The organism is Actinomycetota bacterium, assembly GCA_005888325.1.
Classification (GTDB): domain Bacteria; phylum Actinomycetota; class Acidimicrobiia; order Acidimicrobiales; family AC-14; genus AC-14.
On sequence record VAWU01000032.1, the window covers coordinates 1 to 55,566 of the forward strand.

Below are 55,566 nucleotides of genomic sequence, written 5' to 3' on the forward strand. Positions count from 1 at the left end.
GAGCAGCCGGATGATCGCCGTGTCCCGCCTCGATCCCTTCGCCGCCTCGATCAGCCGCTTCAACTCGCGGTCGGTCAACACGTCCGGCACTTTCGCCAAGCCCGCTGGCGCGCGTACTCGAGCGATCGGGCTGGCCTCGATCTCACCCTCTTCGATCAGCCAGTTGAAGAAGCTGCGCAGGCCACCGTGCCGTGCCCTGGCCGTCGTGCCGTTCGTCGTTTCAACGAGGTGCAGTACCCAATCCTCGATCTGTTCCCGCGTGACGTCGGCTACCGGCGTCTCGCCGACGAACGTCGAGAAGGCCCGTACGCTGGTCCGGTAGCTCTTGATGGTCTGCTCCGAGCGGCCCGCGGCTCGCAGCCATCGCTCGAACGATTGCATGGCGACGTCCACCGCGAAGTTATCGTGCGAGCGCCCACTTCTCTTGAGGCTCACTGCCGCAGGTCAGGAGGCCAATCGCCTCGCGAGGTAATAGTCGATGATCTCGCGCCGGCCGCTGCGGCTCGGGAGGTCGAAGTAGATCGCGCGGTCGAAACGGCCCGGGCGCATGAGCGCGGGGTCGAGGTCCTCGGCGCGGTTGGTGGCCCCGATCACCAGGATGTTCGCCGCATGCGGGCGCGGCGCGTCGAGCTGCCGGTGCGTCGGGACCCAGCGGTTGACCCGGTCGATCCCCCAGTTGCGCATGCGCCGACCGCCGGTCGGCGTGTCGAACGACTGGAGCTGGATGAGCAGCTCGTTCACCACGCCCGAGATGCCCTCGCGCCCGGTCGACGCCCCCATGCCGGAGCGCGCCGCCCCGATGGCGTCGATCTCCTCGATGAACCCGATGGCGCCGCCCTCCTCCCGGGCCGCCTTGCGCAGCGCCTTGAAGTAGGAGCGGATCTTGCGGTTGGTCTGCCCGTAGTACATCGACTGGAACGCCGACGACGACACGAAGAGGAAGGGCACGCCCGCCTCGCGCGCCATGGCCTTGGCCATGTAGGTCTTCCCGGTGCCGGGCGGTCCCTCGAAGAGGATGGCGCGGCGGGGCGAGCCACCCATGCGCTCACGGAAGGTCTTGAAGGCGAGGAACAGGTTGAGCGTCTTCACCACCTCCTCGACGACCACGCCCGCGCCTTTGACGTCGGCGAGCGACACGTCGATCTCACCCGGGCGGTAGAGGACGTGGGGCGAGCGGCCCGCGCCGAGCATCGGCACGAGGATGGCCGCGCTCAGGAGGAGCACCAGCAGGATCGCGGGGAAGTAGGCCGCCAGCGCGGCCGGGAGGTGCGGCGGGCCCAGGACCACGGGGTGGCCCAGCAGGGCGCGGAGCAACATCCAGCCGGCCACGACGCCGAGACCGGTCGCGACCCGGCGCAGGCGCAGGCGCCGGTTCCTCTCGCGCTGGACCGCGACGTCGGCCATCGCGCTGCCGAGCGCGCCGACCTGTCCGAGCACCTGACCCTCCATCGTCCTACTCTCCGTGGCTGTCGCTGCGATTCCCCCGAGGTGCACGCAAGAGTACGGAGAGTTGCGCCCGGGCGACAGGAGCAACTTGCCACCCTCCGTGGTGACTAGTCACACCATGAACGAAGCGCGCATGCAGGTGGCAAGCTGGGCCCCTGCCCATGGTGCTCGGCGTGTTCTTCGTGGTTGCGATCCTGGTCCTGCTGCTCCTCGTGCCCCCGATCTACCGGCAACGCCGTCGGGCCTCGACGCAGGCCCGCCGACCCTTGCCGGCCGTGCCCGCCCGCCTCCTGGCCGGCGCGGAGCGCACCTGGGTGGTCTTCACCACGCCCTACTGCGCCTCGGTCGGGTCGGTGGAGGCCCAACTGCGCGCCCACGACCCGGGCGCCCGGCTGGTCGAGATCGACGCCACCCTCGAGCCGTACCTGGCGCAGGAGTTCGACGTCCGGCGGGCCCCGACGGTGCTGCTCGCCGACGCGACGGGAAGGGTCCAGGCCCGGCTGGTCGGGACCGAGGGCGTCGACGCCTACGTGCGCAACCCGAAGTAGGGGGTGCGCCCGGGTGGGAGCTCGCCGCGACGGGGGTTCGACCGGTCGCGCTCGGAGACGACGGGGTCCGTGAGCTGCCAGTCGGCGTCGATGTCGGGATCGTCCCATGCCACCCCGAGCTCGTCCTCCGCGTTGTAGTACTGGTCGACGAGATAGGTGATGGTGAGGTCGGTGAGCGCCCCGAACCCATGGGCGACACCCGGGGGGATGAAGACGCCGATCTCCGCGCGGTCACCGATCTCGAGGCAGAGCGTGGCTCCCTCGGTCGGCGAGCCCTGGCGCAGGTCGTGCAGCACGACCCGGGCCCGGCCCTTCGGCACGTACCAGTAGTCCGCCTGGTGCAGGTGGTAGTGGAGGCCGACGAGACTGCCGGCCTGCTTGTCGGAACGGTTGCCCTGCACCATCTCGCGGCCGTTCGGGAACCACGATCGCCGGTACGTCTCCTGGAAGCGACCGCGCTCGTCGCCGTGGGCGTCCGGCTCGACCAGCCACACGCCGCGGATCGCGTCGGACTCGTTGATGGTCGGCACCTCGCGCTCCCGCCCGACGCGTCAGGTCTCGAAGCGGCCGTAGCCACCGCGGAAGAAGGCCAGCGGTCCCTGCTCACGCGACAGCCCGACGTCGAGCACGTGACCGACGACGATCACGTGGTCGCCCCCGTCGTGCTCGGCTTCGGTGACGCAGTCGATCCACGCGAGCACGCCGGCGAGGATGGGTGATCCCGACTCGGCGGGACGCCAGCCCATGCCGCGGAACTTGTCGGCGCCCCGAGTGGCGAACAGCCGGCTCACGTCCTCCTGGTCTTCGCTCAGGATGTTGACGCAGAAGCGCCCGGCGGCCTGGATCGACGGCCACGTCGTCGACGACTTCGCCGCGCAGAAGACCACGAGCGGCGGGTCGAGCGAGAGCGACGCGAAGGAGTTGACCGCCAGGCCCGCCGGCTCGCCGTCGTGCACGGCGGTGATCACGGTGACGCCGGTGACGAAATGCCCGAGCACCTGGCGGTAACGGGCGGAGTCGACCGTCGCGGGGCGCCGCGGCGGCGTGTCGGGCGCCTCGGCCGCCGGACCCAGCGCGTCCTCGGCTTGGTTGGACACGGCTGCCGCCTCCTGACTGCTGTTACGGAACGCAGACCGCTCAGCGCTCGTACGAGACGGTCAAGCCTTCCGCGGCGGCGATGACCTCGTCCACTCCCATGCGCCCGGCGGTGCGCCGCGCCCCTTCGAGCAGGTGGTCGACCTCGTCGTCGTCGTGGCCGGGGTCGTGGTGGAAGAGCGCGAGCGTGCGGGCGCCGGCCTCGCGCGCCACGAACACCGCGTAGTCGACCGTGCAGTGGCCCCAGTGCGCCTTGTGCTCCCACTCGTCGGGTCGGTACTGCGCGTCGTGGATGAGCAGGTCGACTCCGTCGGCCAGCTCGAGCACGGCATCGGCGACCGAGTCCTGCTCCGGCGGAGCCTGGTGGTCGCTGATGTACGCGACGGACACACCCTCCCAGTCGATGCGGTAGCCGACCGTCGGCCCCGGATGGGGCACCGGCCGCACCATGACCTTGGCCGAGCCGATCGCCAGCTCCTCGTCGACGACGTCGTGGAACCGGATGTCGCCGCGCAGCTCGGCCGCCCGGACCGGGAAGTACGGAGGCTTCATCAGGTCGTTGAACACCTCGGCCAGGGAGCCCTCGTCCTGGGTGGGGCCGTAGATGTCGAGCCGGGCGCCGGGCCGGTCGACGGGGACGAAGAACGGCAGGCCCTGCACGTGGTCCCAGTGCATGTGGGTCACGAGGGCCGTGCCCCGGAAGGAGCCGTCGGTGGGGAGGGTCTCTCCCCAGAACCGGAGGCCGGTGCCGATGTCGAGGACGATCGGGTCCTCGCCTGCGACCTCGAGCGAGACGCACGCCGTGTTGCCTCCGTAGCGGCGGTTCGCCTCACACGGGCAAGGTGTCGAGCCCCGGACCCCGTAGAAGGTGATGTTCAGCTGTCGCTCCCCGCGTCACCCACGTCACCCATGGGGCACCAGTCGTGGGCACGTTACCCACGACGCCATGTTGCCGTAACCCGGAGCGGTTTGCGCTGTGGCGTTCGGCTCAGGTACGGCCGGCGGTCGCCAGGCCCCGCTGCTGCAACATGATCCGCAGATCGTGGGGGTTCGACGCCACGCCCAGAGCGCCGGCCCAGTCGATGACGCCCCGCTCGTAGAGCTTGGCCAGGTGCTGGTCGAACGTCTGCATGCCGTAGTACTCGCCGTCGGCGATGATCGCCTGGATGTCGCCCGTCAGCTGCGGGTCGAGGATGCACTGCTGGATGCGGCCGTTCACCACCATGACCTCGAGCACCGCCACGCGCGCGTCGCCGTCGGCGGTGGGCACCAGGCGCTGGCAGATCGTGCCCTTCAACGATCCCGCGAGCGTGGCGCGCACCTGGCCGTGCTGATGGGGCGGGAAGAAGTCGACGATGCGGTTGATCGTCTCCGACGCGTCGGTCGTGTGCAGGGTGGAGAGCACCAGGTGGCCCGTGTCCGCGGCCCGCAGCGCGGCTGACACGGTCTCCTCGTCACGCATCTCGCCGACGAAGATGACGTCGGGGTCCTGGCGCATGGCCGAGCGCATCGCGGCCGCGAAGTCGACCGTGTCGACGCCGATCTCGCGCTGGTTGATGGAGGCGAGCTGGTCGCGGTGGAGCACCTCGATCGGGTCCTCGATGGTGATCACGTGCACTTCGCGATCGTTGTTGATCCAGTCGATCATCGCCGCGAGGGTGGTGGTCTTCCCCGAGCCGGTCGGACCGGTGACGAGCACGAGGCCGCGGTGCTCTCCCGCCAGTCGGCCCACCACTTCGGGCAGCCCGAGATCGTCGAACGAGGCGGTGCCGGTGCGCACGAGACGGAAGATCATGGCGACCGAGCCCCGCTGGAGGAAGACGTTCACGCGGAAGCGCCCCAGGCCCTCGACGCCGTAGGCGAAGTCGGCTTCGTGATAGCGCTCGAAGTGCTCGTACATGTCCGGGCGCATGATCGCCATCGCCATGTCGGCCGTGACCGCGGAGGTGAGCTCCTCCTCGCCCTCGAGCCGGTGCAGGGTGCCGTTCACGCGTATACGCGGAGCGGAGCCGCCCTTCACGTGCAGGTCGGAGCCTTCCGCCTCGGCGAGGGCGCGGAGGAAGCGATCGAGTCGTTCCCTGGCCATGTTGTTGAGTCGACACCGCTGCCTCGAGCCTTGACGGGAAATGCCTCGCGCCTTGGCGGGAAATAGAGTCAGCAGTTGTCGAAGGGTGGGGGCATGCGCGGTTGGGGAGGGCCCAAACACCGGCGAGCCATCGTGTTGGCCCTGACGGCTGCGGGCCTGACGGCAGTGGGCCTGCCGGGCCTGCCGCGAGCTCAGGCGCTCGTGCCCGCGTCGGTCGAGGCCCGGCTCACCGCCGGGGACAGCGACGACAACTTCGGGCCGGCCACCGACCTCGACGGGGACACCGCCGTCGCCGCCCTCAACCGCCGGGAGAACGGAGTCGTCGTCCAGCGTTCGGTGGTCGTGTTCCGGCGGGCGGGCACCGCCTGGGCCCAGGAGGCGGTGCTCGCGCTGCCGCTGGCGCAGACTGCGGTGACCGACCTTGCCGTCGACGGCGACACGGTGGCGGCCGGCACCTCCCCCGGCCCCACGTTCGTTTTCACCCGCAGCGGGACGACGTGGACCCGACAGGCGACGCTGACGGCATCCGACGCCGGCGCCTCCCGGTTCGGTGAGTCGGTGGCGGTCGATGGCAACACCATCGTCGTGGGCTCGCCGCCGCCGCCGAGCGGCGTGCCCGGCGCCGCCTACGTGTTCAGGCGCACGGGCAGCACCTGGGCACAGACGGCCAAGCTCACCGTGCCCGGCGTGAGCAACGCCGGCTACGGCGTGGCCCTGGACGCGGGCACGGTCGTGATGGGCTCCGAGCGGCCCAACGCGGCGCATGTCTTCGTGCTCGGTTTTGCGGGCTGGGCGCTCCAGGCGTCGATTTCGCCGCCGGCCACCTCCCTAGGCACGCGATTCGGTCTCTCGGGCCTCGCCATCTCCGGCGCCACCCTCATCGCGGGCGATGATTCTTTCGCGGTAGCCACGCCGGAGAGCCCCGGAGGCTCGACAGGCACCGCGTGGGTGTTCACCCGCACGGGCACGACCTGGGCCCGGCAGGCCCAGCTGCTCGCGCCCGACGGCAAGGCGGTGGACTTCTTCGGAGCTGCGGTCGCGCTCGCCGGCGACCTCGCTTTCGTCGGCGCGCCCCAGCCCTTCGGGTCCTCCACGGGAAAGCTGTACGCATTCAAGCGATCGGGCACGACGTGGGGGGCCGACATCGTCCCCTCGCCCCAGGGCTTTCAGGGCAGGAGCCTCGGCGAACGCGTCGCCCTGTCGGGCACCACCGCCCTCGCCGTCACCAACGACTTCGCCTTCGGCACCCAGGAGGCGGCGTTCGTCTACCGCTTGGGCGATCCCACCGCGAGACCACCGGGCCCACCCACCGGTGTGAGCGCCACTGCCGGGAGCACCCTGGCCGACGTCGCCTGGCAGGCACCCGCGAGCGACGGTGGCGCGCTCATCAACGGCTATCTCGTCACCGCCAGCCCCGGGGGCGCGAGCACGCGCGTCCCCTACACCGCCCGGTCGGCGCGCGTCACGGGACTGACGAACGGCGTACCGCACACGTTCAGTGTCGTGGCCACCAACGGCGCCGGCGACAGCGCCCCATCGGCGCCGTCGAGCCCTGTGGAGCCGCGTCCGCAGGTGATCGTCGACGACGTGTCACGGCTCGAAGGCGACTCAGCCACGGCTCCGGTGGCGGTTCCCGTACGCCTGTCCGACCCCACCACCGACACCGTCACCGTCACCCTCGCGAGCGTCGACGGCACGGCGAAGGCGGGCACGGACTACACCGCGGCCACCCGTTCGGTCACGTTCCCGCCGGGCTCGGTGACGGCGGCGGCGCCCACTTGGGCGGTGGTGGGTGAGACCGTGCAAGAGTCCGATGAGACATTCCGCCTCGACCTCTCGGCCGGCAACGCGGTGCTCGCCCGCTCCACGGCGACGGTGACGATCCTCGATGACGACGTGCCGCCGGAAGCGGTGAACCGCACCGTGCAGCTCGACCTCGATCCTGCCGGTGGCCCGCCCGACGCGTCGCTTCCCGGGTTCGGGCCGGTCGACCTCGACGCATCCGGCCGCATCGCGGCCTTCTCGTCACTTTCGACCAACGTCGTGGCCGGCGACACGAACGGGGTCTCGGACACCTTCGTGCGCTCGCTCGACGGCGAGAAGACCACGCTCGCCAGCGCCACGCCCGCGGGTGGGGTGGGTAACGGATCCAGCTACTCCGGAGTTCTGAGCGCCGACGGCAACGTCATCGCCTTCGAGACGAACGCGAGCAACCTGGTGAATGCGCCGGATGCCAACGGCACGAGCGATGTCGTCGCGCGCAACCTGACCACCGGCACGACCGAGCTGGTGAGCGGAACCCCAGCCGGCGGGGCGGGCAACGGGTTCAGCCGGCTTCCCCTGATCACCCCCGACGGGCGATACGTCGCCTTCCTTTCGGATGCGAGCGACCTCGTGCCGGGTGACACCAACGGTACGACCGACGTGTTCGTACGTGACCTTCTATCCGACACCACCAGACGGGCGAGCCTCGGCGCGGGCAACGTCCAGCCGGAGAACTTCAGCGTCCCGCTCGGGCTCAGCTCCGACGGTCGCTACGTCCTCTTCCACAGCGCGGCTGACAACCTCGGCGGCCGGGTGTTCGATCTCTACCTTCGCGACATGGTGGCCGGCACGACCCGATCGCTCTCGGCGGCCCTGCCCGCCGACCAGCACTTCGAGCTGTTCGGCAACGCGGCCGCCTCCAGCGGCACCGGTCGCTTCGTGGCCTTCGAGTCGACCGACCAGATCGACGACGAGGAGCCCCCCACGAGCCAGGGCGTCTGGCTCTTCGACCGCGCGACTGGCACGACCCGTGCGCTCACACCAACCGGTGACGGCATCTGGCGCCGCGAGTTCTCCGACTTCATCGCCATGAGCCGCAACGGAGGGCGGGTGCTGTTCTCCAGCGAAGGACGCGCCTACCTCTACGACCGCCTGGCCGGCACCACACGCGCACTGCCCGCCGGTTTCGATGCCCTCGCCATCGCGCCGGGCGGTGGAGTCGGGATCATGAGGAAGAGCGGGCAGCCGTTCCTCACGCCGCTGACCGACCATGTCTTCATCGACCTCGACACCTTCACCACCGCGCCGTTGGCCGTGCCGCGGGGCACCGCGACCGTCCTCCCCCAGGAGTTCTCGTTGAGTGAGGACGGCACCCACGCGGGGTTCGACGAGTACCTCACCAGCTCCACCGACGATGCACACCCGTGGGTATCGAGCACTGCCGCCCTCTCTGCAAACGACGCAACCGGCCACGAGGGCGACGGCACCATCCCGGTCACCGTGCGGCTGGCCCGAACGAGCGCGACCGGTGTCAACGTCCGCTACGCCACCGCGAATGGCTCCGCCGGGCCCGCCGACTACACGGCGGTGACGGGCATCCTCCGCTTCCCGCGCGGCGTCACTGCGCTGACCGTGCAGGTCCCCGTCAACGCCGACGGCATCGCCGAGGGCACCGAAACCTTCTCGCTCGTGCTCTCGTCTCCCGTACGCGCGATCCTGGCCGACGACCGTGCCACCGTGACGATCACCCCCTGAGAGGGTGGGCGATAGCCTCGGATCGATGCAGCTGCCCGACGGCATCGTGGCCGTGGTCAAAGGCGACTGCCCGACCTGTCGCCTGGTGGCGCCGGTGCTCGAAGGACTGGCCGTCACCGTCATCAGCGAGGATGACGACGCGGGCCTCGAGGTGTCGTACCGCAACGAGATCGTCACCGTGCCGACCCTGCTGCGGGTCGAGGGCGGACGGGAGACGGCCCGCATCGAGGGTTGGTCGCGCCCGCAGTGGCAGGCGTTCACCGGCGTCGAGGGGCTGGGCCCGGACCTGCCGGAGCACCGCCCCGGTTGCGGGGCCCGCGCGGTCGATCCCGCGACCGCACGGGAGCTGGCGGTGCGCTTCGGCGCGTCGCGGCTGCGTTCGCGACGGGTGGAGCTGGCCGCGCAGGAGGACGAGGCCGAGGCGTGCTTCGACCGGGGCTGGTCCGACGGGTTGCCCGTCGTGCCGCCCACCGAGGGACGGGTGCTGGCCATGCTCGACGGCACGGCCCGGGCGCCCGACGAGGTGGTCGCGGTCGTGCCGCCCGACCTGGTGGAGTGCACGGTCGAGAAGGTCGCCGTCAACGCGGTGCTCGCGGGATGCAAGCCCGAGTACCTGCCGGTGGTGCTGGCCGCGGTGGAGGCCGCCTGCACCGACGCGTTCAACGCCCACGGCCTGCTGGCCACCACGTACTTCTCGGGCCCGGTGGTGATCGTGAACGGTCCCATCGCGCGCGCCATCGGCATGAACTCGGGCGGGAACGTGCTGGGGCAGGGCAACCGGGCCAACGCGACCATCGGCCGCGCCCTGCAGCTGGTGATCCGCAACGTCGGCGGGGGCCGGCCCGGCGAGGTCGACCGGGCGACACTGGGCAACCCGGGCAAGCTGACCTTCTGCTTCGCGGAGGACGAGGAGGGCTCGCCGTGGGAGCCGCTCTCGGTGGAGCGCGGCTTCCCGCCCGGCGCCTCGACGGTGACGCTCTTCGCGGGTGAGGGCCCGCGCGGCATCGTCGATCAGCTCTCGCGCACCCCCGAATCGCTGGCCCGCTCGCTCGCCGGCGGCCTCCGCGGCGTGGCCCACCCCAAGCTGGCCCTCGGCTTCGACGCGGTGCTCGTCGTCTCTCCCGAGCACGCGCGCGTGTTCCGCGAGGCGGGATGGGACAAGGCCCGGCTGCGAAAGGAGCTCCTCGAGCTCCTGACCGCGCCCGGCTCGGAGCTCGTGCGCGGTGCGGGCGAGTGTGCCGAGGGACTGCCCGAGTTCCTCGCCGATGTCGCCATCACCAAGTTCCAGCCGGAGGGCCTGCTGATCGTGCACGCGGGCGGGCGGGCCGGCCTCTTCTCGTCGATCATCGGCGGCTGGGTCAACGGCGATGCCGGGAGCCGGCCCGTCACCTTGGAGGTCGTACCTTGAGCGACGCACGCGTCTACGTCGATCCCACCGGCGAACGCGACCCGGCCCACCGCGAGCGCATCGCGCGACCGGCGTCGCTCGACGGCCTCACCATCGGCCTGCTCGACATCTCCAAGGCCCGCGGCGATGTGTTCCTCGACCAGCTCGACGTGCGCCTACGCGAACGGGGCCTGCGCGTCGAACGCTTTCGCAAGCCGACGTTCGCCAAGCCGGCGCCGCTCGACCTGCGCCATCAGATCGCCACGACCTGCGACGTGGTGATCGAGGCGCTCGCCGATTGAGGCTCGTGCACGTCGTGCAGTGTGCACGACATCGCCGACCTCGAAGCCCGAGGCGTCGTGGCCGTGTTCGTCGCGTCCGCCGAGTTCGCGGTGGCCGCCCGGGCCCAGGCACAGGCGCTCGGGGTCGACACCGCCCACGTCCTGGTCGCCCACCCCATCCAGGACCGCAGCGACACCGAGCTCCGGGCGCTCGCCGACGGCGCGGTCGACGAGGTCGTCCGGGCGGTGACGGCGGAACCCGCCTGACGGCTGGACGAGCGAACGGCTAAGGCAGGCTGAGCTCGTCGCCCTCGACGCGAGCCAGCCCGTCGGCAACCAGCTGCTCGACGACGCGCTGCGCCCGGCCGGGATCACCCGGCCAGCCCGCGACATCCGCGGCGCGGGCGGATGCGACGGGACCGCGGCGCAGGGCGTCGACCAGGCGGCCGCGCCCCTGCCGGTCGGAGCCGGCGAAGGTCGACTGCGGGCCGGCGATGCCGGCCGAGCCCGTGACGGGGTCGGGGTCGGGCCGTCCGGCGCTCTGCCAGGCGCAGTGGTCCGCGACCGGGCAGCGCCCGCACGCCGGGTCGCGCCGCGTACACACCAGCGCGCCGAGGTCGAACACCGCCTGACCCCACTCCCAGGCGCGACCCGAGGGCACGAGCGAATCCGCGACCGCCTGCGCCTCTCGGGCATCGAGCCGGCGGCCCGCGCCGGCGCGCGCGACGAAGCGACCCGCGTTGGTGTCGACGAGACCGAGGTCGCGCTCGAAGGCGAACACGAGCACCGCCCTGGCGGTGTAGGGACCGACGCCCGGAAGCGTCAGCAGCGCGTCGAGCTCGTCGGGCACCCGACCCTCGTGCTGCTCGACCATCGCGCACGCGGCCCGGTGCAGGTTGACCGCGCGCCGGTTGTACCCGAGGCCCGCCCACGCCCGCACCACGTCGCCGGCGGCGGCCGCGGCGCAACCGGTCGGGGTGGGAAAGCGCGCGAGAAAGCCCTCGTAGCGCGCGACCACGCGCGGCACCTGCGTCTGTTGCAGCATGAGCTCGCTCACGAGAACGGCCCAGGGATCGCGACTGCGCCGCCAGGGCAGGTCGCGCCGGTGGCGCTCGCCCCACGTGAGGAGCGCAGCTACGCCTGCTTCGTGCACCAGTAGAGATCGGTGCGGTGGGGCAGCGCGAAGTGCTCCGCCAGCCCCGCCTCGGAGACGAGCGCGCGCACGTCGTCGAGCAGCCGCGCCCGGTCGTCGTCGGCGAGGGCGGCGATGTAGCTGGTCGACGACACCCGGTCGAGCAGGAGGGGCAGGTCCATCTCCTGCTCGTGCCGGAACGACGTGAACTGCAGCGGCGTGAACCCACCGGCGTCGGCCACGAGCGCCGCCCAGTCCTCCGCCCCCGAGTCGTAGGCCGGGATCTGTCCCCTGTTCCACCGGATGACCTGGTTGAGGCGGGTCACCCACGGCACCGATACGTCGCGGGAGTTCCATATCAGGGCCAGGCCCCCGCCGGGGCGGAGCACGCGGTCGATTTCACCCAGCGCGTCGCGCGCGCGGAACCAGTGGAAGGCCTGCGCAACCGTGACGCAGTCGACGGACGCGTCGCCGAGGGGCAGCGCCTCGGCCGTGCCGTCGCGCACCTCGACTCCCGGCACCACCTCGACCAGCTTCGCCCGCATGGCCTCGACCGGCTCGACCGCGATGATCGTCGCCCCCGTGGGCACGAGCAGCCGCGTGAGCTTGCCGGTGCCGGCGGCGAGGTCGACGACCGTCGACGCGGGGCCGATGCCGAGCTCGCGGACGACGAAGTCCACCGCCGCGGGCGGGTACGAGGGCCGGGCCCGCTCGTAGGCGTCGGTGCCCTTGGTGAAGCCCTCCACCGCGACGTCGTGGACGTCGCTCACGACGACCAGATGTCGTCGCCGTACGGCCGCTCGCGCGTGGGCGCGTGGTCGCGCTTCCAGACCATCACCCGACGGCGGAAGTAGCAGACCTCTTCGCCGCGCTGGTTGAAGCCCTTCGACTCGACCGTCACAACCCCCCGGTCCTCCTTGGACTTCGAAGCCACCTTGTCGAGCACGCGGCTCTCCGCGTAGATCGTGTCGCCGTGGAAGGTGGGGCGCTTGTGGGAGAGCGTCTCCACCTCGAGGTTGGCGATGGCCGCGCCGCTCACGTCGGGGACGCTCATGCCCAGCACGAGCGAGTAGACGAGGTTGCCGACGACCACGTTCTTCCCGAATTGCGTCTCCTGCTCCGCGAACCACTGGTTGGTGTGGAGCGGGTGGTGGTTCATCGTGATCATGCAGAAGAGGTGGTCGTCGTACTCGGTGATGGTCTTTCCCGGCCAGTGCTTGTACACGTCGCCGATCTCGAAGTCCTCGAAATACCGTCCGAACGGCCGATCGTAGGTGGTCATGCCCGGAGACTACGCGCGCGCAACGGCGCTGCTCCCGAGCTGAACAGGCGGTTGACGCCCGGGATCACGGATATCTAGTATCCGGATAATGAAGCTCGGTGAAAGTCGAGGTCGGTGGTGAAGCTGGGTGACGGGGTCGAGTGGGGGCTCCACTGCTGCACCCTGCTGGCGCTGCTGCCCGACGACGCCGCGCTGCCGGCCTCGCGCCTGGCCGAGTTCCACGGCGTCCCCGCGGCGTACCTGGCCAAGCACCTGCAGGCGCTGTCCCGGGCCGGGATCGTGGAAGCGGTGGCCGGCGCCCGCGGCGGCTACCGGCTGGCGCGTCCGCCCGCCGAGGTCACCCTCCTCGACGTGGTGGAGGCGGTCGAGGGGCGCGCGCCGGCGTTCCGTTGCACCGAGATCCGCCAGCGGGGCCCCGGCGCGCTCCCGGCGCGCGAGTACCGGGTGGCGTGCTCCATCACCCGTGCGATGCACCGGGCCGAGGACGCGTGGCGCGCCGAGCTCCGGTCGCAGACGCTCGCCGACCTGGTGCGGTCGCTGGCGACGAGTGTCCATCCGAGAGCCGCGGCGAAGGCCGCGGCCTGGTTCGAGGAGGTGTTGCGGTGAGCTTGCCCGGCGAAGCCGAGAACAACTTGCCCGGCGATGCCAAGAAAAAGCAGAGAGTGTTTGTCGCGGGGGCGACGGGTGTGCTCGGCACGCGCGCCGTGCGTCGCCTGCGCGAGGCGGGGCACGACGTGACCGGCGTCGCTCGCAGCGACGCGAAGGCCGAGCTGCTGGAGGGTCTGGGAGCGACGCCGGTCCGCGTCGATCTCTTCGACGCCGATGCCGTGCGGGCCGCGGTCGCGGGCCACGACGTCGTGTGCAACCTGGCCACGCGCATCCCGCCCACCGCGCACGCGGCGCGCGGAGCGGCGTGGTCCGACAACGACCGCATCCGGCGCGAGGCCTCACGACATCTGGTGGACGGCGCGCTGGCTACCGGCGCGGGCCGCTTCGTCCAGGAGTCGATCACGTTCCTGTACGCCGACGCCGGCGAGCGCTGGATCGACGAGGACGATCCCATCGACGCGCCTGCGTTCACGCGCTCGACGCTCGAGGCCCAAGCGCAGGCGGAGCGCTTCACCGCATCGGGGGGCACGGGGGTGGTCCTCCGGTTCGCGCTCTTCTACGGCCCCGACAGCCACCACACCCTCGACGCCGTCCGCCTGGCCCGCCGCCACCTGGCCGCCACGTTCGGGCGCCGCGACGCCTACCTGTCGTCGATCACCACCGACGACGCGGCGACCGCGGTGGTGGCCGCGCTCGACGCCGGTGCGGGCATCTACAACGTCGCCGACGACGAGCCGCTGACCCGGAAGGAGCACTTCGACGCCCTGGCTCGTGCGCTCGGCGTCCGCGGCCCGCGCTTCGCTCCCGCGGCCGCCCGTAAGTTGGGCGGCGCCAAGACCGAGATGCTGGCCCGGTCGCAGCGGGTGTCGAACGAGCGGTTCAAGAAGGAGACGGGGTGGGCGCCCAGGTACACGAGCGCCCGCGAGGGTTGGCCGGCCGTCGTGGCCGCGATCGAGAACGGGGAGCGGACAGATGCGTGACCGGGTCGTGCGGGTGCTGCTGGTGCTCATGGCGGCGTCGAGCGGGTTCGTCGGCCTGTGGGCGCTCCTCGCCCCCCGTTCGTTCTACGACGACTTCCCCGGAGGCGGTCGTCACTGGGTGTCGGCCGACGGCCCGTACAACGAGCACCTGGTGCGCGACGTGGGCGGCCTCAACCTGGCCGTGACGGTGGTGGCCGTGGCGGCCGCGATCGTGCTGACCCGGGCGCTCGTGCGCACCGCCGCAGTGGCGACGCTGGCATTCGCCATCCCCCACGTCGCCTACCACTCCGCGCACACCGACCTCTACACGACGAGCGACGCGGTGGCGCTCGTCTTCTCGTTGGGCCTGGCCGTCGTGCTGCCCATCGCCGTTCTTGTCGTGGTCAGCCGGCCTGAGGACGGTCGACTACGACAAGAACGGGGGTCAGAGCGGGTAGCGCTCGAGTAGGCCGCGTGCGATCACGAGACGCTGGATCTCGTTGGTGCCCTCGCCGATGATCATCAGCGGCGCGTCGCGGTAGTACCGCTCGATCGGCAGCTCGGTCGTGTAGCCGTAGCCGCCGTGGATGCGCATGGCCTCGGTGGCGAGCTCGAGGGCGGTCTCCGATGCGAAGAGCTTGGCCATGCCGGCCTCGACGTCGGCCCGCTCGCCCGCATCGAGCTTGGCCGCCGCGCTGGCGGTGAGCAGGCGAGCGGCCTCCAGCTTGGTGGCCATGTCGGCCAGCTTGAACTGGATGGCCTGGTGCTTGGCGATGGGAACGCCGAACGTGTGGCGCTGCTGCGCGTACCGCATCGAGGCCTCGAAGGCGGCGCGGGCCACACCGAGAGCGCGCGCGGCGATGTTCACCCGACCGAGCTCGAGCGCCCCGAGGATGAGGCGCAGACCCCGGCCCAGGTTCTCGGGGCCGCCGAGGACGGCATCGGCCGGAACGCGATGGTCGCTGTAGGTCATCTCCACCGTCTCGACGCCCTTGTAACCGAGCTTGCCGATGGTGCGACTGACGCCGATCCCGCCCGATCGCGTGCCGGGACGCTTCTCGACCATGAAGCAGGTGACACCCTCAGGCGTGCGCGCCGCGAGCGCCACGATGCCCGACCGCTCCCCGTTTGTGACCCACATCTTGGTGCCGTCGATCACGTACTCGTCGCCGTCGGGTGTCGCCTTGCAGCGGAGCGCCTTCGTGTCGCTGCCCGCGTCGGGCTCCGACAGCGACAGCGCGCCACGCACGTCGCCGGCGGCCATGGGTGGGAGCCATCGCGCCCGCTGGTCGGCCGTGCCGTGCCGGGCGATCAGCGTCGCCGCGATCATGTGGGTGTTCAGGATGCCGGTGAGCGACATCCACCCGGCGGCCAGCTCCTCGACGATACGGGCGTAGGTCGCGACGTCGAGGCCGAGGCCGCCGTGCTCGACGGGGATGGTGGCACCGAAGAGGCCGAGGGCACGCATCTGGGCGACCAGCTCGGTCGGGTACTCGTCCGCGTGCTCGAGGTCGGACGCGAGGGGCAGCACGTCCTTCACGACGAAGGCGCGCACGGTGGCGACGAGCTCGGCCGCCAGCTCGGGATCGATCGGCATCAGAGCGGATGCTACGGCCGGCAACGCGCGAGATGCCGTCTCTCTGAGATGCCGTCTCTCTGAGATGCCGTAACGTCGGGCCGTGCTCGAGCTCGGGTTGCGCAACGACGTCTACCGCAGGCCCCTCGCCACCGCGCTCGACCGGCTCGGGTTGCGCGAGGGCTGGCGCTGCGTCGACGTCGGCGCGGGGGGAGGCGACGTGAGCGTCGCGCTCGCCGAGGTCGTCGGCCACGACGGTCGCGTCTACGCGGTGGACAACGACCCCCACGCGCGCGACGAGGTCGCGGCGGCCGCGTCGGCCTACGCCCAGGTCGTCGCCATCACCCAGGCGGGTGAGGAGTTGCTGCTGCCCGAGCCCGTCGACCTCGCCTTCTGCCGGTTCGTGCTCATGCACGTGCTCGACCCGGTCGTGGTGCTGCGCCGCATGGGCCAGGCCGTGCGCGCCGGTGGCTGGGTGGTGGCGCAGGAGCCCGTCACCTCCGCGGGCCGGGTCGGTGGCCTCCCGCTCTCGATGCCCGACGCCCGTCATCCCGACGTCGGGGCCCACCTGCCCGCGCTCGCGCGCGACGCGGGGCTCGAGATCCTCGACGCGTGGGGCGAGGCCCCGGCCTGGGTAGGCCCGGGCCCGGTCACGGACTACCTCGAGCACCTCACCGGCGTGAGCCCGGGCGACGACCCCGTCGTGCTGCCGCTGCTCGTAACCGTCGTCGCCCGCCGTCGGTAACCCGCCGTCAGTAATCTCGCGCCATGTCCGCACCCGACCTGGAAGGCGCGGCCGCGGTCGTCGACGTGGCCAACGACGTGGTGGCCGGGGCCGCCCGGCTGCTCGCCTCCCGCGGCTCGATCGACGACCACCAGGTGCTCGCGTACGACCTCGCGCACGCGGCCGCGGGCGTCGAGCTGGCCCGCTCGGTCCTCGACTACGGCGCTCATGGCGACGTCGAGGGGCGCATCGCGTGCGCGTTCGTCGCCGACGCGGTGCACGACCTGATGACCCGGGTCCTCGGCCGCGAACACGAGTGGGGGGTCAAGCCCGACGGGTTCGAGCCAGTCGTGCCCTTCCTCGCGACGTACCGAGACGCGGCCTTCCTCGCCGCGCTTGCGGGCGAGGAAGGGCCCCGTCACCTCGACGCCGACTTCGAGCTGGTGCGCGACACGTTCCGACGGTTCGCTGACGACAAGGTGCGCCCGGTGGCCGAGCACGTGCACCGCACCAACGGCGACATCCCCGAGGAGGTCATCGCGGGGTTGGCGGAGATGGGCGGCTTCGGTCTCTCGGTGCCCGAGGAGTACGGCGGCTTCGCCTCCGGCGGCGAGAGCGACTACATGGGGATGGTCGTCGCCACCGAGGAGCTCTCGCGTGGGTCGCTCGGCGTCGGCGGCTCATTGATCACCCGGCCCGAGATCCTCACCCGCGCGCTGGTCAAGGGCGGTACCGAGGAGCAGAAGCAGGAGTGGCTGCCGAAGATCGCGTCGGCCGAGACCATGGTGGCGGTCGCCGTCACCGAGCCCGACTTCGGGTCCGACGTGGCCGGCATCAAGGTCACCGCCACCCCACGCGACGAGGGCTACGTGATCAACGGAGTCAAGACGTGGTGCACGTTCGCAGCCCGGGCCGACGTGCTGATGCTGCTGGCCCGCACCGATCCCGACCGTTCCAAGATCCACCGCGGCCTCAGCCTGTTCATCGTGCCCAAGCCGCGCGGCGAGGGCCATGGCTTCACGTTCAAGCAGGACGGCGGGGGCAAGCTCGAGGGACGCGCGATCGACACCATCGGCTACCGCGGAATGCACTCCTACGAGGTTGCGTTCGAGGAGTGGCTCGTGTCCGCCGACAACCTCGTCGGCGGCGAGGAGGGCCTCGGCAAGGGCTTCTACCTCACGATGGAGGGGTTCGAGAACGGCCGGCTGCAGACCGCGGCCCGCGCCGTGGGCGTGATGCAGGCGGCGTATGAGGCCGCGCGCGACTACGCGCGCGAGCGCGTGGTGTTCGGCCGTCCCATCGGCGACTACCAGCTCACCCAGGTCAAGCTCGCCCGGATGGCGGTGCTCATCCAGACCGCGCGCCAGTTCATGTACAAGGTCGCCCGGCTCATGGCCGCCGGTGAAGGCACGCTCGAGGCCTCCATGGTGAAGGCGTACGTGTGCCGCGCGGCCGAATGGGTCACCCGGGAGGCGCTGCAGGTCCACGGGGGCATGGGCTACGCCGAGGAGTTCCCCGTCAGCCGCTACTTCGTCGACGCCCGGGTCCTGTCGATCTTCGAGGGCGCGGACGAGACCCTGGCGCTGAAGGTCATCGCGCGACGCCTCACCGCATAGCACCCCGACGTCGGGTCGGGTTCAGCGCTCGATCGTGAGGCCGCGCAGGTAGTACCAGTAGGTGCGGAGGCGGACGACGCCGCGCAGCGGGAGCCCGACGAGCAACCAGAACATGCGCCAGGTCTCGCGCACACCGGCGATGCGGCCGTACTTGTCGCGCTTGGTGCGGTGGGTGACGCCCTTCATGATGCGGGCCGTCGTCGGCAGGCGGCCTTCGGCGATCACCTCGTTGATCATGATCTCGATGGTGTAGCCCTCGCGCTTGAAGGGTGGGACGGCCTCGAACACCCAGCGGGGGATGACCCGCTCGCCGGTGGTGGGCGCGAGTCGCAGCACGAGCGGGTTCCACAAGCCGTAGTCGAACCAACCGAGCGACATCACCGCCCGGCCGGCGACGAACGGCTCGCAGATGGCGTCGAGGTGGCGGGCGGTGAGGCCGAGGCAGTCGGCGTCGACGAAGAGGATGGCGTCGGCGTCGGTGGCCTCGACCCCCGCCTCCATGGCGTGGGCCTTGGAGCCGTCGCCCACGCGTGTCACGACCTTCGCTCCCGCGGCCGCAGCCACCTCACCGGTGGCGTCGTCGGAGGAATCGTCGACGACGATGACCTCGCGGACGTGCTCGCAGCCCAGGCACGCCGCAACGACCGCGGCCACCGTCGTCTCCTCGTTGCGGGCGGGGACGACGGCGTCGATGGGCACGTGTCAGCGGAAGGGCTCAGCCGGGACTGCGGCGCAGCCCCGCCCGCTCGCCCCGGCTCACGACCTTGACGGCCACCTTGCGCGACGCCTCGTCGATCATCTCGTCGCCGAACATCACCGCGCCCTTGCGCTCGCCTTCGGTCGTCGCCTTCTCGTATGCGTCGAGGATGTCGTTGGCCCGGTCGAACTGCTCCTGCGACGGCGAGAACACCTCGTTGAGGATCGTGACCTGATCGGGGTGCAGGGCCCATTTGCCGTCGTAGCCCAGGATCTGGGTGCGGCGGCAGAAGTCGCGGAAACCCTCGGAGTCGCGCACGCGCACGTACGGTCCGTCGATCACCTGCAGCCCGTTGGCCCGCCCCGCCATGAGGATCTTCATGAACACGTAGTGGAAATAGTCGCCCGGGTACTCGGGAATCTGCAGGCCGCCCGAGAGCGAGGGCATCTCCATCGACGCGGAGAAGTCGACGGGGCCGAGGATGATGGTCTCGAGGCGGGGCGAGGCGGCGCAGATCTCCTCCACGTTGATCAGGCCGCGTGCCGTCTCGATCTGCGCCTCGATGCCGATGTGCCCACGGGGCAGCCCGGACTTGGCCTCGACCTGGGTGAGCAGCAGGTCGAGGGCCACCACCTCCGCGGCCGACTGCACCTTGGGCAGCATGACCTCTTCGAGACGCGAGCCCGCGTTGCCGACGACCTCGATCACGTCGTAGGCCGTCCACTCGGTGTCCCATGCGTTGATGCGCACGCAGAGCACCTTCTCGCCCCAGTCCTGGTTCTTGATGGCGTCGACCACCTTGGCCCGCGCCGACTCCTTCTCGAGCGGCGCCACCGAGTCCTCCAGGTCGAGGAACACCATGTCGGCCGGGAGCCCCGGCCCCTTGCCCAGCATCTTCTCGCTGGAGCCCGGGATGGACAGACAGGAGCGGCGCGGGAGGTTCCGGGTGCGTTCGGACATGACCAGATTGTGATTCGGCGGGAGACCCCCCGGCAAAGCGGCGGCCCGACGGCGGCGGGGGCAGACTTGGGGAATGGGCACCTCAGGGGACGCGACGGTCATCGACAGCGACCAGCACCTGCTCGAGGGCCGTGACGTGTGGGCCGAGCACATGGACGGCCGTCACCGCGACCGCGCCCTGCGCATCGAGGACGACGAGGTCGGGAACGCGTGGCTGGAGCGCATCGTGCTGGCCGACGTCACGGTGCCCGGCCAGACCGTCGAGGTCGGCGACCGGCTGCAGCGCGCGCTCCGGGGGGAGCCGCCCGAGGTGCACTACGACGACGCCCTGCTCCCGGAGCACTGGAGCCCCACGGCGCGGGTCGCCGCCCTCACCCGACTGGGGGTCGACGAGACGGTCGTGTTCCCCAACTACGGGCTGGCGTGGGAGCGCCCGCTCGCGGCCGACCTCGACGCGACGAGGGCGAACATGGGCGCGTGGAACCGGTGGGCGGAGACGGTCGCGCGGGAGGCTCGCGGTCGCCTGCACCCGGTGGCGCACGTCACGATGCGCGACATCGACTGGCTCGACGCGCAGCTCGCGTCCTTGTCGTCCGCGGGCGTGCGCCTGGCCATGCTCGCGCCGGCGCTCGTCGACGGGCGACCGCTCTCCCACCCGGACCACGACCGGGCGTGGTCCGCGTTCGTCGACCACGGCATCACGCCCGTGTTCCACGTCTCGAACGTCACGCGGCCCTTCGCCGACCCGTGGTACGAGAGCGATCCCGAGCCGTCGAACCCGGCACTGCCGTCGGTGTTCCTCTGGACGTCGCCCGCGCTCGCGCTCGCCGACCTCGCGCTCAACGGTGTGTTCATCCGTCATCCCGACCTCCGCGTCGGGGTCATGGAGCTGTCGGCCGTGTGGCTCCCGCTCTTCCTGCAGTACCTCGACGGCGGCTACCGGTTCCACCGTCGCCTGCACGGCGCCTCGATCATCGACCTCGAGCACGCACCGAGCCGCTACGTCCGCGAGCACGTGCGCGTGGCGGCGTTCTCCTACGAGCGGCCCGATCTGCTCGCCGCCCAGAGCGGCGACCTCTTCATGGCCTGCAGCGACTATCCCCACAGCGAGGGCACCGCGACGCCCCTCGACGACTACCGCGACGCGTCGAAGGGCGCCACGGTGCCCGCGGACGCGCCCGGGCTCTTCACCGACAACGTCAACTGGCTGTTGCGGCGCTCGTGAGGTCGTCGGGCAGGAACTGCTCGCTGATCAGCCGCTCGAACCGCGCCGGGTCGCCCCCGACGAAGCCGCGGCAACGGGGTAGACCCTCGACGTAGCACGTCATGTACGCGCGCCACGTCGGGTCGGTGAGGAAGTCGACCGCCTTCTCGGCCCGGGCGCGCGGGAGGAGCGCCCAGCGCTCGAGGTACGCGACCGCGGTGGCGCGGTCGACGCCGTCCTCGTGCAGCAGCAGGGCGGCGTTGCCACGCACGTGGCCCAGCGCGTCGCCTGCCTCGGCCACGCGCGCCACCACCTCGGCGTCGTAGGGCAGCCCGAGCGGGCGCAGGTGCTCGGCGACCGTGGCCTCGGGGCGCCGGCCCATCACGACCTCGAGCCCCAGGTCGGCGAGACCCTCGGCCAGGAGGCACTGGGGCGTGCCCACGAGGAAGATCGTCTCCTCCAGCCGGCGGCGGCGCCGCACGAGCCCGACCTCCTTGCGGGTGTGCTCGGTGTGGTGCCCGGGATAGGACTCGTGGGCGACGAGGTGGGCGAGGGTGGGGGTGAGCACGGGCAGGTCGACGTTGATGGCCACCCGGCTGCGCAACCCGCCCAGGTAGTAGTTGAAGCCCGCCCACGGCCGGTCGCGGACGAGCTCCCAGTCGACGTGCTCGCCGTCGGGCAGGCCGAAGAGGTCGCGCGTGCGGGCGCGGAGGTCGTCGGCCAACGACGCCACCGCTGCCTCGAGCGTGTCGACCGGCGCCACCTGCGCCTCACGCCAGGCGATGTAGCGCGCCGTGAGCGGTCCCGTGCCGGGCACCACCTCGTCGAGGACGCGGTGGGCCGCCGCGAACGCGTCCTCGGGAACGCGCTGCGGCCGCACGCCGTAGCAGGCCTCGACCTCGTCGGTGTAGCCGATCGGGTCACCGGCGAGCTTCGCGGCCGTCGTCCGCAGACCGTTCACCTGGGCGCGGAGCCACCGCCGCCGCGACGGCTCGAGGTCGGTGTCGGCGTCGAGGTCGGCGAGGAGCTGCCGGGCGGTCTCGCGCAGCTGCGCGGGCGGGCGAGGTGGCTCGGCCGCAGCGCGCGCCGCGAGCCCGGGCGGCCCGTAGTAGGCGTCGACCAGGCCGTCGACGTGGCGCCCGAGAGCCAGCCCGAGCGCGAGGTATCGCTCGATCAGCGCGTCGGCGCTCACCCGAGACGGGCGCGCAGGAACTCGAGCGTGCGCACCCAGGCGGTGCGGGCGTGCTCCTCGTGGTACGTGCCGATCGGGTTCTCTTCGTTGGCGAAGGCGTGTCCCGCGTCGTAGTAGTGGAACTGGCAGTCCGCGCCTGCGTCGTTCAGCCGCCGTTCGACGCCGCGGGCCGCTTCGGTGGGCATGAAGCCGTCCGAGGTGGCGTAGTGACCCTGCACCGCCGCCGTGAGGCCGGCGACGTCGAGCTCGTCGGGGTTCGGGACCACGCCGTAGTAGGAGACCACGGCCGTCACCTTGTCGGGCCGCTTCGCCGCGAGCAGCAGCACGAGGTTGCCGCCCATGCAGAACCCCAACGCGCCCACGCCGTCGCCCCGCACCGCGTCGTGGCCGGCCAGGTAGTCCACCGCCCCCGACATGTCGCGTGCGGCGCGGTCGACCGGCATCCTGTTGAGGAGCTCCGCGGCCCGGTCCATCTCGGCGTGCCCGGCCAGCTCGCCGTGGTAGAGATCGGGCGCCAGGGCGGTGAAGCCCTCCCCCGCCAGGCGGTCGCACACGCCCTTGATCTGGGAGTTCAGGCCCCACCACTCCTGCACCACGATGATCCCGGGCGCCGCGCCCTGGACCGGCGTGGCCAGGTAGCCGCGCGCGTTGTTGCCGTTGCTCCGGAACTCCACCGTGTCGCCCATCCGCGCGACGTTAGTTGGCCCGTTGTTGGGCGGCTGCCGCCGGCGGCCATCCACCTCGTCGCGTCGAGAACCGACGGGGCCGCCGGTCCGCCGTCGCGCCGCCAGGCGCAGGCGGACAACGAGCGACCGATAGGGAGCGAGTCATGGGATTAGTTCGCGAGCTTGCGGTGGTCCCACGAGACCACCCGGTCGACGAGCAGCTTCACCACCACGCGCTTGTGCAGCATGGCCTCGACGAACGGGCGCATCTCCTCGGTGTAGGTGCCCTGATAGCGCTCGAACAGGTTGACGCCCATCTCCCACATGCGCTCCGGCTCCTCGACGATCTCGCCCGTCCCCACCAGCTCGACGCCCCGCAGGTCCTCGTAGCGGTCGCCATCCTCCACCATGCACGTCATCCGCGGGTCGCGCCGCAGGTTGCGCACCTTCTGCGACTTGGTCTTCGTCTCGATCGCGACGCAACCCTCGAGGAAGCCGTACCACATGGCCACCAGGTGGACGGTGGAATCGTGGTTGATCGTGGCGAGCGACATGGTGTGCCGGCCGAGGAGGAACTCGTCGATCTCCTGCTCGGTCATGCGGATGACATCGCGCTGCTTGGTGCCCAACTAGTGCATCTCCCTCATGAGCTCGGGGGCGACCGGACAACCGGTTCGGGTCAGGGCGTCGGCGGGAGCCAGCAGCCCGTCGGGGCGGACGACGCGGTCGACCAGGTCGAGGGGGACGACCTCCTCGGCCGCGTCCCACGGATCGTCGTCGTCGATGCGGCGGAGGAGCGCGGTCCAGAGGGGGCCGGGCAGCACGCGTCCCACCCCCGCGGCCACCCACACCGGCTTCGCCAGGTGGGCCGCCACCGCCGCGGCCGCGTGCGACCCCGGCGTGGCGACGAAGCCGGTCGGGCCCAGCGCGCCCGCCTCGAGGAGCACCATGGTGCTGCGTGAGACCGCGGCGCCGAGGCCCGCCTCCGGCACGAGCGTGGCATCGACGTCCGCGGCGCGCAGGCGGCGCACGAGCCCGTATCCCTCGCCGAACGCGTCGACGACGAACACCTCGGTGTCGCCCCGACGGTAGAGCGCGGCGCCCACCTGCTCGGGCCAGCCGACGACGGTGACCACCTCGCCCTCAGGCAGCTCCGACGACAGGATGAGCGGTGTGCGGTCCGCGTGCAGGTCGTCGGCCGCGCGCCACGCCTCGTCGACCGGGTCGCCGGCGGCCAGAACCCGCGCGCTCAACCACCAGAACGGACCCGAGGTGGGCTGGCGGTCGACGAGGCGCCGGCAGGCGGTGACGAGGCCGGCCGGGTCGTCGCCGAACGCGGCGAGCGCGCCCGCGGCCTCCTGCGCCAGCAGCGCCGGTCCCTCGCCGGCGGCCCGGGCGACCATTCGCAACCGCTCGATGGGGTGCACCGACGCCGACGTTACCGTCGACGCGCCATCTACAGCCCGGGCTTCCAGATCATCAGGTACAGGATGACGACGAGGATCAGGTTGAGGATCGCGCTCGTGGTGCCGACCGTGCGAGCCCGCTGCTCGATCTCTTCGACCTGCGGCGGCCGTCCGGCGGCCGCGCCGGCTGCCGGCGGGCCCATGGCGACCAGCTCGCGCATGAGCGCGTGCATCTTCTTGACGTTGGGCCGCAGCACTCCGTGCGAGAGGCCCAAGCCCACGATGTAGAGCAGGAACGACGCCGAGATCCACGCCTGGCTGAACTTGTAGAAGTCGTCGCTCATGAGCAGGAGCAGGATGCCGAACACCGGGACCGCGTAGATGAAGTACGTGGCCGTCTGGCTCACGTCGTAGTTGGTCTCCGCGATCGCGAGGCCCTCGACACCTTTGCGTCGCTCGGCGGCGCGCCCGTAGAGCGCGTTGAGGAACACCGCGCCGAAGCCGATGATCGCGGTGAGGATGTGAAGGAGAAGGACCAACCGGTAGGGCGTGTCGCCGACTCTGGCCAACAGCATGCCGGCAGGCTACCTGGGCTACCTTCTGCCGCCGTGGCAAGCGACCCGTCACCCGACCTGCTGCTGGCGCCGATCAACGGCAAGCCGCGGCCGGTGACGGCGTGGCTCACGATCTTCCACCTCGTGTTCGTCGCCCTCGACCCCTTCAGCGAGCGCAGCGCGTGGCTGGTCGAGACCTCGGGCCGCATCCTCACCAACTACGACCAGGCCGACTGCCGGGTCGCCTTCCTCGTCGGAGGCACTGCAGGCGAGGCGCGCGAGTTCCTGGGCCACTGGGCCACCGACATCCTCACCTTCGCCGACCCCGACCTCTCCGCCATTCGCGGCTTCGGGCTCCGCGCCCTGCCCGCCATCGTCCACCTCGCCGGCGACGGCACCGTCGTCAACGCGGTCGAGGGTTGGGACCCGCCCGCGTGGCGCGCGCTCAGCGAGCGCCTGTCGGAGATCGTCGACTGGCGGGGCCCTGTCATCCCGGGCCCTCGCGATCCGGCGCCGTTCGACGGCGAAGCGCCGACCGCCGCCTGACCTCCCTCAGAGGATCCCGCCCCGAGTCATGGCCTCGACGTCGAGGGCGCGGTCGACGTCGGCCTCGCTCATCAGTCGCCGCTCGAGGACGACCTCGCGCAGCGTCTTCCCCTCGGCCATCGACTGCTTGATGACCTTGGCCGTCTCGTCGTAGCCGATGTACGGGGTGAGGGCGGCGCTGATCGACGGCGACGAGAGGGCGTGGCGCCGGCACTGCTCTTCGTTCGCCTCGATGCCCACGACGCAGCGCCGGGCGAACGCGCGCGACACCGACGCGAGGAGGCGGATCGACTCCAGCAGGTTGCGGCCCATCACCGGCAGCATGACGTTGAGCTCGAAGTTGCCCAGCGCGCCGCTGAAGCCCATCGCCGCGTCGTTGCCGATTACCTGCGCCGCCACCTGACACACGGCCTCGGGGATGACGGGGTTGACCTTTCCCGGCATGATCGAGCTGCCCGGTTGCAAATCAGGGATCCGGATCTCGCCGAGCCCCGTGCGCGGTCCGCTGCCCATCCAACGCAGGTCGTTCGCGATCTTGACGAGCGACACCGCGATCGTCCGCAACGCGCCCGACGTCTCGACGAGCGCGTCGCGCGCGCCCTGCGCCTCGAAGTGGTCGCGCGCTTCGGTGAGCGGCAGCTCGAGCTTCTGAGCGAGCGCCTTGATGACGCCGCGCGCGAACGTCTTCGGCGCGTTGAGGCCGGTGCCGACGGCGGTTCCGCCGAGAGGCAGCTCGCCGAGGCGAGGGAGGCACGCGTTCACGCGCTCGATGCCGTGCTCGACCGCGGCGGCGTAGCCGCCGAACTCCTGGCCCAGGGTGACGGGCGTGGCGTCCATCAGGTGAGTACGCCCCGACTTGACCACCGACTTGAACTGCCGCTGCTTCTTTCGCAGCGCGCGCGCCAGCTCGTCGAGCGCGGGCAGAAGGTCGACGAGCACCGCTTGGGTCGCGGCGACGTGGATCGCAGACGGAAACACGTCGTTCGACGATTGCGACGCGTTGACATCGTCGTTCGGGTGCACGCGCCTGCCGAGCGCGACGGACGCCATGTTCGCGAGCACCTCGTTCGTGTTCATGTTCGAAGACGTGCCCGATCCCGTCTGGAAGACGTCGATCGGGAAGTGGTCGTCCCACGCGCCTGTCGCGACCTCGTCGGCCGCGTCCGCGATGGCCCGCGCCACGTCGCGGTCGACGATCTTCAACCGGGCGTTCACGAGCGCGGCGGCTCCCTTGATCTGCGCCAGCGCCGCGATCAGGCCCCGCTCGATGCGCAGGCCGGAGATGGGGAAGTTCTCGACTGCACGCTGCGTCTGCGCGCCCCAGCGCGCGTCGGCCGGCACCTTCACCTCGCCCATCGAGTCGTGCTCGATCCTGTACTCAGTCATCGCGGGCGACGGTAGCGCAGGGTCCCCCGCGTGCGACTCACGCGGCGCTAGGTTGCGGCTCGCGGAGTAGTTCGGTAGGGTCCGGCTGTCCAGATCGCGCAGCTTGTGTTTGTCGCGCGCCCGGCTGAGCGGTCTTGAACGGGCTCAACAGCCACTGAGGTTCAACACACCAGTGAGGCTCAACAGCCACTGAGACTCAACAGCCATTGGGAACCGAGAACCCCATCGGGATGTGAGGCCGCATGACCCCACGGCACCGACGGCGGCTCGGCGTACTCGTCGGGATCGCTCTTCTGTCATCGCCGTTCCTGGCGACGGCCGGATCGGCGACCCCCCTCGGCGACAAGCAGGCGGAAGCGGCTCGCCTGGCCGCGCAAATCGACGCGCAGGGCGCGCGACTGAGCGCGCTCGACGAGCAGTACAACCGCGCCGTCCTCAAGGTGCAGGGGAGCGCCGATGCACTCGCGGCGGCGGAGCGCGACATCACGTCCGCCAACGATCGCTTCGCGAAGGCGCGCGTCCGACTGGCCCGTCACGCGGTCGCCGCGTACGTGCACGGCGGTGCGACGTCGATGGTCGAGCAACTCGCCCAGAGCGACGGGGCCGATCTCACGTTGCGCAACCAGTACATCGAGACCGCGGCCGCCGACGAGCGCAACGCCATCGACTCGCTCAAGGCTTCACGCGAAGACCTCGGTCGCCTGCGCGAACGTCTCGTCGCGGCCCGCAAGGCCGCCGACGACGCCGTGGCCAAGGTCGCGGCCGACCGCCAGCGGATCCAGGATGCCAACGACGCGCTCGACCGTACCTACCGTCGCGTCACCGGCGAGGTGGCACAGCTCGTCGCGGCGGAGCAGGCGCGGCGCGACGCCGAGGCCCGCCGGCGCGCGCAAGCCGCGGTGAGCGCGCGACAGGCGCAGACGACCACGCACGGCTCACGATCGTCGGCGCCTCCCGTGTCGAGGCCGGCGCCGCCGCAGGGAAAGGGCGCGGGTCAGGCGGTCGCGGTCGCGCGCGCCCAGATCGGGAAGCCGTACCGCTGGGGCGCCTCGGGGCCCGACAGCTTCGACTGCTCCGGCCTCACGATGTACGCGTGGCGGGCGGCCGGCGTGTCACTGCCGCACTCGACCTACGCGCAATGGGCGGCGACGGCGCACATCTCGCAATCCGACCTCCAGCCGGGCGACCTCGTGTTCTTCAGCGGCCTGAACCACATGGCGATCTACTCGGGCGGCGGGATGATGATCGAGGCGCCGCACACCGGGCTGAACGTGCGAGAGGTCCCGCTCCGCACGGGCGACTTCTACGGCGCCAGCCGACCCGGTTAGAACGCGGACCCGCGCGTGCACGCGGTGACGATCGTCGACGGGAAGCTCCTCTGGCGCGAGCATCCCGACCCCTCCCCCGGCACCGGTGAGCTGCTCGTCGCCGTGCACGCGGCGGGCCTCAACGGGGCCGACATGCTCCAGCGTCACGGGCTCTACCCGCCGCCACCCGGAGTCCCCGCGGACGCGCCCGGCCTCGAGCTGGCAGGCGAGGTCGTGGCCGTCGGCCCCGGCGTGCAGCGCTTCCGCGTCGGCGACCGGGTGATGGCGGTGGTGGGCGGTGGTGGCCAGGCCGAGCTCGCCGTGGTGCACGAGCGCACCGCCTTGCCGGTGCCCGACGGCGTCTCCTGGGAAGCGGCGGGCGGCTTCCCCGAGGTCTTCACCACCGCCCACGACGCGCTGTTCAGCCAGTGCGGGCTGGCGATGGGCGAGCGGGCCCTCGTGCACGGCGCCGCCGGAGGCGTGGGTACCGCCGGGGTGCAGCTCGCGGTGGCGGCCGCCGCCCAGGTCACTGCGACGGTGCGCAACCCCGACCGGCGCGAAGCCGTCGCCGCGTTCGGCGCCACCGTCGTGGCACCCGACGGCCTCGAGGGGCACGGTCCCTTCGACGTCATCCTCGAGCTCGTGGGGGCGCCGAACATGGCGGCCAACCTCGAGGCGCTCGCGCTCGGCGGGCGCATCGCGGTGATCGGGGTCGGCTCGGGCGCAGTGGCCGAGATCAACCTCCACACCCTGATGGAGAGGCGGGGACGCATCCACGGGTCCACCCTGCGCCCCCGGCCGCTCGAGCAGAAGGCCGACGCGGCCCGCAAGGTCGAGGCGCACGTGCTGCCCCTCCTCGCGGCGGGCCGGGTCACCGTGCCCATCGCGGCGACGTTCCCGATGCCGGAGGCGGAGGCCGCGTACGACCACTTCGCCGCGGGCGGCAAGCTCGGCAACGTCGTGTTGGTGGCAGCCGGAGCTCGGTGATGGCAGGCCGCATCCACCTGGCCGTCGTGGGCGGGAGCGAGGCTGACGACGCCACGTGCCGGCGGGCCGAGGCCGTGGGCGAGGCGCTGGCCCGGCGGGGCGCGCTGCTCGTGTGCGGCGGGCTCGGCGGCGTGATGGAAGCTGCATGCCGCGGCGCGCGGGCGGCGGGCGGCACGACCCTCGGCATCCTGCCCGGCACGGATCGACGGGCCGCCAACCCGTTCGTCGACGTCGTGGTGCCCACCGGCATGGGGGAGGCGCGGAACGCGCTCGTGGTGCTCTGCGCCGACGCGTTGGTGGCCGTGGGAGGCGAGTTCGGGACGCTGTCCGAGATCGCGCTCGCCCTGCGAAGCGGCAAGCCGGCGGTCGGCCTCGACACCTGGGAGCTGCGGCGCAACGGCCGCGCCGTCGATGCCATCGTGCCCGCCACCAGCCCCGAGCAGGCCGTCGAGCTGGCCCTCGGCCTCGCCGCCGCGTCCCGCGACGACACCGTCTGATCCTGACCGGGCCGTCGACGCTCGATTACGGTCGAGCCGATGGATGTGGCCGACGTGCGTACTGGCCGGCGGCCGCCTCGAGCGTCAGTGGTGCCGTCCCCCCGCCACACCCCCCGCCGCCCGCGGCGCCCGCTGATCGGCGCCGCCATCGCCGCCGCCGTCCTCCTCGGTGTCGCGCTGCGGTTCTGGACCACGTCCGACCTCTGGCTCGACGAGGCCCTCACCGTGAACATCGCCCGCCTCCCGCTGGGCGACATCGGGGGGGCGCTCCGCCACGACGGCGCCCCGCCGCTCTACTACTACCTGCTCCACCTCTGGATCCAGCGCTTCGGCGAAGGCGACGTCGCGGTGCGGTCGCTCTCCGCGGTGTTCGGCATCGCCACGCTGCCGGTGATGTGGCTGGCGGCCCGCCGGATGGCGGGCCGGGCGGTGGCGTGGACCGCCTTGGTCTTCCTGGCCACCTCGCCGTTCGGCATCCGCTACGGCACCGAAGCGCGCATGTACACGCTCGTCACCCTGCTCACGGTGCTGGGGTACCTGGCCCTCATGTCGGTGCTGGAGTCACCGACGCCGTTGCGCCTCCTCGGCCTGGCCCTGGTCACCGGCAGCCTCCTGCTCACCCACTACTGGGCGATCTACCTCGCGGTCGCCACCGCACTGCCGCTCCTCTTCCTCGCGTGGCGGGGCCGGAAGCCGCACAACGCCCGCATCGCGCTCGTCGCCATGGCCGCGGGCTCGCTCCTCTTCGTCCCGTGGGTGCCGACCTTCCTCAGCCAGCTCCACCACACGGGGACCCCGTGGGCCAAGCCCGCGACGTTCCAGGCCATGGTCAACGCGATCAGCGAGTTCGCCGGTGGCGTCGGCGATCCGGGCCGGGGCCTGGCGGTGGTGATCCTGGTGGTCGCCGGGCTCGCGGTGTTCGGACGCCCGATCGACGGCCGTCGCATCGAGCTGGACCTCCGCACCCAGCCGCGCGGCCGGGGTCTGGCCTTCGTGATCGCCGCGACCCTGATCATCGCCATCGCGGTGGGGTTGGTGAACGGCAGCGGCTACGCGCCTCGGTACGCGGCCGTGGTGTTCGGCCTCTTCGTGCTGCTCATCGCGCTCGGCACCACCGTGTTCGTGGACCCGCGGGTGCGCTACGGCGTGATCGCGGTCGGGGTGGGGTTGGGCCTGGCCGCGGGGTTGACCAACATCACGGACCAGCGCACCCAGGCCGGCGATCTCGCCACCGCCATCGTCGCCCGGGCGCGACCAGGCGACGTCGTCGGCTACTGCCCCGACCAGCTCGGGCCCGGGGTGAGCCGCCTCCTCCCCGCCACGTACGTGCAGCTCACGTACCCGCGCGCCGAGCCGCCTGCCATCGTCGACTGGGTCGACTACGAGAAGCGGGTGAAGGCCGCTGACCCGGTCGCGTTCGCCAACCTGCTCGACACCCGGGCGGGCCCGGGTCACAACGTCTTCCTCGTGTGGTCCGGCACCTACCGCACCCACGTGGGCATATGCGAGCAGATCGTCGTTCGGCTGTCCGCACTGCGGCCCGCCACCCGCGTGGTCCAGGCCCGTCCCGAGGAGTTCTTCGAGAGCGCGGAGCTGTACCGGTTCCAGTCGCGGTGAGCCTCGCCGACCGGCGGGGCGACGGCGCGCTGACCGCGGTCCTCCCGGGATGGATCACCGCCCGCCTGCTCGTGGGGGGCGCGCTGGCGCTGTCCCGTTTCCTCGTCGACGAGCTGCACCCGGCCGCGGCGGGCGCCGCGGCCAGGGCCCACCAGGGGCTGCTGGCATGGGACGCCTCCTGGTACGCGCGCATCGCCGAGCACGGGTACGCGCCACTGCCCGACGAGAGCATCCGGTTCTTCCCCCTCATCCCCGTCCTCACCCGCGGGCTCGCGGACGTCACGCCGTTCGACGAGCGCGCCGCGCTGGTCGTCGTCGCCAACGCGTCGGCTCTCGCACTGGGGCTGCTTCTGTACCGGCTGGTGCGTCTCGAGACCGGTGACGCCGCGCTCGCTCGGCGCTCGGTGTGGCTCATGGCGCTCGCACCGCCGGCGTACGTCTTCGTGATGGGTTACACCGAGGCCACCGCGAGCGTGCTGGCGGTAGCGACGTTCCTCGCACTGCGCACCCGGCGTTGGGGGTGGGCGGCGCTGGCCGGCGCGCTGGCCGGCCTGGCCCGGCCCGTCGGCGTCCTGCTCGTCGTGCCCGCGGCCATCGAGGCCGCCCGGAGTTGGCGGGCGGTCAGACCGCGGGAGCGCTTCCGGCGTCTGGTCGCGCTGGTCGCGCCCGCCGCGGGAGCGGGCGTCTACCTGGGCTGGGTGCAGCTGCACTTCGGCGACTGGCTCCTGCCCTTGCGGATCCAGCGGCGCCACAACCTGCGCGGCTCGTTCGCCAATCCGATCACCACCCTCGACCACGCGACGCGAGGGCTGCTGGACGGCCACGAGGTGGGCACCGGGTTGCACGTGCCGTGGGCGGTCCTGCTCGCCGTCGGGGTGGTCATCAGCCTCCGGCGCTGGCCCCTGTCGTACGGCGCGTTCGCGGCCGCCATGCTGGCGGCCGGGATCAGCTCGAGCAACCTCGACTCCCTCGAGCGCTACGCGCTCAGCGCGTTCCCGTTCGTGCTGGTGGCGGCCGGCCTTCTGAGGCGCGAGTGGCTCGAGCGAGGCGTATTGGTGCTGAGCGGCGGCGCCATGGTCGGCTACGCCGTGCTCGTCTTCCTCAGCGCGGCCGTCCCGTGAGGCCGGGTAAGGTGGGGTGGCGTGTCAGCGCCACGGCCGACGGGGGACGTGCCGGGTACAAGGAGATCGCATGCCTTCGACGAACGCGGTTTCGACCGACTCGACGCACGAGGACGACGAGCCGTCGACGCACGACGTGGTCATCATCGGGGCGGGCCCCGCGGGCCTGACCGCCGCCTATGAGCTGAGCAAGCGGGGAGAGGCCTCGACCGTCATCGAGGCCGACACGGTCGTCGGCGGCATCAGCCGCTCGGCCGAGCGAGACGGCTGGCGCTTCGACATCGGAGGCCATCGCTTCTTCACCAAGGTCGCCGACGTGGAGCGCGTCTGGCACGAGATCCTGCCTCCGGAGGACTTCCTGCTCCGGCCGCGGATGAGCCGCATCTACTACAACGGCAAGTTCTTCGACTATCCCCTCCGCGCGGTGAACGCGCTCCGAGGCCTCGGCGTCATCGAGGCGACGCGCTGCGTCCTGTCCTACATGTGGGCGCGCATCCGCCCACCCAAGGACCGGGAAAGCTTCGAGGGCTGGACCGTCTCGCGGTTCGGCTGGCGCCTGTACCGCACGTTCTTCAAGACCTACACCGAGAAGGTGTGGGGGGTGCCCGCTACCGAGATCAAGGCGGACTGGGCGGCCCAACGCATCAAGAACCTCTCGCTGTCCAAGGCCGTTTTGAACGCCATCCTCCCGAAGCGCAACCAGAAGGACATCACCAGCCTCATCGAGGAGTTCGAGTATCCCAAGTACGGCCCCGGGATGATGTGGGAGCGCTGCCGCGACATCGTCGAGGCGCGCGGCACCAAGGTCCTGATGAGCAGCCGCGTGGTGGCGGTGCACCACGAGAACGGTCGGGCGGTCGCCGTCACCGCGGAGACCGACGGAGTGCCCACCCGCTACGCGTGCACCGAGGTCGTGTCGTCGATGCCGATCGGCGGTTTGCTCCGGGCCATGGACCCGCCCGTCCCCGAGCACGTGCGGGCGGCGGCCGACGGCCTCAGCTACCGCGACTTCCTGACGATCGCGCTGGTCGTGCCCGAGGAGGCGGGGTTCCCCGACAACTGGATCTACGTCCACTCACCCGACGTGGCCCTTGGCCGCATCCAGAACTTCGGCTCGTGGTCGCCCTACCTCGTCAAAGAGGGACGCACGTGCCTCGGGCTCGAGTACTTCGTCTTCGAGGGCGATCACCTCTGGGTCATGCCCGACGACCAGCTGGTCGCGCTGGGCGCGCGCGAGCTGCAGACGATCGGCTTGATCGAGCCCGGACAGGTCGAGGCCGGCTACGTCGTGCGCATGCCGAAGGCCTATCCGATGTACGACGACACCTATGCCGCCAATGTCCAGATGCTGCGCACCTGGCTGGCCGAAAACGCCCCCAACGTGTGGCCCGTCGGCCGCAACGGGATGCACAAGTACAACAACCAGGATCACTCGATGTACACCGCCATGCTCACCGTCGAGAACATCATGGGTGCAGACCACGACATCTGGTCGGTGAACGTCGAGGCCGAGTACCACGAGCAGAAGGCGGCCGAGGGGCCCGAGAACGCCGGCACCGGCCGAGACGCGCCCGTGCTCTCCCGCGATGTCGTCGACGCCGCCCGCGAGGCGCGCAAGCCCCTCTGACGGATCGCGCGTCTCTCGGAGAGCCGATCGCCACTGACGGCCGGCCGTCGCCGACTTCGCCCGTTCGTCCCAGTGCTGACGGCCTCAGAGAAGTCAACGGAGGAGAGACGCATGGACCTGCTTGCCGCTTGGCACTACCTGCAAGCGAAGTTCAGCGGAACCGAAGACGAGCGAGGCGCGAGCCTCGTCGAGTATGCCCTCCTCGTCGCGCTCATCGCCGTCGTGTGTATCGCCGCCATCACGCTCTTGGGGAACAACGCGTCGACCAAGTTCAGCGACGTGGGCGGTTCGATCGGGGCTAGCTGACCGAGCACACATCCGGTGTGTGAGCAGGGGCGCTACCTACCTAGCGCCCCTAGCTTCCACTGCTGGCGCATCCCTGCGGCGCGCGTAGAGACATCCCGGCCTGTCGCTCGTCGGGCCTGGCCGAGCATGATCTGCGGCCGAACGCTCGCGAGCCCGAAGCCACAAGGTTGCTGCTTGTGTAGCCGAGCGCGAGCATGCGCGGAAGGCTTCCCAACGAAGTCGGTCGAGGGTGCGAATGGGCGCTGTGTCGATGCGTGTGCGCTCCGAGCTGCGCACTCGATGGCGGGCACTGGTCGGTCTCGCCCTGCTCATCGGTGTCGTGAGCGGCGCCGCGATCGGGGCGGCGGCGGGCGCTCGGCGCACCGACTCGGCATACCCGCGGTTCCTCGCAAGGTATGGCGCCTTCCAGGCCCAAGTGAGCACCGGAGGCAACACGCGGACCGACGAGATCTTCGATGAGATCGCCAACCTGCCCCAAGTCGTAGGGACCTCCCGCTCGAGTCTGTTCGTCGCGACCCTGACCGCTCGCGGCCACAAGGTGTCGTTCCCGGACGTCCTCGTCCTCGCGGACCACGATTCCAGAAGCATCCGGTCCACGGAGGTGAAGGTCGTCCGAGGCCGGCTGCCCGATCCGACGGCGGTCGACGAGGCGGTGGCTGGGTACGCGTTTGCCGAACGCCTCGGGCTGCGACCGGGCGACCCGATGACCGTCTCAGTTGCGCGCCCGGAGGAAAGCAGCGGGTCCGGAGGTGCGGGCCAGGTCGAGACGCAGGCGGTGCGCCTGGTCGGCGTGGTGGCGGCGGTGGGCAGCTTCGAGACGCTCACCGGCCGTGGATATCCGAACGTGGTCGGTCTGACGCCGGCGTTCTTCGGTGTCCATCGGCGAGCGGCGAAGACGGACGAGGACAGCCTGTCGGTCGCACTTCGGCACGGAGAGGCCGACCTTCCCGCGTTCGCTGAAGAAGTCCGCAGGCGCAAGTTCCCGCTCGACGGACCGCCCCAGGTCGCGTCGGCCTTCACCGCCGACGTGCAGGCCGTGAACCGCGTACCGATGGTCACGCTCTGGGCCGCATCCGGGCTCCTGGCGCTCGCTGCGCTCGCGATCCTTGGGCAGGCGCTGTCCCGCGAGACACTCGCCAGCGGCGAGGACTACCCCGTCCTGCGCGCGCTCGGCATGTCGCGTGGGGCGCTCATCGCGGTCTCGATGGTCAAGGTGATGCTCATCGCCTGTGGTGGAGCAGTGGTTGCGCTCGCCGTGGCGCTCCTCGTCTCGCCGCTCATGCCCCTCGGCTTGGCCCGCATCGCGGAGCCCGACCCCGGCATCGCCGTCGACTGGCTGGTACTCGGGGTGGGCGCCGCTTCCGTCGTGCTCCTCGTTTCGTCGACGGGAATGATTCCCGCCTGGCGAAGTGCGCGTCGGGCCGACAGGGTTGGAGCCCGTCGCGGACCCGACCGGCCGTCGGGCGTCACAAGTGCGATCGCACGCGCGGGTATGCCGGCGTCGATGACCTCCGGGGTGAGGCTCGCGACGAGCGCCACCAGCCCTACGGAGCCGGTGCCCACCCGCTCAGCATTTCTCGGGGCAACGTTGGCCATCGCCGCGGTGACCGCCGCGCTCGTGTTCGCGTCCAGCCTGGAGCACCTCGTGCGCGAGCCGCATCTCTTCGGCTATTCCTGGGACGCAGCCGTCGCGGCCGAGCCTCCCAGCTTGGATGACATTGCGCGCGCGCTGCCGCGCGAACTTGTCGCCGATACCTGGAAGGGAACATTCTTCGCAGGCGTCCGCGTCGAGGACCTCCTGCTCGACGCGTTCGTGAGCGATGGTCCGCCAGCCTCCATCATCCAGGGCCGCGCCCCCAGGGCGTCGAACGAGGTCGCCCTCGACCCCAGGACGCTCGGTCAACTGGACAAAGGGGTAGGCGACACGGTGTCCGTGGCCGATGCCCCGCAGCAGGGCGAAGGACCTGCTGCCAAAGGCGCAGCCCGGCGAATGCGCGTCGTCGGCTCCTTTGCCGTCCCCCGCCTGCCCTTCCAGTCGAACGAGAATGCCGCACAGGGCGCCGCGCTCACCCCCGGCGGGTTGTCATCGGTTTCCGGTGACGCCGCGTTCGCCGCCGTCTTCGTCCGTTTCCGCCCCGGGGTGGACCCGATCGACGGCGTGCAGCGGCTCAAGGAGGCAACGGGGTCACAAGCGTTCGCCGTGCGCCGTGGTTTCTGGGAGGCGTCTTGGGGTTACTCGCGGTGGGGACGCTCGCCCACGCGCTGTTCCTGACGATCCGACGCCGCCGGCGAGATCTCGCAATCTTGAAGACCCTTGGGTTCGTCGGCGCGCAGCTACGAGCGGCAGTCGCCTGGCTGACAGTTGCCATCGTCGCGCCCGCGCTCCTGTTCGGCGTCCCACTAGGAATTGCCCTCGGGCGGTTGGGCTGGCGCGCGTTCGCCCGCTACCTGGCCGTTGTGCCGGAGCCGATCGCGCCCGCCTTGGGCACGCTGATCATTGTCGTGGCGGTGGGGGCGGTCACGAGCATCATCGCGGCCGCGCCCGCGCACATGGCCACCCATGTTCGGCCCGCGCACTTCCTCAGGACCGAGTGAGGAGGGGATCCCGGATCTCCGATCCGGAGCTCGGCGCGGTCGCGTTCCGTACGCGTTCCAAGTCGCGGGCCGCGTGTACGACCCCCACTACACGCTGAAGGACCGCGACGCGACCTACCTGCCGAAGGCCACGAGGGTGTCCGTCGTCCGCTTCAGTCCTCGCTTCCGCCTGGCGGCCACGCGCGCCGATCGCCACTGACGGCCGCGCGAGGACGGCCGACCGTCGGTCACCGCTTGGCCGGCAGGGACCGCGCATACGTGGTCCCCAAGGTGATCCACCTCAGCAGTTGACGCTTGGTACGAACGTCATCCGAGTCGACTCGCAGCCAGCCTTGCATCTCTCGCCCGCGCATCTCCATGGGACGGGCGTTGGTCGTCGTCACGAGCCGGTTGGACTTTGCGGGATCCACGCGGACCAACAGGCCGCCCTGACCGCTCGCAGCCACCGCCATGTTGCCTCCGATGAGGAAGGCGAGCCCGCCGAACATCTTCTTCTCGGTCACGCCCGACTCACCGGCCAGCCCCTCACGTATCCGATCCGCGAGCTCTGCGTCATACGCCATAGGGCGATCGTATGGTGCCCACTCCGGGGATCAAGGGCAGGTCGAGCGGGGTGACCCAACCCGGCGGCAGGTCGTTGACCGCGGGGACGGCGTTGAGCGCACGGAGTCCCGTCGCCAGACAGCCGGCGGTCGCCGCGTCCCGACCGCTGCCATCAGTGAACCGGAAGGCGGTCTCCTGGGTGATCGACGGTGTCCCCTCGATCTCGACCCGGTAGACGTCGTCCTGGGTGCCGCGGGGCCAGTCGGGCGCAGTGCCGGCGCCGACGCGGTTCACGTGCTCGAGCTGTATGCGGGTCTCGCCCCGGTAGACGCCGTCGATCGTGAAGTTGATCGCAGCCACCTCACCCGGGTGGATCACCCCCTTGGCCGTCTTGATCTCCTCGTCGGTGATCCACTTGTCCCACGTGGTGGTGATCTCGTCGAGCCGGATGCCGACGGCGTGCGCCATCATCGGCACCGTCGCACCCCACGCCATGGTGAGGATGTCGGGGTGCTCGAGCATCGCCGGGAACTCCGGTGGACGTCCGATGCCCATCTCGTTCTCGTAGTCACCCTCGTAGTTGCTGTAGTCGAGGATCTCGAGGGCGCGGACAACGCGCACCTCGGCGCAGAGGCCCATGAGCGTCATGGGGAAGAGGTCGTTGGCGAAGCCGGGGTCGATCCCGGTCGTGAAGCACGACGACCCACCCTCCTCGCAGGCTTCGGTGATCGGGACGACCCAGTCCGGCGGGTTGAGCGTCATCGCCGGCCACACCCAGGGCGTCATCGCCGTCGAGCACACGTCGATGCCCGCCCGGAGGAAGGCGCCGATGTCGCGGATGTTGTCGAGCGCGTGCGCCGCCGTCGGTCCGTAGTGGACGAGGGCATCGGGCGCGAGCGCGATGAGGGCGTCGAGGTCGTCCGTGGCGGCGAGCCCGGTGGGAGCGCGGCCACAGAGCTCGCCGACATCCTTCCCCACCTTCTCCGGATTGCTGACGCCGACTCCGACGAGCTCGAACATCGGGTGCGAAAGGATCTCCGGGATCACGAGCCTTCCCACGAAGCCGGTACCCCAGACCGCGACTCTCTTGGTCATCTGCGTCCTCTCTGCTCTTCTCGGGTCAGCGCATCATCACTCGCGAGCTTCCGCCTGACCACCTGAGGCTCAGCCCGAGGCGCGCAGCAGCACGACCGAGCGCGATTCGAGATCGACGATCGACTGCGCCTTGAAGCTCGTGTCGGCGCGCCCGTCGTCGGCTGTGTCGAGCTCGAGGTCATAGGCCGGGGCCCACCGATCGTCGGGCAGCACGAAACCGACCCGCTCGGCCGCACCGTTGAGCAGCAGGAGGAAGCTGTCGTCGGTCACCTGCTCGCCACGCGGTCCGGGCTCCCCGATGGCGTCGCCGTTGAGGAACACGCCGAGGCAGCGCACGTGGCCCGACACCCATTCCTGTTCGGTCATCTCGTGTCCGTCGGGCGCCAACCAACCCACGTCCGCGAGGAACGACCCGTGGATGGGCCGGCCCTGGAAGAAACGGCGCCGGCGGAACACCGGATGGGCGCGCCGCAGCTCGATCAGCCGTTGCGTGAAGGCGAGCAGCGCGTCCGCGCGTGCATCGAGCGCCCAGTCGCACCACGAGATCTCGTTGTCCTGGCAGTACGCGTTGTTGTTGCCCAGCTGGGTGCGGCCGAGCTCGTCGCCCGCGAGCAGCATCGGCACGCCCTGCGCCAGCAGAAGCGTGGCGAGGAAGTTGCGCTTCTGGCGATCGCGCAGCTGGAGCACGGCGGGGTCGTCGGTGTCACCCTCGACGCCGCAGTTCCACGAGCGGTTGTCGTCGGTGCCGTCCGCGTTAGCCTCGCCGTTGGCCTGGTTGCGCTTGTGTTCGTACGAGACGAGGTCGTGCAGCGTGAACCCGTCGTGCGCGGTGACGAAGTTGATCGACGCGTACGGACGTCGGCCGTCGTCCTGGTAGAGGTCGCTCGAGCCCGTGAGGCGGTACCCCATCTCCGCCAGGCTGGGCTCGTGGCCGCGCCAGAAGTCGCGCACGGCGTCGCGGAACTTCCCGTTCCATTCGGTCCACAGCACGGGGAAGTTTCCTACCTGATAGCCACCCTCACCGACGTCCCACGGCTCGGCGATCAGCTTCACGCGCGAGACGACGGGGTCTTGATGGATGAGGTCGAAGAACGAGCTCAAGCGGTCGACCTCGTGGAACCCTCGGGCCAGCGCAGAGGCGAGGTCGAAGCGGAACCCGTCGACGTGCATCTCCGTCACCCAATAGCGGAGGCTGTCCATGATGAGGCGCAGCACCTCTGGATGCCGCGCGTTCAGCGTGTTGCCTGTGCCCGTGTAGTCGACGTACCGGCTCCGGTCGCTCTCGTCGAGGCGGTAGTACGCGGCGTTGTCGATGCCGCGCAGGCTCAGGGTCGGGCCCCGATGATCTCCCTCTGCCGTGTGGTTGTACACGACGTCGAGGATCACCTCGATTCTCGCGGCATGGAGCGTGCGCACCAGGGCTTTGAACTCGCGTACCTGCTCGCCTCTCCTCCCCGACGACGAGTAGCGCGCGTGTGGCGCGAAGTACCCGAGGGAGTTGTAGCCCCAGTAGTTGCGCAGACCGCGCTCGACGACGATGGGCTCGGAGAAGAAATGGTGCACGGGCAGCAGCTCGACCGCGGTGACGCCGAGCCCGGTCAAATGACCGATCGCCGCGGGGTGGGCGAGCCCCGCGTAGGTCCCCCGGAGCGCGTCGGGCACGTCGGGGTGCCGCGCCGTGAAACCCCGCACGTGGGTCTCGTAGATGACGGTCTCGTGCCACGGCGTGCGCGGCTGGCGGTCGTCGCCCCACGGAAAGGACGCATCGACCACGACCGACCACGGGACGTGCGCCGCCGAATCGCGCGGGTCCGCGACGTCGTCGGCCGCGCCGCGCGTGTAGCCGTAGATGGCGTCGTCCCAGTCGGCCACCCGGTCGATGGCGCGGGCGTAGGGATCGACGAGGAGCTTGGCCGGGTTGAACCGCAGCCCCCACCCGGGGTCGTAGGGACCGTGCACCCGGTAGCCGTAGTGCTGGCCGGGGGCGACTCCGGGCACGTAGCCGTGCCACACGTGGGCCGTGACCTCGGCGAGCGGAAGGCGCTCCTCGCGACCGCCCTCGTCGAAGAGGCACAGCTCGACCGCCTCCGCCGCTTCCGAGAACAGCGCGAAGTTGGTGCCCTCGCCGTCCCACGTGGCGCCGAGCGGCTCGGGGAGTCCGGGCCAGACCTGTCGCTCGCTCATCGGCCCACCGTGCCTCGTCCCTCGGCCGGTGCACCGATCTGCCACATGGGAGCTGCGCTCCTCGCTCCGCTGCGGTGCTCGCTCACCGGTCCACCGTGCCTCGTCCCTCGGCCGGTGCACCGATCTGCCACATGGGAGCTGCGCTCCTCGCTCCGCTCTGCTTCTGAGCGGCGTGGTGCTCGCTCACCGGCCCCGCTCGGCGCCCCAGAGCAGGATGTGCAGGCGAGGGGTGAGATGCCATCCCCGGGCCACGACGTCGTCCTCCAGTCGCCGGGCGCGCGCCACGAGCGTCGGCGCGTCGGTGCCCTCCGGCATCACCCAGACATCGGTCAGGCCGCACTCGGCGACCACGGCGTCGATCTCGTCGAGATCCTGCGGTCCGCACACCACGAACTTGAACACGGCCTTGCCGGTGGCCTGAAAGGCGCGCAGCACGTCGGGCTTGTGCCGGCGGCTCCGCTCGATGCCGGCGTTGGCGAGCTTCGGTGAGACGTTGAACCGGTCGATGTACGCGACCAACGCCGGCTCGGGCACATGGATGCCGTTCGTCTCCACCTCGACGCCGAGCCCGGGCAGCTGCTTCAGCAGCTCGACGATCGCGCGCTGTTGCAGGAGCGGCTCGCCTCCGGTGACGACGACCATCGGCACGTCCATCGCCCGAATCGTCGCGGCCACCTCGTCGACGGAGAGCTCGCGCAGCTCCATCGCGGGGTCGTAGCGCTTCCAGTCCCACGAGTAGGGCGTGTCGCACCACGAGCAGTTGAGCGAGCAGCGCCCCAGGCGCACGAAGCCCGCCCGCCGGCCCGCCGACGGGCCCTCTCCCTGCAGCGTCGGCCCGAAGAGCTCGGAGACGACGAGCGTCATCCGGGCATCGCGGGATCGGGCGTCCCCGCCTCGGCGAACCCCTTCGCCCGTAGCGCGCACGCGTCGCAACGCCCGCACGGAACGTCGTCGCCCCGGTAGCAGGACCAGGTCAGGTGGAGGGGCGCGCCGAGCGAGACCCCGAGGCGCACGATGTCGGCCTTGGTGAGCGCGATGAGCGGTGTGCGGACCTCGACGGGGTTGCCCTCGACGCCGCGTTTGAGCGCGAGCGCGGCCGCGGCCTCGAACGCACGCACGAACTCGGGGCGGCAGTCGGGGTAACCGCTGTAGTCGAGCGCGTTGACGCCGAGGTACACGACGTCGGCGCAGCGCGCCTCGGAGACTCCCATCGCGACCGCGAGGAAGACGAGGTTTCGAGCCGGGACGTAGGTGACCGGTATCGCGTCGCCGGCGTCACCCGGCTGCGCGTCGGGAACCGCGATCATGGGGTCGGTGAGGGCGGAGCCGCCCCACTGCGACGCGTCGAGCACCACGACCAGGTGCTCGGCGCCATAGTGCGCGGCAACGAGCGCGGCGCGGTCGAGCTCGACGCGATGGCGCTGCCCGTAGTCGAACGTGAGCGCGAGCACGCCGTCCGTGTCGCGCGCCGCGAGGGCCATGCACACCGTCGAGTCGAGACCACCCGACAGGATCACCAGACCCGACATCAGCTCATTCCGCCGTGACCTCGACCAGGCATCCCGGTCATCACGCTACCCCGCTGTGGTTCAATGCCCGCCCATGACCGATGACGCCGCCCGTGCCATGGCCGAGGGTGCCGAGAGCATCCCCTTCAACACCTGGTTGGGGCTGAAGACGGTCGTCGCCGAGCCCGGCCACTTCGAGGTGCGCCTGCCGTGGCGCGCCGAGCTGGGCAACCACCTCGGCGCGGTGCACGCCGTCCCGATCGTCGCGCCAGCGGAGATGGCCTCGGGATGCGCGGTGGCGACGGCCATGTCGAGTCTGCTGGCCGAAGGCTTCGTGCCGATCGCCAAGTCGCTGCGCGTGCGCTACCGCAAGATCGCCAACGGCGACCTCACTGCCGTCTGCCGCGTGGACGCGTCCGTGCTCGAGCAGGCTGAAGCCGGTGCGCGCGCCGACGGCCGCGCCGACTTCGAGATCCCCGTCGGCATCGAGGACGCCACGGGGGTGCAGATCGCCGAGTGCACGGTGGAGTGGGCGATCCGCAAGATGGGCTGACGACGCAAGGCCGCTCCTTTCTTGTCGCACGCAGCCGTCCTGACGACGGCTGCCTACGACAAGAAGGTTCAGGAGCCGGCCCGGGGGCCGGCGCCCGAGTGGCGGGTGCCCTCGGGCTCGACGGCCCACGGCGCGCTAGTGCCCCACGCATCGTCGAAGACCAGCTCGCGCACCGGCCGGCGGCGCACCGGCCCGTGGCCGCCCTCGGGATGGCCGAGGGTGATGGTTGCCGCCACCAACACGTCGTCGGGGATGTCGAGCAGCGCGCGGAGCTCGGCTTCGACGGGCGCGTGCCACAGCGTCATAACGCCGCCCAGGCCGATGGCCCGGGCGGCCAGGAGCAGGTTCTGGCATGCGGGGTACACCGACGCGCCCTCGTGCGGACCGGTGTCCCGATGGCGCACCAGACATGCGAGAACCACGACTGGCGTCTGCTCGAAGCCGTCGACGAAGCGCTGCATGGTGCGCGCCATGCGCGCCTTCGGCGACGCGTCGTCGGCGCCCGACCCCGCCGCGTACCCGTCGGCATCGCGCTTCGTCGCCCACATGCGACGGAAGCCCACACCGAGCACGGCCTTGGCGCGCACCGCGCGCGGGCCGTCGCGAAGGACGAGGAACCGGAACTGCTGCCGGTTGGAGCCCGACGGCGCACGCGTCGCCGCGAAGAGCACGGTGGCCAGGTCGGCGGTCGACACCGGCTCGGTCGTGAGCCGCCGGATCGCGCGCGTCGTCGCCAGTCCTTCGAGGAGACCGATCTCGCTGTCCACGTGGGGACGGAGGGATTCGAACCCTCACTGAAGGCGTTTTAAGCGCCCCGCCTCTGCCGATTGGGCCACGTCCCCCCATCGACCGTAGTCCGGCGAGCCAACGGTTCTCGTCGTGCTCGGCCGCTGCCGGGATGCACGTCGTCGGGACACGCGTCGTCGGGGGACACGTCGTCGGGGCACACGGCCTGCCACAGCGACGCGCGCACGCGCTCGGCCGCCGGGCCCGAGAGCCCGTTGGCGGCGACCACGCCGTCGACGAGGTCGGCGACCACGGCGTGGAGGCGCCTGCCGCGCCGGCGCACCGCAACCACCGCGCCGCCACCGGGCTGGCGCCGTAGCGTGCGGTCGGCACCCGCGAGCCCCGGCGGGCTCCGGAACGCGGGCGCGGTGAGGCCGCGCCGGCGGGCTTCGGAGGCGAGCGCGCGCGCGGAGCGGGCGAAGGCGAGCGAGTCGGCCGGCATGGTCCCAGCCTCGCAGGGGGGTAGGACAATGAGCCGATCGCGTCACGGCCCCGGCGCATACTCGATGGAATGAGCACGAGCCCCCTGTCCCCGGTCCAGCAGCGCGTGGTCGACGAGCTGATGGCGTGGGGGCAGCCGCGTCCCACGTTCGCCCCCGAGCTGCCGATCCAGCTGCGCGACGCGCTCGAGGCGGGGCTGGCCCCGGTGGCCGAGCGGCTCGGCACCGGCGAGCTCCTCGTGCGCAAGCGCGACCTCGTGCAGGTGCACAGTTGCGAGGCGCATCACGTGGCCGAGCGCCATCGGGGCTTCCCGGGCTGGTCGGCGAGCACGGCGCGGGGCACGGTGGCACACAAGGCCATCGAGCTGGCCGTGTTCATGCAGGACGAACGGCCGCCGCTGGAGCTGGTCGACGCCGCCATCCAGCGGTTCGAGGACGACCTCGACGACACCTGGGGGCCCGGTGAGTGGCTCCGGAGCGCGTCGGCGGTGCCGCGCGCCGAGCTGCGGTCCGAGGCCAACGAGCGCGTCGTCCGCTTCCTCGACTCGTTCCCGCCGCTGTCGCCCCGCTGGGTCCCGCGCCTCGAGGCGCCGGTGCGGGTCGACCTCTGCGACGGGCGCATCGTGATCCAAGCCAAGGCCGACCTGGTGCTCGGACGCGCCCGCGGGACGGAGGCGCGCGTGCTGATCGTCGACTTCAAGACGGGCGGTCGCTACTCGACGCACGTCGACGACCTGCGGTTCTACTCGCTCCTCGAGGCCATCCGCAGTGGCGTCCCACCGTTCCGAGTCGCCAGCTACTACCTCGACAGCGCCACGTTCCACCACGAGGACGTCGATCTCGATGTGCTCGACGTGGCCCTGGCGCGCACGATCGCGGGCGTGACGAAGGTCGCGGAGCTGCACCTCGGCGACCGCGAACCCACCATCGCACCCGGTCCCACCTGCGGCTTCTGCTCGTTGCGGTCGGAGTGCGAGGGGGCCCGCCAATGGGAGGTCACCGGCGGGGAGCGGGGTTGGTCGGCCTGACATAGCCTGGGACGATGGCTGCGCAGCGCAAGCTGACCGCCGAGAGGCCGGGATCGCTCGTTCACCTGCCGCGGACGACACCCGCGGTGGAGGAGCTCGCCGACCCCCGTCTGAGCGATGTCGACGAGTGGGGTCGTTCCGAGAAGACGCGCGCGCTGGCCCGACGAATCTACGACCCCCTCTACCGCTACTGGTTCCGCGCCGAGTGGGAAGGACTCGAGAAGATCCCGACCGACGGTGGTGCGTTGCTGGTCGCCAACCACGCGGCTGCGATCCCGTCCGACGCGCCCGTGATCATGCACGGCATCGAGACCGAGCTGCACCGACCCGTGTACGGCATGGCCGACCATCTCTTCAAGGCCGTGCCCATCGTGGGCACGCTGTGGTCGCGCTCCGGCGGCGTCGCCGCGCACCCCGAGAACGCCTACCGCCTTCTGCGTGAGCAGCAACAGCTCGCCCTCGTGTTCCCCGAGGGCAGCAAGGGCCCGGGCAAGCACTTCAGCCAGCGCTACCGCCTGCGCCGCTTCGGCCGCGGTGGCTTCGTCGAGATCGCGATGCGCGCGGGTGTGCCGATCGTGCCCATCACGGTCGTCGGCGCCGAGGAATCGATGCCTATCGTCTACAAGAGCCCTGCGCTCGCCAAGGCGATCGGCGCCCCCTACGTGCCCTTGACCGCGAACATGCTGCTCTTCGGGCCACTGCTCGGCACGCTGCTCTACTTCCCGGCCAAGTTCCGGCTGCGCGTGCTCGACCCCGTGCGCTTCGACGTGCCGCCCGACCAGGAGCGCTACTCGAAGAGCCGGGTGATGGACGAGGCGGAGGACATTCGCCTGGCCATGCAGGAGAGCCTCTACGAGATGCTGCGTCAACGCCGCAGCGTGTGGTTCGGCTAGGCGGACATGGGACGTCGCGTCCTCATCACCGGGCTCAGCAGCTTCTGGGGCGGGCGGCTCGCACAGGCGATCGAGCACGATCCCGACGTCGAGACGATCGTCGGCCTCGACACCCAGGAGCCGAGGATCCAACTCGAGCGCACCGAGTTCGTCAAGGCCGATCAGAGCTATTCGATCCTCGCCCGCATCGTGAAGGCGACCCAGGTCGACACCATCCTCCACACCTTCCTCGTCGTCGACTCCACGCGCATGAGCGGCCGCGCCATGCACGAGACGAACGTGATCGGAACGATGAACCTCCTGGCCGCCGCGGGCGCGTCGGGGAGCCCGGTGCGACAGGTAGTGGTGAAGTCGTCGACGCTCGTCTACGGGTCCACCCACGAGGACCCGGCCTGGTTCCGCGAGGAGATGTCGCGCACGCGGGCGCCGTCAACGCGCGTCGAGCGGTCCCTCGTCGAGGTCGAGGGCTACCTGCGCGACTTCGCAGAGGACAACCCGCACGTGATCGTCACCCTCATGCGCTTCTCCAACGTGTTGGGCACCGACATCGTCACGCCGTGCAGCAAGGCCCTGGCCCTCCCCGCGGTGCCGGGCATCTTCGGGTACGACCCGCTGATGCAGTTCGTGGAGGAGGACGACGTCATCCGGTCGCTCGAGTTCACCCGGCAGCAGCAGTTGCCCGGCATCTACAACGTGGCGGGCGACGGACGGCTGCCGTGGAGCGAGGTGGCGTCGCTGTGCGGCAAGCGGGTCGTGCCGATCCCGCCCGTGCTCACCGGTCTGGTCACCGCGCCGCTCGAGCGCCTCGGCATCCTCGAGCTCCCGCCCGAGATGCTGGCGCTCCTCCGGTACGGCCGCGGGGTCGACAACCGGCGCCTCAAGCGGGCCGGCTTCGAGTACCGCTACACGTCGGCCGGGGCCGTCGACAACTACGCGCGGGCCATGCACCTCCGGCACACCGTCGGCGACAGCCGGCCGGCGTACAAGTACGACACCGAGGTCGAGACGTTCTTCCGCCATTCGCCGGCCGTCGTGCGCGCTCCGGATTGAGCCTCCTCCGCGTCGAAGTCGACGAGCGGGTGGCCGTCGTCACCCTCGACGACCCCGACCGGCGCAACGTGCTCTCGCTCGACCTGGTCGACGAGATCGTCGCCGCCTTCGATCGCCTGGAGCACGAGGCCGACGTGGGCGCGGTGGTCGTCACGGGCGCGCCTCCCGCGTTCTGTGCCGGAGCCGACCTCTCCCATCTCGCCGCCGCGAGCCGGACCGGTCAGAGCGAGAACCGAAGCGGAGCGGAGGATCGCAGGTCCGAACAGCAGAGCGGAGCGGAGGACGCGCAGCCGGGCCTGCGGTCGGTGTACGAGGGGTTCCTGCGCGTGGCCCGCTCGCCGTTGCCGACCGTGGCCGCGGTGAACGGCGCCGCGGTCGGAGCGGGCATGAACCTGGCGCTCGCATGCGACGTGCGACTGGCCGGTCGCTCGGCGCGCTTCGACACGCGCTTCCTCAAGCTGGGCCTGCACCCGGGCGGCGGCCATACCTGGATGCTGCGCCGGCTGACCGGCGCGCAGACGGCCGCGGCGATGGTGCTCTTCGGTGAGGTCCTTTCAGGCGAGGACGCCGTCGACGCCGGACTCGCCTGGCGCTGCGTCGACGACGACGCGCTCATCGAACGCGCCCGTGCGCTCGCGTCGGGGGCCGCCGACGTACCGCCGGCGCTCGTGCGACGGGCCAAGGAGACGATCGCGGCCATGGCCGACGTCGCCGACCACGAGGAAGCGGTGCACGTCGAGCTCACCGCTCAGCTCTGGTCACTGCAGCAGCCAGAGTTCGCGGAGCGCCTGGCGGCGATGCGGGAGCGGATCACCCGCCCCCGCTGACGCGGGTCAGTTCCGGCGGTCGGCGGGCACCCGGTTGAAGGCCGGCTTCGGCCCGCAGCTGTCGAGCACGACGCGGGTCACGCGGCCGCCCCGAGGCAGGCTCGTCCCCGTCGTGCGCTCGGCGCAGCGCTGCCAGCGGTCGCTGTGCCGGGTGCGGACGACTGCGGGCACGGCAACGAGAAGGATGAGTGCGAGCGCGACAGCACAGACGGCGATGAGGGCCCGTCGGTAGTGGCGCGCCGTCGCCATCGCTCGCTCGAACCACGCCTTGGCCCGGATCTCCCACGACGGTCGCTCCGGAAGGAGATCCGCGACGGGCTCGGGTGCGACCTCGACGACGGGCTCGGGTGCGACCTCGACGACCGGCTCGGGTGCGACAGGCTCCGCGACGGATCCGGGTGCCACGTCGGTGACCGCTTCCTCGACCGGGGCGTCCAAGCCCGACAGCTCGGCCCAGGTGCCCACGAGGGCGTGGTCTCGGGGCTCCCGGCGAGCGCGCACCGCCATCAGCCCCAGACCCAGCCCCGTGGCCAGCAGCCCGAGTCCTCGGAGCCCTCTCGATCCCCTCGACGCCATCGGCGACCCACCCCCGCCGCCAGTGTCGCAAATGCCCTTCGCGCGCCACCATGGGCCGCTCGGCCCATTCCTCCGATTCCATCGCGCATGCGATCCACCGGCTCGGGGAGCATCGCCGGGATTCTACGGAAGCCCCCCTGCTTCTTGTCGTGCGGAACCGTCCTGAGGACGGCTGCCTACGACAAGCAAGGGGTTCACCGCACCCAGGCGTTGAGCAGCTCCTCGCGACGCTCGACCCATTCCTCGACGGTGATGGCGTAGCGCACGTGGTCCTCCCAGACCCCGTCGATCTCGAGGTAGCGGACCGCCACGCCCTCCTCGCGCAGGCCGAGCTTCTCGACGACGCGGCGACTCGCCAGGTTGCGCGGGATGATCGCGACCTGCAGCCGGTGAAGCGCGAGGTCCTCGAAGGCGAAGCGGGCCACCGCGACCAGGGCTTCCGGGATGAAGCCGTTGCCTGCCTGCGCCTGGTCGATCCAGTAGCCGACGTAGGCGTTCTGGAACGGGCCCCGCTGCACGCTGTTGACGTTGATCTCGCCCGTGAAGCGGTCGTCGACGAAGATCCCGAAGCCGTACCCGGTGCCGAGCTGCCACTCGCGCCGCCGCGCGCCGCAGCGCGCTGCGAAGGCCTGGCGGTTGTCGGTGATGTCGGTCTGGCCCGGCGGTGGCGCGGGCTCCCACTTCACCAACCAGTCCGCGCAGCGGCGTCGCACCTCACGCCAGCCGTCGAAGTCGGCGAGCTCGACCGGGCGCAGCTGCACCCGCCGGCCGCGGAGGATCGTGGCGGCCGGTGCCGCGGGCATCGTCATGTCGCGCCCTTCATGTCTGCGCCCTTCATGTTGCCGCCTTCACCGCGTCGATCGTCGCGGTGTCCTCCAAGGCGGAGAGGTCGCCGAGGTCCTGACCGAGGGTGGCGGCGCGGATGGCTCGCCGGAGCACCTTGGCGTTGCGCGTCTTCGGGAGCGCGGTGGTGAAGCGGATGGCCGACGGCTTGAACGACTTCCCCAGCCGGTCTGCGACGAGGTCGCTCAACTCGGTACGCAACGCGTCGCGGGGCTCGACGCCGGCCGCGAGCACGACGAACCCCCACAGCGCCTCGCCCTTCAGCTCGTCGGGTAGACCGACCGCAGCGGCTTCGACGACCGCGGGATGGCTCACGAGCACCGACTCGACCTCGGCCGGCCCGAGGCGCTTGCCCGCCACCTTGATGGTGTCGTCGCTGCGGCCGTGCAGGTACCAGTCGCCGTCGGCGTCGATCGAGGCCCAGTCGCCGTGCACCCACACGTCGGGCCACCGGCTCCAGTACGTCTCGATGTAGCGCTCGGGGTCGTGGAACAGGCCGCGGGTCATGCCCGGCCACGGGCGCGTGCACACCAGCTCGCCCACCGCGCCGCGCAACGGCTTGCCGCCGTCGTCGTACACGTCGACGGCCATTCCCAGCGCGGGGCCGCCGAGCGACATGGGCTTCAGCGGCGTGACGGGGTGAGGCGAGAGGAAGCAGGCGCCGACCTCGGTGCCGCCCGAGATGTTGATCACCGGGCAGCGCCCGCCGCCGACGACCTCGAAGTACCAGCGCCACGGGTCCTCGTTCCACGGCTCACCCGTCGAGCCGAGGATGCGCAGCGCGGCCAGGTCGTGAGCCTTCACCCGCGCTTCGCCGTGGGTCATGAGCGCACGAATGAGCGTCGGGCTGATGCCGAGCACGGTCACCCGGTGTCGCTCGAGGTAGGCCCACAACCGGTCGGGCTCCGGGTAGTCCGGCGCGCCCTCGTACAGGGCGAGCGTCGCGCCGTTCGCGAGGGCGCCGGTGACCTCCCACGGGCCCATGATCCAGCCCATGTCGGTGAACCAGAACAGGATGTCGGCGCGCCGCAGGTCGGTCTGGAAGGCGCCCTCCTCCGCCACCTTGGCCAGCCAGCCGCCGTGCACGTGCACCGAGCCCTTCGGGCGGCCCGTCGTGCCCGACGTGTAGGCGACGAACAGCGGGTGCTCGCTGTCGACCGGGCGGGTGGCGAACTGACGGCCGCTCGGGCGGGGCCAGAGCACCTCGGGCCCCGGGAACTGCTCCACCCGCTCGCCGAGCCGGGGCACGATCACCATCGTGTGCACCGAGGTCACGCGCGACACCGCCCGCCGGGCCACGTGCACCATCGGGACGATCGCACCTCGGCGGTAGGTGCCGTCGGCGGTGACGACGGCCTTCGCGCCCGCGTCCTCGAGCCGCGTCGCGACCGCTGCGGACCCGTAGCCGCTGAACAGCGGCAGGAACACCGCGCCGAGCTTCGCCACCCCGAGCAGCGCGGCGACGGTCTCGGGGAGCATCGGCAGGAAGATGCCGACCGCGTCACCGGCACCGACACCGCGCCGCTCGAGCAGCGCGGCGAGCCCGTCCGCCTGCGCGCGCAGCTCGGCGAACGACCACGTGCGCACGGCACCGTCCTCACCTTCCCAGACGACGGCGGTGCGATCTGGCTCCGTCGCGGCCCACTTGTCGACGCAGTTGTGGGCGAGGTTCACCGTGCCGCCCGTGAACCACCGGGCCCATGCGATTCCATCCGAGACGTCGAGCACCTGCGCGTAGGGCGAGAACCACTCGAGCTCGAGAAAACGGACGACTGCGTCCCAGAACCACTCCGCCTCGTCGATCGAGCGACGCACGAGGTCGGCGAAGTCGGTGATGCCGTGCGCGGCCATGAACCGGCCGACGTTGGTCGCAGCCGCGTCCTCGGAGCTCGCCGGTGCCCACACGGGAGCGCTCACGCGGCCAGCACCTCTTCGAGGGCGCGCAACAACAGCGAGACGTTGCGCAGCCGTGCCGTGTGGCCCATGCAACCGATGCGCCACGCCTTTCCCGCGAACGGGCCGACGCCGGCGCCCACCTCGATGCCGTAGTCGGTGAGCAGTCGACGTCGCGTCGCCGCGTCATCGAACCCCGCGCGCAGCCACACCGTCGTGAGCTCGGGCAGGCGGTGTCCGTCCTGTGCGACCAACGCCATCCCGAGCTTCTCGAGCCCGTCCTGCAGCGTGCGCCCGCACGCCTCGTGCCGGTCCCACGCCGCCTCGAGGCCCTCGTCGAGCAGCACGCCGAGACCGGCGTGGAGCGCGTAGATCATCGACACCGGCGCGGTGTGGTGGTACTTGCGGGAGGGCCCGACGTAGTCGCCGATCATGCCGAGGTCGAAGTACCACGATCGCGGCCGCTCGACGAAGCGCTCGCACGCCCGATCGCTCACGGTGAGCGGGGCCAGGCCCGGCGGGACCCCGAGGCACTTCTGCGTCCCGCTGTACGCGATATCGACCCCCCACCCGTCGATCTCGACGCTGATCCCGCCGAGCGAGGTGACACAGTCGACCAGCAGCAGCGCGTCACCCTTGCCTGCGCCGAGCGGCTCGATGTCGTTGCGCACACCGGTCGACGTCTCCGCGTGAACGACCGCGATGACCTTCGGCGACGGGTGGGCATCGAGCAGCCGCGACGGCTCGATGGCGCGGCCCCACTCCTCGTCGACCCGCACGACGTCGGCACCGCAGCGCGCGGCCACGTCGCACATGCGCTCGCCGAAGAGGCCGTTGACGCCGACCACGACCACGTCGCCGGGGCCGACGACGTTGACGAACGCCGCCTCCATCCCGGCCGACCCGGTGCCGCTGATCGGGAGGGTCAGGGCGTTGTCGGTGCGGAAGGCCTGACGCATCCGGTCGCACGTCTCGTCGAGCAACGTGAGGAACTCGGGATCGAGATGACCGAGCACCGGCCGGGCCAGCGCCTGCATCACCTCGGGGTACGGGTTCGATGGCCCTGGCCCCATCAGAACCCGGTCGTGCAGCGGCACGCCGGCACACTACCGTCGGCGTTCGTGCGCTACGGGATAAGCGTCCCCAACTTCGGCGTCCCGGCCGATCTCGTGCAGCTGGGTCACGCGACCGAGCGCGCCGGTTGGGACGGCTTCTTCCTCTGGGACCACGTGCTCGTCGACGCCGACCACCCGTTCCCGATCAACGATCCCTGGGTCGTGCTGGGCGCCATCGCGCAGACGACCGAGCGCGTCCGGCTGGGCACCTTGGTGACGCCGGTCGCCCGGCGGCGGCCCTGGAAGCTGGCACGCGAGACGGTCACCCTCGACCACCTCTCGGGCGGCCGGGCCGTGCTCGGCGTGGGCCTGGGCGAGCCGCCCGATGTCGAGTTCGGTGCCTTCGGCGAGCCGACCGACGACCGCGTGCGCGCCGAGCGCCTCGACGAGGGCCTCGAGGTGCTCTTCGGCCTCTGGTCGGGAGCGCGCTTCTCGTTCGAGGGCAGGCACCTGACGGTCGACGGAGCCACGTTCCTCCCCCGGCCGTTGCAGTCGCCCCGCATCCCGGTGTGGGTGGCCGTCGTCTGGCCCAACCGCGGCCCGCTGCGGCGCGCCGCGCAGTGCGACGGCGTGGCGCCGATCCGCATCGGCCCGCGCGGCATCGAGCCCGTGACCCCCGACGACGTGCGCGAGATGCTCGCCGTCGTGCGCAAGCAACGCGAGACCGACGCACCCTTCGACGTCGCGGTGTGGGTGCTTCCGGGCACCACGGCCGGCGCCGGCGACTACGAAGCCGAGGGCGTCACGTGGCTGATCGAGTCGGCGAGCGGGGCCCCGGGCTGGCTCGACGACATCCGCGGCGTCATCGAAGCCGGCCCGCCGCGGTGACACGGGTCGGGCTGCTCCACCCGGGCGAGATGGGCGCGGCGGTGGGTGCGGCGTTGCGCGCCGGGGGGGCTGACGTGCTCTGGGCGTCGAGCGGGCGAAGCGACGCCACCCGATCTCGAGCCGACGCCGCCGGCCTCGCCGACGTAGCCACGCTCGCGCAGCTCGTCGAGCGTTCCGAAACGATCGTGTCGGTGTGCCCGCCCCATGCCGCGATCGATCTGGCGCGTGCCGTCGCCGCGTGCGGCTTCGAGGGGACGTACGTCGACGTCAACGCGGTTGCGCCCGCGACCGCGCGCGAGATCGCCGCGACCGCATCGCGCGTCACCGACGGCGGCATCATCGGTGGTCCGCCCCGCGTGAAAGGCACGACGCGCCTCTACCTATCGGGGCCCGGCGCCGACGACGTCGCCCGGTTGTTCGCAGGGTCGGCGCTCGACGCGATCGTCATCGAAGGAGACGTCGGCGCGGCATCCGCGCTCAAGATGTGTTACGCGGGGTGGACCAAGGGCACCAGCGCGCTGCTGGTCGCCGTCCGCGCGGTGGCCGCGGTCGAGCACGTCGACCCCGCGCTCCTGGAGGAATGGGCAATCTCCCAACCCGATCTCCCCGGGCGGTCCGAGGGTGCGGCACGGGGCACGGCCGCCAAGGCGTGGCGCTTCGTCGGCGAGATGCACGAGATCGCGGACACGTTCGCGTCCGCCGGGCTGCCCGACGGCTTCCACCGGGCCGCGGCCGACGTCTACGCGCGCATGGCCCAGTTCCACGACGCCGAGACCGTCCCGACGCTGGAGGAGGTCGTGGCGGCCGTCGTCCGAGCGCAGCCGTAAATCGACGGGGGCCCTGACCCGTCTCGGCTAGCGTCATCGTCCCCCGTGGACGCACATCCCGACCTCGCCGCGGAGCAGCGGCACCTCGACCACGCGTACGCCTGCCTGGCGGCCATGCGCGAGCACGCGGCGCGCACGCTCGCGGTCGGCGAGACCGCGGCCCGGGTGGAGCAGACGCCCGACGCGATGATCGTCCAGTGGCACCTCGAGCGACGCTTGGCCACGCTCGCCGACACGCCAGCGGCGTTGTGCTTCGGCCGGCTCGATGAGGAGGTCGGCGACCACTTCTACATCGGGCGCCGCCATGTCGAGGGCCCCACCGGCGAGCCCGTCGTCGTCGATTGGCGCGCCCGCGTCTCGAGCCCCTTCTACCGCGCCACCTACGCCGACGCCATGGGCCTGGCCCGCCGGCGGCGCTTCAGCGTCGACGGTCACGTGCTCGTCGACATCTTCGACGAGCATTTCGACGATCCCGACGCGACCGGTGGCGGCGGGCTGCCCGACCCCCTCCTCGCCGAGCTGGAGCGGGCGCGCACGGGACAGATGCGCGACATCGTGGCCACCATCCAGGCCGAGCAGGACATGGTGATCCGCGCGCCGCTGGAGGACCTGGTCATCGTGCAGGGCGGCCCGGGGACGGGTAAGACGGCCGTCGGCCTGCACCGCGCCGCCTTCCTGCTCTACGAGCACCGCGAGCTGCTCGAGCGGCAGCGGCTGCTCGTGATCGGTCCCAACCAGATCTTCCTCCGCTACATCGCGCAGGTCCTGCCTTCTCTCGGCGAGACCGCGGTCGTTCAGGCCACGATCGAGAGCCTGATGGCCGGTCGCTATCCCGTGCGCGCCGTCGACGACCCCGAGGTGGCCGAGCTCAAGGGCGATGCGCGCATGAGCGAGGTGCTGCGCCGCGCAGTGCGCGACCGGATCGCCGCGCCGCCCGACGACGTGGTCGTCGCCACCGACTTCGGCTCGGTGCGGCTCCCCGCGCCGCAGATCGCCGCGCTCGTCGACATCGCGCTCGGGCGCGACCTGCCGTCCAACGACCGCCGCGAGCTGTTCCGCGAGCGGCTCGTGCGTCTCGCCCGGCAGCGCTACGAGGCTCGGCCGGGTGCCGACCTGAGCGTCGAGCCCGCCTTCGTCGCCAGCCTGCGCGCGGGCCGCGACTTCAAGGCCCTGCTCGACCGTACGTGGCCATCGTTGCGCGCGCCCGCGCTGGTGCGCAGCGTGCTCGGCAACAGGCACACGCTGTCGCGCGCGGCCGACGGCGTGCTCGAGCCGGCCGAGCAGGCGCTCCTGCTGCGTCGCAACACCGCGCGTGCCGCCGACGAACGCTGGACACGCGCCGACCTGGCCCTGCTCGACGAAGCCGAAGCCCTTACCACCGGCACGCCCGTGACCTACGGCCACGTGGTCGTCGACGAGGCGCAGGACCTCACGTCGATGGAGCTGCGACTGCTCGCCCGCCGCACGCCCGAGCGCTCGATGACCGTTCTCGGCGACCTGGCCCAGGCCACCGCGGTCGGCGCCCAGAGCAACTGGGACGACGTGCTGCACCATCTCGTCGCGCAGGAGGCGCGCCAGACAGTCGTCGCGCCGGAGGCGGAGCGGCGCTCGCGAGCGCGGATCGAGGAGCTGGGGGTGGGCTATCGCGTG

Annotated in this window: 58 protein-coding genes and 1 tRNA gene (1 of these 59 only partly in view); 30 read left to right on the top strand and 29 right to left on the bottom strand. The window is 71.3% G+C overall.

Features of this window, described 5'->3' with window-relative positions:
- Positions 1-393, bottom strand: a 393-nt coding sequence (locus E6G06_12790; GenBank protein ID TML90086.1) for an integrase, incomplete at its 3' end; no start/stop codon positions are given.
- 51 nt (positions 394-444) lie between these two features.
- Positions 445-1,449, bottom strand: coding sequence for a 26S protease regulatory subunit (locus E6G06_12795; protein TML90087.1), 1,005 nt, complete (start codon positions 1,447-1,449; stop codon positions 445-447).
- Positions 1,450-1,607: 158 nt separating this feature from the next.
- Between E6G06_12795 and E6G06_12800 the strand changes: the two genes are divergently transcribed.
- A complete protein-coding gene (locus tag E6G06_12800; protein ID TML90088.1) occupies positions 1,608-1,994 on the top strand; it encodes a thioredoxin family protein in 387 nt (128 codons plus the stop codon).
- On the opposite strand, the gene E6G06_12805 is transcribed toward E6G06_12800, so the two are convergent.
- The 4 genes from E6G06_12805 to E6G06_12820 all read right to left on the bottom strand — a co-directional run bounded on the left by E6G06_12805 (position 1,973) and on the right by E6G06_12820 (position 5,175).
- Positions 1,973-2,524, bottom strand: coding sequence for a dTDP-4-keto-6-deoxy-D-glucose epimerase (locus E6G06_12805; GenBank protein TML90089.1), 552 nt, complete (start codon positions 2,522-2,524; stop codon positions 1,973-1,975). The genes E6G06_12800 and E6G06_12805 overlap by 22 nt on opposite strands.
- A 21-nt stretch (positions 2,525-2,545) precedes the next feature.
- The gene (locus E6G06_12810; GenBank protein ID TML90213.1) at positions 2,546-3,067 is read right to left on the bottom strand and encodes a flavin reductase family protein; all 522 of its coding nucleotides are present in this window, start codon (positions 3,065-3,067) and stop codon (positions 2,546-2,548) included.
- A gap of 64 nt (positions 3,068-3,131) precedes the next feature.
- A complete protein-coding gene (locus tag E6G06_12815) occupies positions 3,132-3,764 on the bottom strand; it encodes an MBL fold metallo-hydrolase (protein TML90090.1) in 633 nt (210 codons plus the stop codon).
- 313 nt (positions 3,765-4,077) lie between these two features.
- Positions 4,078-5,175 (bottom strand): PilT/PilU family type 4a pilus ATPase, encoded by a 1,098-nt coding sequence (locus tag E6G06_12820; protein TML90091.1) that lies wholly within the window; start codon positions 5,173-5,175, stop codon positions 4,078-4,080.
- Positions 5,176-5,268: 93 nt separating this feature from the next.
- Here E6G06_12820 and E6G06_12825 point away from each other — a divergent pair, with 93 nt between their 5' ends.
- Genes E6G06_12825 through E6G06_12840 form a run of 4 tightly spaced genes read left to right on the top strand, consistent with a single transcriptional unit; the run spans position 5,269 to position 10,629 of the window.
- Entirely contained in the window at positions 5,269-8,694 is a 3,426-nt protein-coding gene (locus E6G06_12825; protein TML90092.1) for a hypothetical protein, read from the top strand.
- Positions 8,695-8,719: 25 nt separating this feature from the next.
- Positions 8,720-10,102, top strand: a complete 1,383-nt coding sequence (locus E6G06_12830; protein ID TML90093.1) for a thioredoxin family protein — start codon at positions 8,720-8,722, stop codon at positions 10,100-10,102.
- Positions 10,099-10,383 carry a hypothetical protein gene (locus tag E6G06_12835; protein ID TML90094.1) on the top strand — a complete coding sequence of 95 codons (285 nt, stop codon included), beginning with the start codon at positions 10,099-10,101 and terminating at the stop codon, positions 10,381-10,383. The genes E6G06_12830 and E6G06_12835 overlap by 4 nt, the downstream gene beginning before the upstream one ends.
- A 21-nt stretch (positions 10,384-10,404) precedes the next feature.
- On the top strand, positions 10,405-10,629 hold the full coding sequence (locus E6G06_12840) for a hypothetical protein (GenBank protein TML90095.1): 225 nt from the start codon (positions 10,405-10,407) through the stop codon (positions 10,627-10,629).
- 19 nt (positions 10,630-10,648) lie between these two features.
- Here E6G06_12840 and E6G06_12845 read toward each other — a convergent pair whose 3' ends face one another.
- The 3 genes from E6G06_12845 to E6G06_12855 are packed head-to-tail and all read right to left on the bottom strand — an operon-like array spanning position 10,649 to position 12,776.
- Complete coding sequence (locus E6G06_12845; protein ID TML90096.1) at positions 10,649-11,851, bottom strand: A/G-specific adenine glycosylase; 1,203 nt, start codon at positions 11,849-11,851, stop codon at positions 10,649-10,651.
- Positions 11,497-12,351: a class I SAM-dependent methyltransferase gene (locus tag E6G06_12850; protein ID TML90214.1), complete on the bottom strand. Its 855-nt coding sequence runs from the start codon at positions 12,349-12,351 to the stop codon at positions 11,497-11,499. The genes E6G06_12845 and E6G06_12850 overlap by 355 nt, the downstream gene beginning before the upstream one ends.
- The gene (locus tag E6G06_12855; GenBank protein ID TML90097.1) at positions 12,261-12,776 is read right to left on the bottom strand and encodes a MaoC family dehydratase; all 516 of its coding nucleotides are present in this window, start codon (positions 12,774-12,776) and stop codon (positions 12,261-12,263) included. The genes E6G06_12850 and E6G06_12855 overlap by 91 nt, the downstream gene beginning before the upstream one ends.
- Positions 12,777-12,893: 117 nt before the next feature.
- Here E6G06_12855 and E6G06_12860 point away from each other — a divergent pair, with 117 nt between their 5' ends.
- From E6G06_12860 to E6G06_12870, 3 genes are read left to right on the top strand one after another with little or no spacing between them, the layout of a single operon-like run.
- Positions 12,894-13,382 carry an Rrf2 family transcriptional regulator gene (locus tag E6G06_12860; GenBank protein TML90215.1) on the top strand — a complete coding sequence of 163 codons (489 nt, stop codon included), beginning with the start codon at positions 12,894-12,896 and terminating at the stop codon, positions 13,380-13,382.
- A 26-nt stretch (positions 13,383-13,408) separates the two neighbouring features.
- Positions 13,409-14,365, top strand: coding sequence for an NAD-dependent epimerase/dehydratase family protein (locus tag E6G06_12865; GenBank protein TML90216.1), 957 nt, complete (start codon positions 13,409-13,411; stop codon positions 14,363-14,365).
- Positions 14,358-14,813, top strand: coding sequence for a hypothetical protein (locus E6G06_12870; protein ID TML90098.1), 456 nt, complete (start codon positions 14,358-14,360; stop codon positions 14,811-14,813). The genes E6G06_12865 and E6G06_12870 overlap by 8 nt, the downstream gene beginning before the upstream one ends.
- On the opposite strand, the gene E6G06_12875 is transcribed toward E6G06_12870, so the two are convergent.
- Complete coding sequence (locus E6G06_12875) at positions 14,790-15,941, bottom strand: acyl-CoA dehydrogenase (protein ID TML90099.1); 1,152 nt, start codon at positions 15,939-15,941, stop codon at positions 14,790-14,792. The genes E6G06_12870 and E6G06_12875 overlap by 24 nt on opposite strands.
- Positions 15,942-16,023: 82 nt before the next feature.
- Between E6G06_12875 and E6G06_12880 the strand changes: the two genes are divergently transcribed.
- Together E6G06_12880 and E6G06_12885 are read left to right on the top strand one after the other, a co-directional pair.
- Entirely contained in the window at positions 16,024-16,665 is a 642-nt protein-coding gene (locus tag E6G06_12880; protein TML90100.1) for a class I SAM-dependent methyltransferase, read from the top strand.
- Between the two features lie 23 nt (positions 16,666-16,688).
- Positions 16,689-18,260, top strand: coding sequence for an acyl-CoA dehydrogenase (locus E6G06_12885; protein ID TML90101.1), 1,572 nt, complete (start codon positions 16,689-16,691; stop codon positions 18,258-18,260).
- Positions 18,261-18,281: 21 nt separating this feature from the next.
- Here E6G06_12885 and E6G06_12890 read toward each other — a convergent pair whose 3' ends face one another.
- Both E6G06_12890 and E6G06_12895 read right to left on the bottom strand, forming a co-directional pair.
- Positions 18,282-18,959 carry a glycosyltransferase family 2 protein gene (locus E6G06_12890; GenBank protein TML90102.1) on the bottom strand — a complete coding sequence of 226 codons (678 nt, stop codon included), beginning with the start codon at positions 18,957-18,959 and terminating at the stop codon, positions 18,282-18,284.
- Positions 18,960-18,975: 16 nt separating this feature from the next.
- Positions 18,976-19,917, bottom strand: a complete 942-nt coding sequence (locus E6G06_12895) for a CoA ester lyase (protein ID TML90103.1) — start codon at positions 19,915-19,917, stop codon at positions 18,976-18,978.
- Positions 19,918-19,990: 73 nt separating this feature from the next.
- Between E6G06_12895 and E6G06_12900 the strand changes: the two genes are divergently transcribed.
- Positions 19,991-21,142: a hypothetical protein gene (locus E6G06_12900; protein ID TML90104.1), complete on the top strand. Its 1,152-nt coding sequence runs from the start codon at positions 19,991-19,993 to the stop codon at positions 21,140-21,142.
- Here E6G06_12900 and E6G06_12905 read toward each other — a convergent pair.
- The 5 genes from E6G06_12905 to E6G06_12925 all read right to left on the bottom strand — a co-directional run bounded on the left by E6G06_12905 (position 21,117) and on the right by E6G06_12925 (position 24,959).
- Entirely contained in the window at positions 21,117-22,313 is a 1,197-nt protein-coding gene (locus E6G06_12905) for a DUF885 domain-containing protein (protein ID TML90105.1), read from the bottom strand. The genes E6G06_12900 and E6G06_12905 overlap by 26 nt on opposite strands.
- The gene (locus E6G06_12910) at positions 22,310-22,999 is read right to left on the bottom strand and encodes a dienelactone hydrolase family protein (protein TML90106.1); all 690 of its coding nucleotides are present in this window, start codon (positions 22,997-22,999) and stop codon (positions 22,310-22,312) included. The genes E6G06_12905 and E6G06_12910 overlap by 4 nt, the downstream gene beginning before the upstream one ends.
- Before the next feature lie 149 nt (positions 23,000-23,148).
- On the bottom strand, positions 23,149-23,607 hold the full coding sequence (locus tag E6G06_12915) for a PPOX class F420-dependent oxidoreductase (GenBank protein TML90107.1): 459 nt from the start codon (positions 23,605-23,607) through the stop codon (positions 23,149-23,151).
- Positions 23,608-24,405, bottom strand: a complete 798-nt coding sequence (locus E6G06_12920; GenBank protein TML90108.1) for a hypothetical protein — start codon at positions 24,403-24,405, stop codon at positions 23,608-23,610. It lies immediately after the preceding gene.
- Positions 24,406-24,434: 29 nt separating this feature from the next.
- Entirely contained in the window at positions 24,435-24,959 is a 525-nt protein-coding gene (locus E6G06_12925) for a DUF2269 family protein (GenBank protein ID TML90109.1), read from the bottom strand.
- Between the two features lie 33 nt (positions 24,960-24,992).
- Between E6G06_12925 and E6G06_12930 the strand changes: the two genes are divergently transcribed.
- Positions 24,993-25,484: a hypothetical protein gene (locus E6G06_12930; protein TML90110.1), complete on the top strand. Its 492-nt coding sequence runs from the start codon at positions 24,993-24,995 to the stop codon at positions 25,482-25,484.
- A 6-nt stretch (positions 25,485-25,490) separates the two neighbouring features.
- Here E6G06_12930 and E6G06_12935 read toward each other — a convergent pair whose 3' ends face one another.
- Complete coding sequence (locus E6G06_12935; protein ID TML90111.1) at positions 25,491-26,870, bottom strand: class II fumarate hydratase; 1,380 nt, start codon at positions 26,868-26,870, stop codon at positions 25,491-25,493.
- 242 nt (positions 26,871-27,112) lie between these two features.
- On the opposite strand from E6G06_12935, the gene E6G06_12940 reads away from it, so the two are divergent.
- The 9 genes from E6G06_12940 to E6G06_12980 all read left to right on the top strand — a co-directional run bounded on the left by E6G06_12940 (position 27,113) and on the right by E6G06_12980 (position 36,927).
- Entirely contained in the window at positions 27,113-28,198 is a 1,086-nt protein-coding gene (locus E6G06_12940; protein TML90112.1) for a hypothetical protein, read from the top strand.
- Between the two features lie 15 nt (positions 28,199-28,213).
- Positions 28,214-29,164 carry a zinc-binding dehydrogenase gene (locus E6G06_12945; GenBank protein ID TML90113.1) on the top strand — a complete coding sequence of 317 codons (951 nt, stop codon included), beginning with the start codon at positions 28,214-28,216 and terminating at the stop codon, positions 29,162-29,164.
- The gene (locus E6G06_12950) at positions 29,164-29,661 is read left to right on the top strand and encodes a TIGR00725 family protein (GenBank protein ID TML90114.1); all 498 of its coding nucleotides are present in this window, start codon (positions 29,164-29,166) and stop codon (positions 29,659-29,661) included. The genes E6G06_12945 and E6G06_12950 overlap by 1 nt, the downstream gene beginning before the upstream one ends.
- Positions 29,662-29,700: 39 nt before the next feature.
- Complete coding sequence (locus E6G06_12955; GenBank protein TML90115.1) at positions 29,701-31,278, top strand: hypothetical protein; 1,578 nt, start codon at positions 29,701-29,703, stop codon at positions 31,276-31,278.
- On the top strand, positions 31,275-32,399 hold the full coding sequence (locus tag E6G06_12960) for a hypothetical protein (GenBank protein ID TML90116.1): 1,125 nt from the start codon (positions 31,275-31,277) through the stop codon (positions 32,397-32,399). Before E6G06_12955 ends, E6G06_12960 begins: the two co-directional genes overlap by 4 nt.
- 70 nt (positions 32,400-32,469) lie before the next feature.
- Complete coding sequence (locus tag E6G06_12965) at positions 32,470-34,026, top strand: NAD(P)/FAD-dependent oxidoreductase (protein ID TML90117.1); 1,557 nt, start codon at positions 32,470-32,472, stop codon at positions 34,024-34,026.
- Between the two features lie 111 nt (positions 34,027-34,137).
- Positions 34,138-34,332: a Flp family type IVb pilin gene (locus E6G06_12970; GenBank protein TML90118.1), complete on the top strand. Its 195-nt coding sequence runs from the start codon at positions 34,138-34,140 to the stop codon at positions 34,330-34,332.
- A 235-nt stretch (positions 34,333-34,567) separates the two neighbouring features.
- Complete coding sequence (locus tag E6G06_12975; GenBank protein TML90119.1) at positions 34,568-36,604, top strand: ABC transporter permease; 2,037 nt, start codon at positions 34,568-34,570, stop codon at positions 36,602-36,604.
- Positions 36,547-36,927 carry an FtsX-like permease family protein gene (locus E6G06_12980; protein TML90120.1) on the top strand — a complete coding sequence of 127 codons (381 nt, stop codon included), beginning with the start codon at positions 36,547-36,549 and terminating at the stop codon, positions 36,925-36,927. Before E6G06_12975 ends, E6G06_12980 begins: the two co-directional genes overlap by 58 nt.
- A 227-nt stretch (positions 36,928-37,154) precedes the next feature.
- Here E6G06_12980 and E6G06_12985 read toward each other — a convergent pair whose 3' ends face one another.
- From E6G06_12985 to queC, 5 genes are all read right to left on the bottom strand, one after another.
- Entirely contained in the window at positions 37,155-37,490 is a 336-nt protein-coding gene (locus tag E6G06_12985) for a TfoX/Sxy family protein (GenBank protein ID TML90121.1), read from the bottom strand.
- Positions 37,480-38,565, bottom strand: a complete 1,086-nt coding sequence (locus E6G06_12990) for a dihydrodipicolinate reductase (GenBank protein ID TML90122.1) — start codon at positions 38,563-38,565, stop codon at positions 37,480-37,482. Before E6G06_12990 ends, E6G06_12985 begins: the two co-directional genes overlap by 11 nt.
- 69 nt (positions 38,566-38,634) lie before the next feature.
- Positions 38,635-40,749 carry a glycogen debranching protein GlgX gene (glgX, locus tag E6G06_12995; protein ID TML90123.1) on the bottom strand — a complete coding sequence of 705 codons (2,115 nt, stop codon included), beginning with the start codon at positions 40,747-40,749 and terminating at the stop codon, positions 38,635-38,637.
- Positions 40,750-40,932: 183 nt separating this feature from the next.
- Complete coding sequence (locus E6G06_13000) at positions 40,933-41,613, bottom strand: 7-carboxy-7-deazaguanine synthase QueE (protein ID TML90124.1); 681 nt, start codon at positions 41,611-41,613, stop codon at positions 40,933-40,935.
- Entirely contained in the window at positions 41,610-42,278 is a 669-nt protein-coding gene (gene queC / locus E6G06_13005; GenBank protein TML90125.1) for a 7-cyano-7-deazaguanine synthase QueC, read from the bottom strand. The genes E6G06_13000 and queC overlap by 4 nt, the downstream gene beginning before the upstream one ends.
- On the opposite strand from queC, the gene E6G06_13010 reads away from it, so the two are divergent.
- Positions 42,229-42,810 carry a DUF4442 domain-containing protein gene (locus E6G06_13010; protein TML90126.1) on the top strand — a complete coding sequence of 194 codons (582 nt, stop codon included), beginning with the start codon at positions 42,229-42,231 and terminating at the stop codon, positions 42,808-42,810. The two genes, queC and E6G06_13010, sit on opposite strands and share 50 nt — an antisense overlap.
- A 68-nt stretch (positions 42,811-42,878) precedes the next feature.
- Here E6G06_13010 and E6G06_13015 read toward each other — a convergent pair whose 3' ends face one another.
- Positions 42,879-43,577, bottom strand: a complete 699-nt coding sequence (locus tag E6G06_13015) for a nitroreductase family protein (protein ID TML90127.1) — start codon at positions 43,575-43,577, stop codon at positions 42,879-42,881.
- A 1-nt stretch (position 43,578) separates the two neighbouring features.
- Positions 43,579-43,652, bottom strand: a tRNA-Leu gene (locus E6G06_13020).
- A gap of 56 nt (positions 43,653-43,708) precedes the next feature.
- Here E6G06_13020 and E6G06_13025 point away from each other — a divergent pair.
- The 5 genes from E6G06_13025 (at position 43,709) to E6G06_13045 (ending at position 47,834) form a co-directional block, all read left to right on the top strand.
- On the top strand, positions 43,709-43,915 hold the full coding sequence (locus E6G06_13025) for a hypothetical protein (GenBank protein ID TML90128.1): 207 nt from the start codon (positions 43,709-43,711) through the stop codon (positions 43,913-43,915).
- Between the two features lie 192 nt (positions 43,916-44,107).
- The gene (locus tag E6G06_13030) at positions 44,108-45,064 is read left to right on the top strand and encodes a hypothetical protein (GenBank protein TML90129.1); all 957 of its coding nucleotides are present in this window, start codon (positions 44,108-44,110) and stop codon (positions 45,062-45,064) included.
- Between the two features lie 14 nt (positions 45,065-45,078).
- Positions 45,079-45,957 carry an acyltransferase family protein gene (locus tag E6G06_13035; protein ID TML90130.1) on the top strand — a complete coding sequence of 293 codons (879 nt, stop codon included), beginning with the start codon at positions 45,079-45,081 and terminating at the stop codon, positions 45,955-45,957.
- Between the two features lie 6 nt (positions 45,958-45,963).
- Positions 45,964-47,007, top strand: coding sequence for an NAD-dependent epimerase/dehydratase family protein (locus E6G06_13040; GenBank protein TML90131.1), 1,044 nt, complete (start codon positions 45,964-45,966; stop codon positions 47,005-47,007).
- On the top strand, positions 47,004-47,834 hold the full coding sequence (locus tag E6G06_13045; protein TML90132.1) for an enoyl-CoA hydratase: 831 nt from the start codon (positions 47,004-47,006) through the stop codon (positions 47,832-47,834). The genes E6G06_13040 and E6G06_13045 overlap by 4 nt, the downstream gene beginning before the upstream one ends.
- 6 nt (positions 47,835-47,840) lie before the next feature.
- On the opposite strand, the gene E6G06_13050 is transcribed toward E6G06_13045, so the two are convergent.
- The 4 genes from E6G06_13050 to E6G06_13065 all read right to left on the bottom strand — a co-directional run bounded on the left by E6G06_13050 (position 47,841) and on the right by E6G06_13065 (position 52,219).
- Positions 47,841-48,410 carry a hypothetical protein gene (locus tag E6G06_13050; GenBank protein ID TML90133.1) on the bottom strand — a complete coding sequence of 190 codons (570 nt, stop codon included), beginning with the start codon at positions 48,408-48,410 and terminating at the stop codon, positions 47,841-47,843.
- A 194-nt stretch (positions 48,411-48,604) separates the two neighbouring features.
- On the bottom strand, positions 48,605-49,219 hold the full coding sequence (locus E6G06_13055) for a GNAT family N-acetyltransferase (protein TML90134.1): 615 nt from the start codon (positions 49,217-49,219) through the stop codon (positions 48,605-48,607).
- 25 nt (positions 49,220-49,244) lie between these two features.
- Positions 49,245-51,104, bottom strand: coding sequence for an AMP-dependent synthetase (locus tag E6G06_13060; protein TML90217.1), 1,860 nt, complete (start codon positions 51,102-51,104; stop codon positions 49,245-49,247).
- A 62-nt stretch (positions 51,105-51,166) separates the two neighbouring features.
- Positions 51,167-52,219 carry an alanine--glyoxylate aminotransferase family protein gene (locus E6G06_13065; protein ID TML90135.1) on the bottom strand — a complete coding sequence of 351 codons (1,053 nt, stop codon included), beginning with the start codon at positions 52,217-52,219 and terminating at the stop codon, positions 51,167-51,169.
- On the opposite strand from E6G06_13065, the gene E6G06_13070 reads away from it, so the two are divergent.
- The 3 genes in view from E6G06_13070 to E6G06_13080 are tightly spaced (at most 45 nt apart) and all read left to right on the top strand, a layout consistent with a single transcriptional unit that may run on beyond the window.
- Positions 52,151-53,089 carry an LLM class flavin-dependent oxidoreductase gene (locus E6G06_13070; GenBank protein ID TML90136.1) on the top strand — a complete coding sequence of 313 codons (939 nt, stop codon included), beginning with the start codon at positions 52,151-52,153 and terminating at the stop codon, positions 53,087-53,089. The two genes, E6G06_13065 and E6G06_13070, sit on opposite strands and share 69 nt — an antisense overlap.
- On the top strand, positions 53,086-53,916 hold the full coding sequence (locus tag E6G06_13075) for an NAD(P)-dependent oxidoreductase (GenBank protein ID TML90137.1): 831 nt from the start codon (positions 53,086-53,088) through the stop codon (positions 53,914-53,916). The genes E6G06_13070 and E6G06_13075 overlap by 4 nt, the downstream gene beginning before the upstream one ends.
- A gap of 45 nt (positions 53,917-53,961) precedes the next feature.
- Positions 53,962-55,566, top strand: partial view of an AAA family ATPase gene (locus E6G06_13080; protein ID TML90138.1) — the 5' portion only. 477 nt of this gene lie beyond the right edge of the window; the window shows 1,605 of its 2,082 coding nt (coding positions 1-1,605); it begins with the start codon at positions 53,962-53,964; its stop codon lies beyond the right edge, outside the window.

Coding starts and splice junctions, on each gene's coding strand:
- E6G06_12795 (TML90087.1), bottom strand. CDS start 1,449: ATGGAGGGTCAGGTGCTCGGACAGGTCGGCGCGCTCGGCAGCGCGATG.
- E6G06_12800 (TML90088.1), top strand. CDS start 1,608: ATGGTGCTCGGCGTGTTCTTCGTGGTTGCGATCCTGGTCCTGCTGCTC.
- E6G06_12815 (TML90090.1), bottom strand. CDS start 3,764: ATGCACTGGGACCACGTGCAGGGCCTGCCGTTCTTCGTCCCCGTCGAC.
- E6G06_12820 (TML90091.1), bottom strand. CDS start 5,175: ATGGCCAGGGAACGACTCGATCGCTTCCTCCGCGCCCTCGCCGAGGCG.
- E6G06_12825 (TML90092.1), top strand. CDS start 5,269: ATGCGCGGTTGGGGAGGGCCCAAACACCGGCGAGCCATCGTGTTGGCC.
- E6G06_12830 (TML90093.1), top strand. CDS start 8,720: ATGCAGCTGCCCGACGGCATCGTGGCCGTGGTCAAAGGCGACTGCCCG.
- E6G06_12845 (TML90096.1), bottom strand. CDS start 11,851: ATGGAACTCCCGCGACGTATCGGTGCCGTGGGTGACCCGCCTCAACCA.
- E6G06_12855 (TML90097.1), bottom strand. CDS start 12,776: ATGACCACCTACGATCGGCCGTTCGGACGGTATTTCGAGGACTTCGAG.
- E6G06_12870 (TML90098.1), top strand. CDS start 14,358: ATGCGTGACCGGGTCGTGCGGGTGCTGCTGGTGCTCATGGCGGCGTCG.
- E6G06_12875 (TML90099.1), bottom strand. CDS start 15,941: ATGCCGATCGATCCCGAGCTGGCGGCCGAGCTCGTCGCCACCGTGCGC.
- E6G06_12885 (TML90101.1), top strand. CDS start 16,689: ATGTCCGCACCCGACCTGGAAGGCGCGGCCGCGGTCGTCGACGTGGCC.
- E6G06_12895 (TML90103.1), bottom strand. CDS start 19,917: ATGTCCGAACGCACCCGGAACCTCCCGCGCCGCTCCTGTCTGTCCATC.
- E6G06_12900 (TML90104.1), top strand. CDS start 19,991: ATGGGCACCTCAGGGGACGCGACGGTCATCGACAGCGACCAGCACCTG.
- E6G06_12910 (TML90106.1), bottom strand. CDS start 22,999: ATGGGCGACACGGTGGAGTTCCGGAGCAACGGCAACAACGCGCGCGGC.
- E6G06_12925 (TML90109.1), bottom strand. CDS start 24,959: ATGCTGTTGGCCAGAGTCGGCGACACGCCCTACCGGTTGGTCCTTCTC.
- E6G06_12935 (TML90111.1), bottom strand. CDS start 26,870: ATGACTGAGTACAGGATCGAGCACGACTCGATGGGCGAGGTGAAGGTG.
- E6G06_12940 (TML90112.1), top strand. CDS start 27,113: ATGACCCCACGGCACCGACGGCGGCTCGGCGTACTCGTCGGGATCGCT.
- E6G06_12950 (TML90114.1), top strand. CDS start 29,164: ATGGCAGGCCGCATCCACCTGGCCGTCGTGGGCGGGAGCGAGGCTGAC.
- E6G06_12955 (TML90115.1), top strand. CDS start 29,701: ATGGATGTGGCCGACGTGCGTACTGGCCGGCGGCCGCCTCGAGCGTCA.
- E6G06_12965 (TML90117.1), top strand. CDS start 32,470: ATGCCTTCGACGAACGCGGTTTCGACCGACTCGACGCACGAGGACGAC.
- E6G06_12970 (TML90118.1), top strand. CDS start 34,138: ATGGACCTGCTTGCCGCTTGGCACTACCTGCAAGCGAAGTTCAGCGGA.
- E6G06_12975 (TML90119.1), top strand. CDS start 34,568: ATGGGCGCTGTGTCGATGCGTGTGCGCTCCGAGCTGCGCACTCGATGG.
- E6G06_12985 (TML90121.1), bottom strand. CDS start 37,490: ATGGCGTATGACGCAGAGCTCGCGGATCGGATACGTGAGGGGCTGGCC.
- E6G06_12990 (TML90122.1), bottom strand. CDS start 38,565: ATGACCAAGAGAGTCGCGGTCTGGGGTACCGGCTTCGTGGGAAGGCTC.
- glgX (TML90123.1), bottom strand. CDS start 40,749: ATGAGCGAGCGACAGGTCTGGCCCGGACTCCCCGAGCCGCTCGGCGCC.
- E6G06_13000 (TML90124.1), bottom strand. CDS start 41,613: ATGACGCTCGTCGTCTCCGAGCTCTTCGGGCCGACGCTGCAGGGAGAG.
- E6G06_13010 (TML90126.1), top strand. CDS start 42,229: ATGCACACCGTCGAGTCGAGACCACCCGACAGGATCACCAGACCCGAC.
- queC (TML90125.1), bottom strand. CDS start 42,278: ATGTCGGGTCTGGTGATCCTGTCGGGTGGTCTCGACTCGACGGTGTGC.
- E6G06_13025 (TML90128.1), top strand. CDS start 43,709: ATGCACGTCGTCGGGACACGCGTCGTCGGGGGACACGTCGTCGGGGCA.
- E6G06_13030 (TML90129.1), top strand. CDS start 44,108: ATGAGCACGAGCCCCCTGTCCCCGGTCCAGCAGCGCGTGGTCGACGAG.
- E6G06_13035 (TML90130.1), top strand. CDS start 45,079: ATGGCTGCGCAGCGCAAGCTGACCGCCGAGAGGCCGGGATCGCTCGTT.
- E6G06_13040 (TML90131.1), top strand. CDS start 45,964: ATGGGACGTCGCGTCCTCATCACCGGGCTCAGCAGCTTCTGGGGCGGG.
- E6G06_13050 (TML90133.1), bottom strand. CDS start 48,410: ATGGCGTCGAGGGGATCGAGAGGGCTCCGAGGACTCGGGCTGCTGGCC.
- E6G06_13055 (TML90134.1), bottom strand. CDS start 49,219: ATGACGATGCCCGCGGCACCGGCCGCCACGATCCTCCGCGGCCGGCGG.
- E6G06_13060 (TML90217.1), bottom strand. CDS start 51,104: ATGGCCGCGCACGGCATCACCGACTTCGCCGACCTCGTGCGTCGCTCG.
- E6G06_13070 (TML90136.1), top strand. CDS start 52,151: ATGACCGAGCACCGGCCGGGCCAGCGCCTGCATCACCTCGGGGTACGG.
- E6G06_13065 (TML90135.1), bottom strand. CDS start 52,219: ATGGGGCCAGGGCCATCGAACCCGTACCCCGAGGTGATGCAGGCGCTG.